This is a genomic window from Leptospira kobayashii (assembly GCF_003114835.2).
In the GTDB taxonomy this organism is placed as follows: Bacteria; Spirochaetota; Leptospiria; order Leptospirales; family Leptospiraceae; genus Leptospira_A; species Leptospira_A kobayashii.
Genome location: NZ_AP025028.1, coordinates 1,005,001 through 1,062,671, shown reverse-complemented (window position 1 = coordinate 1,062,671; position 57,671 = coordinate 1,005,001). Strand labels below are relative to the sequence as shown.

Sequence of the window (57,671 nt, the reverse complement as noted above, 5' to 3'; positions counted from 1 at the left end):
TAGTGACGGGAGCGGAAAGGATTTCGTAAATCGTTCCGGTAAATTTAGGAAAATAAATTCCAAAGGATGCGTTTCCAATACTCTCAGTTAACAGGGATAACATGATCAGCCCGGGGACGATAAAAGATCCGTAAGGAACTCCGTTGACTTCCTGAATTCGGGAACCGATGGCTGCTCCGAATACCACAAAGTAAAGTGATGTAGAGATAACGGGAGAAGCGATGCTTTGCATCAATGTTCTCCAGGTTCTGGACATTTCAAAAACATAGATGGATTTGATTGCGTATAAATTCATTTTTCTTCCTTTACCAATTGAACAAAAATTTCTTCCAAAGTGCTCTGGGTCGTATTTAAATCTTTAAAGGAAATTTTCGCTTTCCTCAAAGTATCCAAAAGGTTTGAAATCCCGTTTTCTTTCGCCCCGGGGTCATAAGTATAAATCAGTTGTTTGCCACCGGAAGCAAGTTCCAGTTCGTATCCTTTCAAAGAAACCGGAAGTTTTTTCAATTCCTTGATCAAATCCAAACTGAGTTGTTTTTTGCCCAATTTCTGCATCAGAAGTTTTTTATCCTCAACAAGTATGATCTCGCCCTTGTTGATCACTGCAATTCGATCTGCGATCTCTTCCGCCTCTTCTATGTAATGAGTTGTTAATATGATGGTCACACCTTGTTTTCGAAGATCACGAACGATATTCCACATATCCTTACGCAATTCCACATCCACGCCCGCAGTCGGTTCATCCAAAAACAAAACCTTCGGTTCATGCGAAAGCGCTTTTGCAATCAGAACCCTTCTTTTCATTCCTCCCGAAAGAGTCATGATCATATCGTCTTTTTTTTCCCAAAGAGAAAGGGACTTCAGTAACTTCTCCAGATAACCCGGATTTGGTGCTTTTCCGAAAAGTCCTCTGGTAAAACTCACCGTAGTCCAAACCGACTCAAAGGAATGAACACTCAACTCCTGGGGAACAAGGCCGATTCTGGAGCGGGTTTCTTTAAAATCCGTGATAATGTTTTTGCCGTCTACAATCACGGAACCTTCACTCGGATTTACGATCCCGCATATAACGGAAATTAGTGTGGTCTTTCCGGCACCGTTGGGTCCCAAAAGAGCGATGATCTCTCCGTCCTCGATTTCCAGATTGACTTTCTTCAAAGCCTGAAATCCCGAAGGATAGGATTTGGAAAGATTAACGACGGAGACTATGGATGGTTTCTGTTTTTTTTGCATAAGTAAAATCCCTATTCCGGGGTTTGATTCTTTTGCCAAAAATAACTTTCTGTTAAAAACGGGCATCCTCATTTTCAGTTCGCAGTTTTTTTGCATGACGTTCATCAGCTCTGATGGAATGTCATCTTATGGATACTCTTACGATCCAAGTCCTGTTGATTTTGACAAATCTTACACTAGGACTATTCCTATTGCTCTTTACCAGAGTTCAAAAATCATACAAAGCATATCAATATTGGGTTTGGTCTCATTTTACATTGGCTTTGGTATATGTTTTTCTCGGTTTAAGAGGGACAATTCCTCCGGTCTACAGCATAATTATAAATAACATATTCCTGATTTTGACGTGTAACTTCCGTATTACGGCCTGTCTTCATTTTTTTCATCATAAGTTACCTTTGAAACTCATTTTGTCTTTCAACTCTCTTTTCTTCGGTTTCATTCTGTATTTCACCTTCGTTCAGGATCTGATCCTGGTTAGGACCTTTGCCGTTAGTTTTGTCGTTTTTACAACATACGGGTGTCTTGCTTGGATCTTACTCAAAAACAGAAACAAAGAAAATTCGGAGATCATCCTATTCAGTACGGTGGTATTTGCTTTTTATCTGATCTTAAATCTATTTCGGATGAGTTATGTTTTTATGGCTCCCAATTTGGTGATCTATAACCAATCTTCCTTATTCAATTCTGTTTATTTTTCCTCTCTACTTATCTTGGAAGTGATTTGGGTGACACTTTTCTTCACATTGACCGGAATTCGTAACCGCCAGGAAATCCGGGAGGCAAAAGAACATTTCGAACAGATATTCCAAACATCTCCGGAAGCGATTCTCATCACACGCCTGTCAGACGGAAAAATCATAAACCTAAACGAAGGATTCGTCAATACAACGGGATATTCTCAGGAAGAAGCGATTGGAAATTCGCCACTGGATCTTTCCATTTGGAAAAACCCCGAAGCTCGAAATCAAATGTTAAATGAACTGAAGGAAAAAGGATATTGCCAGAACGTAGAATTCGAATTCAGAAAGAAAGATAATTCATTATTCACCGGAATTATATCCTCCCGCATTATAACCGTAAGCGGGGAAGAACAGTTGATCAGTATCACAAGGGATATTTCCGATAGAAAGGAAGTCGAGCTGATCATTAAAGAGAAAAACAAAGAACTGAATGAGCTGAACGCAACCAAGGACAAATTTTTTTCCATTATCGCCCATGATTTAAAATCTCCGCTTAGCGGATTTCTCGGGATCACACAGTTGATGTCGGAAGGATCGGGCAAAATAGAACCCGAAGAATTTCACTCTCTTGGAAAATCCCTCCATGAATCCGCAAACAATCTCTACTCTTTATTGGAAAATTTATTGGAATGGTCCAGAATGCAACGAGGTATAATAGAATTCAGACCGGATAAATTAAATCTTTACATGAGTGTCGAAGAAACCCTGACCAATATATACGATTTTTCGAAACAAAAAGGAATACAAATCAGCAACTTGGTTCAAAAAAATATAACGGTCGATGCGGATATATCCATGCTGAATTCCGTATTAAGAAATCTTGTATCCAACAGTGTCAAATTTTCAAATAACGGAAGTTTGGTTGAAATCGGTACGGACTTTTCCGAAAGAAATGAAATAAAAATTTTCGTAAAGGATTCCGGCATCGGAATGAAACCCGAACTTAAGGAACGTCTTTTCCAAATGGATCAGAAAGTAACGAGAAAAGGAACCAGAGGGGAAACTAGCACCGGTTTGGGGCTTTTACTTTGCAAGGAGTTCATGGATCGTCATAACGGAAAGATTTGGGTGGAAAGTATGGAAAACCAGGGCAGCACATTCTGGATTTCTCTACCGATCCTCGGTTAAACGGATCAAACTGGCATATTTTTTTTAATACATAACTTGAATTGATTCGATCGCGATCCTATTAGGATGTATTTTTCTGATATTCGTGGCATAAACCCTTTATTGTTCAAGCAAGGAAAATCGATTCAAAAGCATAGGAAGGATTTCTCAATTGCATTGGGGACGCCAAATCGGTATCGATCTTTATATCGGCCTGTTCTTTCAAACCTATCTTATTTATCTCAACGAAGGATCCATTCTCGCAACAATAGTATGGTTTATTCCGTTGATGGTCTACGGAAATATCATTACTTTGTTATACTGGCTATTAAATGCCGCTCCAATTCTTGAAAAATTTATGCACTGACTTTTATTTTCGGAACCTGTTCAAATTGTACGGCAATTGCAAAAAGGGGATTATCGTATAACAAAGATTATCCATACATAAAACGCCGACAGACGAAATCATCGGTGGTATTTTTACCTACAACTCTATAAAACCGAAGTCCGCTCTCAAAGAAAAGAAATATAATTGAAAAATATTTTTCGAAAGTTTGTTAGAGAAAGTAGCCTATGAAAGAAACAAAAGAAAAACCATTTCAAAAAAACGACTTATACTCCGGAAGATTGACGGAAATCATCACAGATCGTATGTTAGTTTATCAATCCCTTCGTGAAAAATTCAAAAAAACGATCGATAAGAAAAAAACAAAACTTACTGAAAGTTTTTTAGATAAATTCCAACAAACATACGGATTCAAGCCGGGAAAAGAAATTCTGGAATGGGAAAATGCAAGAACCGCTTATGCGGAGATTATGTACAATGTTCCGGATATTTGGAATATGATTGATCATGGTTCCTTTGGTTCCGAAGAAGAAGAGGAATATTATGATGATTACAAACCCGTCTCCGTTCAAGATTTACTGAAAAAGAAAGATCTTAAATCCAATTTGGAATGGATGATCGGGACTTATCCCGGGCTTATGTTTTTACTCAACGGTTCCTATCAATTTGCTTCGGACGGAGGAGGAGATACTTGTTGGATCAATTTGCTGCCTAACGAAAAAGAATCCGTTGAAGTCAATAAGTACAATCATGAGATCGGGGAATTGGAAGATGATCCTTATTATTCCATCTCACATTTCATAGCTAGTAATTGGATGAATGACTCGGAAGAAGATGAGGATGATGACGGCTACGAAGATGAGGATTCGGAAGAAAACGGACAACCGAAACCGAAAGAGTCTCTCATTAAATCAATGATGGAAAAAAGCACTCTTAAGAATTTTGAAAAGGAAGCGGCCAAGATTTACGAAAAGAAAAGTTTTTATACGAAATCTCTGGACCTATTCGAAAGATCTTCCTGGTTACTCGGACATTCCTACGGAGATCCTGCATTTGCTTTTGCGGAAAAATTGGCAACAGCTCCTTCATACAAGAATTGGGAGGAAGAAAAAGAACTGATCAAAGAAGTTCCTACGCTTGCAGCCTATTGGATATTAGCTCATTTTTTCATGAAAAATGACAATGCTTGCAGAGAAGCCTGCCAAATCGCGAAATCTACATCCGGGAAAATGATACCATTGTTAGCTGATCTTGTTTTGAATTATCTGAATGGCAAATCGAAAAATTTTAACAATATCCCTTCTAAAAAAATCGAAGAAATACGTAATCTGACATTTCGAAATTCCGATCCGAAACATATAGAACCGCAAAACAAAAAACTTTATTCCGATGCATTGGGTCTATCTTCCATCAAAACTCTTTCTAAAAAAGAATTGGAGATAAAATTAAAAAACGGAGAAGAACCTCTCCGGATCATGTCCGAATTTCCGGAAGATGTTGCGACTCACGATTTACTACTGAAAGAGATAGGAAAAAATGATCCGGATTTTTCCAAGCTGGTAGAAGAATACTTCAAAGAAAGAACGGATGATTCCTACAATGAATGGCCGTATAGAAAGGAAAGATTGGATCAAAGATTATCTTTACCTGTTTCCGCGGCATTCAGACAAGGACTCAAATATGATTCCGATAACAAAAAATCATTTTGCGGAATCACTCGCACCTTAGGTAAGTTTGACGATGATCATGCAATGGCAGCTTTTCGGGATGCCATCCGAAAATTAAAACAAGATGATCCTAGATTGGAATATGTCGTAAGTGATTTGATCTCCAGTGAACACGAAGAATCCCATTCCATTTTGGCCGAAGCATCCTGGAAAGTATTTTCAACTATGGACAGTGTGCTTGAAAAAAAAGAGAAAGTTACGAAAGAAGGCCCCAACCTGAACAATATTTTTACGGTATACAGCCATTTGACCCAAGCACTTCAGGAAAGAATTCTGGTAGCGGATGAAGAATCTGCCAAACTCTGCGATAAAGTATTATCCTACAAAGAAAATCTCAATGTATTCGGGATTAGCATAGGTTATGCGTTCGCCGTCTCCGCAAAACTCGGACTCAAACATCATTTGGAAACCGTGCAAAGATATTTGCAAGCAGGGGTCGAAATCAAAGGAGGACATGATAGAAGTTCCTACTTGGATCTTACAATTCTGATCAATCTTTCGGAAGCAGCAATTGCATGGGTAAACATGGATCCCATTTCCGCCAAACAAGGACTTTATGAATTATTTGCTCTTGCGAAAAAAAACGATTCCCCTAGCATCAGTATCGATTTGCAGGCTTGTTTATTATCCGGTTTACTTCTTTTGGAACCGGAAAAGGAAGATTGGCTGGAACTTGCAAATCGAATCTTAGGAAACCGAGGAGACCAAGTAAGGGTTTACGGACCAATTCGTGCCATCGGAAAGACCAAAATCCAATCTTTCAAACAACATCTGATTCATCATATTTATGCCGATCCGAAACCAATGGTTGATTATTCATGGACTTACATCGAACATGCTGCAAGAATCACCTGGGAGCAGCTAACAGGAGAAAATGCGATTCCTTACGATGATTCCGATCAGTATGCAAGTTCAGTTTCCAAAAACCCGGAACTGCTTCCCGAAGCGATCTTACATCCGGAGAAATACAGTGTCCAACATGTATTTGCGAAGATCAAAGAAAAGAATTTCAAACACGAAGATGTGATCAAATACGGGGGTCCTTGGCTTTTGGAATCCTTACGTTATTCGTTAGACGAATACAAATATGCGGGAGAATACGACCGATGGGAAGCAGTGAAAGCGCTTTTCCTCCAAGGAAGACATTCACTTACCTACTTTGCACAAGTTCTGGATCTTCCCTATGCTTCCCCCTCCTGGAAATTACATATGTTGCAACTCATGAGAGTGATGGAACCGGAGGCTAGAAAATGGGAAAAAGTAATTTCCATGACTCTTCAGGAGATCAGATCTATTTTGGAAAACCCTAGTTTTGATTGGATTGCATGGATTGATCTATTATGTGTTAGGTTGTATTTATCGGATAAAGAAAATTCTTTTGAGACAATACTCGGTGCGGTCAAGAAAAGGCTAGCAATTGCAAATCCTTATTCTTATGCATCTTATGCTTACGAAGAAACATTGGGAATGCGACTTCCCCAACTTCTTAGATGGTTCGGCAAAAAAGGGGACGATTGCATTGAAAAACTTTGGCAGGAGGCACGACCCGGTTCCGAAGTTCGTATTTATTTGGATGAAGCTGCAAAAGCAAAGATAGATCCGAATCAGGAAATCCCCAAGCTTCCCGAAGTCACAGAGAAAGGAATTTATCTCACGGATTATCTGAAAGGTGGAGAGTATGGAATTCATTTTTGGATTCATACGGATGATTCTACGATTAAATTCGGAATCGGTGAATTTCATTTGCAGGGAATTCTAAAGGATTCAAAATCCGAATCGAGTTTTTCCGTCCCAGCGGATGAAAGGGAAGAAAAGTTAAATGCAGTTTGGCAAATGGCCTATCTTTTAGGTTACAGTTTGTCCGCCAAAAAACAAAAGAAGATAAGATGACAAAAGCGGTTCTTTTCCCTGAGACATAAATCAAAAGAAAAGAACCGAAGTTCTTATTTCTGTTTTTTACCCTCCGTACATCCGAAAATTAGATGATACGGTTTTTCCTATGCAAAAAATTTTTCAAATCTTGATTCTGTTTTCAGTTTTTTTATTCAGAACTGAAAATTATTCAAGCAAAGGAAATCTACAAGTTGCCTTCGGTGCGGAAGAAAACCAACTCATACTCAAATCCATCGATTCTTCCGTTTCCAACTTCGGAGACGAAGAAGAAAAGAAACTGTATAAAAGATGCATCCAGCATTATATAGAATTTCAAAGCCTACACACTGCAGGTGATTACGGAAGAGCTTACGAAAGCGTAAGAACCACTCAAAGGCTTTTGGTGTTTCTCTATGAAAGGATGTTAACTAAAAACATTGCATTTATCCGTTTCGAAATCAATCATTTGGCGAGACTTGCAAAAGGAAAAGAAAGAACGGAAACAAACGCCTTTATCAGACTTGCGCTCAGAGATTTGTCCGAGGCGGAGCAAAAACTTATCATAGCGAAAAATACGAGGCCCTATCTATATCTTTTAAAACTGAGAGATATGCTTTTCAGTTTAAAGATTCTAAAACACTCGGCAAGATTCGTTGTTTTACTTGCACTTCTACACAATACGGATTTCCCCATTGAAATAGAGAATACCGCCTTTGAATCGTTAAATGAAGATATCGACAGAGCGATATCACAAGATAAAGAAAAATTTCTAACCATCCATTGGGATAATCATTTTAAAACCTATGCCGGAGACGGAATCTATACAATGACAATGTATGAACCGAATATGGAAGAGCTGGCAAAGCCATTGGAAGACATTGATCCGGCTTATGTGAGAAGAAATATATTAAAAAAGAAATGATTTCTCCTTTTGTTACGGATGTCATTACAAGTTGTCGAAAGTAAACAAAACCGATATGTCAATCCGCTCTTCCTTTCAGAAAATAAGCAGCTACTTCGCCTTTACCTTTTACTTTGATCTTTCCGCGCTTCTCTATGATAAACTTTTTACCTAACCGATTTGCAGTCTCTTCCGTAATCTGAATGGTTCCGGGAACTCCGTGTGACTCCATCCTGCTCGCCAGATTCACAGCATCTCCCCAAATATCATAAATGAATTTTTTAGTCCCGATCACTCCTGCAACTACCGGCCCGGTATTGATTCCAATACGCATAGAAAGTGTTTCTCCGCTCTTAAGTCGGAATTTGGACATTTTGTCCCGGATATCAATGGCAAAGTTTGCGATCGCCTCAGCATGACCCAAGAGAGGATCGGGAAGTCCTCCGACAACCATATAAGCGTCTCCGATGGTTTTGATTTTTTCCAGTTTGTATTTGTCCACAAGCTCATCAAATGCGGAAAATATTTTGTTTAAGATTCCTACGATTACTTCCGCTTTGTATTTATGCGCCAATCGGGTGAAATCAACTATATCCGCGAATAGTACGGAAACTTCCGGAAAACTATGGGCAATGATCTCCGGATTGTCTTTCAATTGTTTGGCGATCGGTTCGGGCAGAACATTCAAAAGTAGTTTTTCAGCTCTCTCCTGTTCTATCTGCACTTTTTTATAAGCTTCCCCGATTTCGATTCTTGCCTTCTCATTTTCCTTTAGTGTGGACCTAACTTTGCTTAATACTCCGTTATATCTTTCTGCAATTTGTCCAACCTCCGTAAAAGGCTCTACAGGAACATCATAGGTAAGATCCCCCGTTTGTTTCTGATGATCCATTACCATAAAGAGATCAACTAGTTCCGTCCTCGCTCTATGTTCTGAAATATTAAGACCCGATTTTTCATCATTGAATCCCACCCTCAAAGGTAAAAAACGATTCAATATAAAAAGTAAAACCCAAGCTACGGAAAATGCGAACCCGCCGATACAAACAATACCGAATACTTGCGCCCATATCTGCGAGGATCGACCAAGCCCCGTTCCCAGAATGGAGGGATCTCCGAAAATACCTACGGCGATCGTCCCCCAAATGCCTCCCACAAGGTGCACAGGAATCGCACCTACGGCATCGTCTATCTTTAGTTTTTCGAGTAAATCGGCAGCAGGGATCACAAGCACTCCACCGACAAGTCCGATGAGCGCCGCCTGCCATTCGTTAACCGCATGACATCCTGCAGTGATGGAAACAAGTCCCGCAAGAGAACCGTTTAAAGGTAATGAAGGTTCGGCGTATCCCAATTTGATCCATCCGAAAAAAAGCGCGGCAAGAAGTCCGGTAGCACCTGCCAAAAATGTTTTCGCAATGATTTTAGGTACGGCTTCGTTTAATGCAAAAGTACTTCCTCCGTTGAATCCGATCCAACCGAACCAAAGTATGATACCACCTAACATAGCCAAGGGAAGATTACTGGGATTCATTCTTTGAGGAGGACCGTCTTCCGGGAAACGCCCTATCCTTGGTCCGATATGAAGTAAGGCCGCCAGAGAAACCCATCCCCCTACGCTATGAACCATGGTTGAACCTGCAAAATCAACAAAGCCCCTGGCACCAAGCCACCCTTGCCCAGTGTTTGCCAATGCACCTCCCCAGGCCCAGTGTCCCGCGATCGGATAAATCAATAAGGAAACCATCGCTGTATTAAAAAGATAAGCTGGGAAACTCATCCTCTCGGCAACCGCCCCCGAAACAATGGTGGCTGCTGTACCGCAAAAAACCAGTTGGAATAAGAAGAAGGAAGATATCCATCCTCCTTCCCCGTTAAAAACACTGATAAAATTGGAAGTACCGAAAAAACCGTTGTAACTAACACCGAACATAAGACCGAATCCAACGAGCCAGAAAAAAAGAGTCGCAACTCCGAAGTCGGTTATGTTTTTTATAGCGACATTGATCGAATTTTTACTTCTAGTTAACCCCGATTCAACGCAGAGAAAACCCGCTTGCATAAAAAGCACAAGCCCGGCAGCGATAATGATCCATAACTGATCTATCAGTTTTTTTTCGATCATAGTATATACCTTACCTGGTTAGAATTTGAATTTCCTGTTTTTCAAATGCAAATAATATTCGTTAACTGGTCTTTTATTCCACTTAGTTCTTTTTCAAAAATGCCAAAAGCCCCTTTGCGACTACTTCAGGCGCTTCGTAATGAGGAATATGTCCCAACGCATCCAGAGGGAAAAATACTGTATCGGGCAAAACTTCCAAGGCTAGTCCGCTATTGGAAAAAGGAACCACTTTGTCTTCTCTTCCCCAAATCAATAACTTCGGCAACTTCAAGCCACCTAACAATTTATATTCGTCAAGAAAGGATTCCAATTTCATATTTCTCAAACTGGAAAGAATCGCTCTCTTAAAACCTTTGATCTCCATTTGTTCGGAGAATTGCCGGTCAAAGTCGGGAAATTTCCCCATATTGTAAAAGCTAGTCTTAGTTCCTTTGAGTAAAGTTCTGTCTCCCAAAGTTTTCATCAGATACTCTCCTACCCAGGGCAGACGAGTGATCTTTCCTATCAAAGGCAAATCCATTGGAAAACCGGCAGGTGCAATCAACACCAATCGTTTCACTCTCTTCGGTTCATCCAAAGCGAATCGAGTAACAACAATCCCTCCCATGGAAGTTCCGACGAGATTGACCGGGGATTGGATTTTTAAACCGTCCAGAGTATTTAAAATTTGGCGTTTGAATAAATCGGGATCGTACGTTGTGTCCGGCCTGTCCGATAAACCTCTTCCGAACAAATCGATTCGAAGAGTACGGTATCCTTCCTTTTCCAAAAGTTTTGCCAAAGGTTCAAAAATGAAAAGAGGCATGGAAAATCCATGAATAAACACTACGACTTCTCCGTCCGGATTTCCACCTAATTGGTAGTGCACGAATCCGTCAGGCGTTTCCAAGAAAGTAGACCCCGTTTGTTTACGATAAGCGTCATCCAACTGAATCCGTTCCTTATCATTGACAAACGGCAAAACAACGATTAAAACGAGGACCGAATAAAGCAGTATTTTAAGAAATCGTTTCATAAGAAGAAATTAATATAAGGTTTTTAAAAACAGTCAAATGATTTTTACGGACGAATCTCATTTCCGTTTAACAACTCATTCACTTTCGCCAAAGAACAAAAATCCTCTTCCCCGAAACCCTGCTCCATTCCCTCTTCATAAACGGATTTCAATGCGGAAGAAAGAGGAAGTACCACTTTCAGTTCTTTTGCCCTTTGCATCGCATGATTTCTATCTTTGTTCATATTTTTCAAAGAGAAATGTGCCTTGTAGTCCTTTCGCATAACATTTCCCAATTTGAACTCAAGTAAGGGAGAAGATGCGGCCGATTGTTTCAGAATATCAAAGAATACTGAGGAGGAAATTCCGTCTTTTGTGGCCAATTGAAACCCTTCTATATAAACCTGAAACATTCCCGCCTGGATCATGTTCAATGCAATTTTCGCTCTTTGTGCGCTTGCCACAGGCCCGCAGTGAATCGTATTTTTTCCACAGGCTTCAAAGAAATAATTCAAATCTTCTATCGACTTCCCATCTCCGCCGATCATAAATAGAATCTGTCCGCTTTGCGCCGCCAGTTTGCTTCCCGTCATCGGAGAATCTAAAAAAGTAATCCCTTGGGATTTTGCAGCAGCAAACATTTCCAAAGTAAGTTCGGGAGAGGTAGTTCCCGTATCGATGATATAATTCGGTCGAAGATCCAACAGACCGCTTTCGAAAAAAGCATTTCTTACGACATCGTCTTCCGTAAGACAAAGAACGACAAGATCCGCTCCTTTCACTGCATCCCGAATGGAATCAAAAATCTCCGCATCCTTTCCTTTAACAACCGTTCTTATCTCTTCCGGAAGCAAATCCAATTTTTGAGGTGAACGGGCGTAAAGACGGACCTTATGCCCGTGAATGAGAAGCCTTGCAGCCATCCCGCTCCCCATAATTCCGGCCCCGATCATCGCGATTGTTTTCGATTTGTTTTGCATTGTTCCTCCGCAAGCTATTGCCTATTCTAAAAAAATTAGGATTTTCTTCTTTTCTTATTATCCTGAAAAAAATTAAATAAGTAAAATTATGAATTCTTTCAATAATGATGACAATGAAGATACGGAAGATTTTGAAGAATGGGAGCCGATTGAAGAAATTCGAAATCCTCTCTCTTCCTTAAAATCGTTATTAGACAAACTAAAACAAAACGACTGGGAAAATACCGACCAGATAGAGATATTATTAAAAGCAAACGAAGATGAAGATTTATTCTTCCATTTCGAATTCGATGAAGACGAAGGTTTGCATATGTATTGTTATCATTTCAGTCTATGGGAAGACGAGATTTCAATAGAAGATTGGCATGAACGCTTAATCAACTGTATTTCACTGGATTTTAAAATCGAGGAAGGAGTTATTTCCGACGATACTTTGGATATAGTTAGTTTTCCAGTTGAAAAAATTTCCTCGGAAAACATTGCCAAATTGGTATTGAACCTGCTAGCTCTCTGTTACCCGAAACATTTCAAAGAAGATCTATTGATTGCAAAATATCTTCGTTTTGAATAAAATGCATCCGAAATGATCAAGAAGGGCACAATCGAACATTGTGCCCTGGAAGTGAAAAAGATTAAATCGCTTTCCCCCCCCTCTCTCCGTTTCGAATTCGAATCACTTCTTCCACAGGCATTACAAAAATCTTTCCGTCTCCGATTTTGCCTTCCCCTGTTTTTGCCGATTTCAAAATAGCATCTATCGTAGGTTTAACGAACTCGTCATTGACTGCAATTTCCAGGCGGACTTTTCTAAGCAGGTTCACTTGGTATTCATGACCTCTGAAAATTTCCGTTTTTCCTTTTTGTTGCCCGTATCCTTGGACATCACTCACAGTAAGTCTGTAAATTTCGTTCTTAGTTAATTCATTTTTAACTTCTTCCAATTTATGCGGCTGAATGATTGCTATAATTAGTTTCATAAATTCTCCTTAGATATCGTATCCTTTTTCTCCGTGAATTTCTTGATCCAAACCGGAAATTTCTTTTTCCTCATCAATTCTAAAGCCTATGGTTCTATCGATCGCAAGAGCCAATATGTAAGAAACGACGAAGGAATAAAGTCCCGTTGCAATTACACTGAGAAACTGAACATAAATCTGGCTGCCCCGGCTTACCCCTTCCGCAAGCTCCAAAGCGAATATTCCCGTAAGTATAGCACCGAATGCCCCTCCCACACCGTGGATTCCGAAAGCATCCAAGGTATCGTCATACCCGAACTTGCCTTTCAAATAGATTGCCGCATAACAGATAGGAGACACAAGTATACCCATAATCAATGCGCCTTGCACTCCCACAAATCCTGAGGCGGGTGTGATGACAACAAGCCCTGCAACGATTCCGGAGGCAGCACCTAACGCAGTCGCTTTGCTGGTATGCCACCATTCGATTAGCAACCAAACCGCTCCTGCTGCCGCAGGGGCAATCAAAGTCACTAAAAAAGCGCGTGCCGCAATTCCATTGACGGCAAGACCGGAACCTGCGTTGAATCCGAACCAACCGAACCATAATAATCCCGATCCTAACAGAGTATAAGTCATGTTATTCGGATGAGTGAGTGTTCCCGGATCTCCTTTTCTTTTGCCAATGACCAAAGCTGCGGCAAGACCTGCAATCCCTGAAATCAAATGAACGACAGTTCCTCCCGCAAAATCAAGTGCTCCCAACTGGAAAAGCCAACCGTTGGAAGCCCAAACCCAATGAGCGACCGGATCATACACAAGAGTAGACCATACTAAAATGAATATTACGTATCCTGAAAGTTTGACTCTTTCCGCGATGGCGCCGGAAATCAATGCAGGCGTGATAAGTGCAAACATACCTTGGAATAGAAAATGAACGTATTTGGGAATGCTTCCTTCCAAGGTATTGGAATCGATTCCTTCCAGAAATGCCAGATTGAAATCGCCGAAATAAGGATTGGAACCTGAGAATACAAAACTATACCCGAAGATAGTCCATTGCAATGTCATCACTAGAATTGCCACAAAACTGTGCATCATTGTAGATAATATGTTTTTGGACCGAACGATCCCTCCGTAAAACAAAGCAAGTCCCGGAATCATAAAAAATACTAAAGCGGAAGATACTAGCATCCAAGTTGTGTCTGCCTTATCCAAACTTGGCGCAGTCGCTTCTGGTGTAACATTCGTTTGGGTTTCTTGCCCGTAAATCATCAGCGGAAATAATAATAACAATAAGAACATAAAATTCTTATTTATTTTTTTCAGAAACATTCCTTTCTCCTTTGGCTCATTGGCATTAAATAACGTTTTTCCAATCTTTCAACTGATTATTTCCGAACTGAAAGTACGGAAACAAAATGACAAATTCAAAACTCAGTATCCTAATGATCAAAATTCAATACAAAAACAACGGACAAGTAAAAAGGCGATCAAAATTTATGGACTCAAACTACAGCGGATCCTGTTTATGCGGAAAAATCAGATATGAATTCGGCAAATTCAAAACAAATCCCAACCATTGCCATTGTTCCATGTGCCGTAAATTTCACGGGGCCGCTTACGGAACTTACGGTATGGTGGGGCTGAAAGATTTCGTATGGACAGAAGGGGAAGAGTTTTTGAAAAAATACCAATCTTCCTCCGATGTAGAAAGAGGATTTTGCAGTGTTTGCGGATCAAGTTTGTATTATAGAAGAACTACCCAGGAAAAATACATCGATATCGCGATCGGAACTTTGGACCAGGATCTGAAAACGGAAAATCTACCTACACAACATATCTTCGTTCAAAACAAACCCAACTGGTATCAGATAGACGATAAACTGGAAAAATACTCGGGCTTCCCGGAACGTAAGACCTAGAGTGGAAACAAAACAGACTTCGCAACAAAACAATCATTATTGTTTTGTCATTCTCTTGTCCAGGAATCGTGCAACACCTTGTAAAAACTTTCAATGGATTTGTTCAAATGTTTGGTTCTCCAATAAGGATTTTCCTGAATGGCTTCTTGCACATGTTGCACAACTGCACGGATAAATGAAGTTCTGTCCGGTTTCGGACTGATATTTAACATCTCCATAGTGATGTTTCTTTTGATTAATTCTTTTTTGATACATCGGGAGATCAGTTGAATCGCTTCTTCATTTGTCAGATTGATTTCCCTTACCAATAAATGAGCGGATTCTTTGATCAACTCCAACTGTCTTTCACTGATGCTCATGAGTTTGCCGTCCCCCGTCCTTATCCTATTAGAAAGTAGCGCTGAGATCAAACATAAATCTTCTTCCTTCATTTACATAGTCGAACGGATAAAGATTATTCTTGATCAAAGGTTGATAGTGATTCAAAAGATTCGATACGAAAAAGGCGAAGTTCACATTTTCCATCAATTGATATCCGATTCTGAAATTGACACTGATCCATTCCGATACGGATTTGGAACGGTAAACGGGATACTGCGATCCGTAAAAAATAGGTTGATAAGTACTGACATCGTTTTTCACAAATGTGCTCGGATCCAGAGGACCGTAACCGGATACGGGATCAATAGAACCCAAATCACTTGCCCTTCTTCTCACTTTGCCCTGCCAATGCACTGAAAAAGAGGACGTCAATTTCTCCCATTTAACATTGATTCCTCCGTTTGCAGTTTGTGCGGGAACCCAACTCACCTGATTCGGTTCCTTTGCCACAGTGCTATCCTGGATATGTTCGTTTCTTCGCCTAACGACCGAAAAATTAGCGAAGCCCGAAATCATTTTATAAGAAGTCAATGCCTCCATTTCCGCACCATCATTGACCAAGGTATAAATATTTGTGCTTAAATTGTTATTGGCAACACTGTAGGCGATCTGATTTTCAAAACGAGTCAAAAAGTAATTGGCTCTTAAATTCAAATACTTGAACGCAAGCCAATCGATAGCAAGTTCGGAAGTACGTATGATTTCCGGCTTTAACTTTCTAGGGTTGGATGCAAGCGAGAATGTATTGGCTCCGAAAAGTTCCGTTACGGAAGGTTCTCTGTAAGCGGTTCCCGTCATCGCTTTGATAGTCAGATTGGAAGTCGGAAAAAAAACGATTCCTAACCTAGGATTTGTTTTGCGAAATACTCTTTTTTCATTCGGAATAAAGGGAGGTCCGAGCGCCTCATTGACGTAAGGTGTATTGGAAGAATTATTCGGATCATCCGGGTTTATGAAAAGATTCGCAGGGTTTCCAAGAGTATCCTGTTTCGGCTGATCGATTCCTCTGTAATGGATAACGGTCTCATCATACCTCATCCCCAATGTGAATTCGACCAAACGATTGAATACTTTTCCGGAAGTTAACTGAGCGAAGGCGGCTCCTTTTTGAATCGGTTTGTCTTTGATCCATTCCAACCAAGGCCCCAGTTTCCTTTGTCCGTTGTCCGCACTGAAAGGAGGAAATCCGTCTATGGAATTATTTACATTGATATTGCTATAATGTTCTTTATCTCCTCCGTATTTGAAAATGGTTCCTTCCACCCCACCGAGCAAACTTCCTCCATTGGGAAGAATATAAGTCCACTGCCCTCTGGATAAAATATCCTTTGCCCCCGTTTTCAAATATTCCGTCATCCCCGCAGGATAAAAACCATCGTAGGCTCCGTTCTCCGCAAACCGCATATTCCAATTGATATTATGCTCTTGGTAACGGAGCACATATTCCTGTGTTAGTTTGTCTGTGATGTTGCTTGTGTATTTTACGGATGCCATTTGCCTCGACTCGGACATGTTCTCCTTTACATCGGGAATCCTCCAAAGCCAACCATGCCCGGTTTGGAAATTCCAATTCTGGCGATGGTATTGAATCGAAAGACCTTTCAAGGCACCTTCCCCGTCCAGACGAAGGAATACATAATCGTTTCCTCTTGCATCGTTCGTTGTGAATTTTCTGAGATACCCGAATTCGTTCGTTCTACCGGAACCGTCATGACTTTGATAATTATTTCCGTTCGTTGAATAATTGTTATACGTCATTACATAGGAAAAAATCTGTCCAGTATTTCCCGTTGTAAAATCATAAATCCTGGTTCCGCTGTCTCCCGCACGTACGCGTGTTCGAATCTCTCCTTTCAGATCTTTACCGGTGTAAGTATTGATATTGATGACTCCGTTCGTCGCATTGGAACCGTACAGAGCGGAGCCCGGGCCACGGATCACTTCCAAAGACTTGATCAGACTGACGGGTGTAATTTCCGATGTATAAGCCGATCCGTACAAATTGTCATTGAACTGGACCCCGTCCATAAGAAGCATTAGGTGGTTGTTATTCCAACCTTCGTAAATGCCCCTGGAGGAAACGGTCCTTCGATCATAGTCCATGGAAGGAGAAAATCCGGGGAGTTGGTACAATATATCGTTGAGGCTAATCCTTCCGTAATCCTTGATTTCCTTATCCGAAATCACAGAAACGATGTTTGGTGCTTCGCTTGTTTTTCTTGCGATCTTGGTTGCGGAAGTGGTGACTTGATTTGCAAGCAAGTCGAACACCTGCGCAGTCGCATCTTCGGATGCTTTTTCATCCGATGTGATTGCAAATTTATTACTGGAACTGATCTTGGAATTCAAAACGTATTGCTCTATATTTTCCCGGTTTTCCTTTTTCCGGGAATTGGAACGAAGCAGTTGAGCCAGTTTTTTGGAAAACTTCTGAATCCTTTGCGAATCGGGCTCAAGCAAGTCCGCCGAATTGATATTCAATTCTTTTGTTTGAAAAATTTCATCCGTCAGATTGAAAGCATCCACCACAAAACCAGTGGACGGATCATAAGCTTGCGCATAAAGGTTCAAACTGGAAGATTCGTTTTGTTTCTCGTAAAAACCTTCGATGAGAAACAAAACATTTTCTTCTTTAGCCTTTGTTAACCGGTCGCGTAAACCGGACCCTTGGCTTTTTTCCACGATATAACTTTTTTCACGTAACTCCAGAGAAAGCGTTTCCGATACCTGGGTTGCCAATTTCTGATTCGGATTTGTGGATTCCAAAGGAACAAATTCGGAAATATGAATCAACTTGGAAGTATTTGTGACTTTGGAATCTTGCGAATGAACGAAATGCGCCGGAATGCATAAAAACAAGGAAGCTAGAGCCAGATTTTTAATTCGCATTTTAATCCCTCGATTTCTCAGTCATCAAACGAAGTGCGTCTCTTTTTTTATAAGAGAGCCGAAGATATTCGATTGCCTTTTTGTCACCTGGATCGACTAACAAGATATCTTCGAATATCCTGATGGAAAGTTCGTATTCCCTTTTATTGTATTCCGTTACACCTTCTTTGAAGTATTCCGGAATCTTAGGGAATTGATTGTTTCTAAAACCGGCAAGATCGGAAATTGCCTTCGAATTGGACGGCAACGTCCGAATGGAAGAGAGAGCCATTTTAATCGCTTCATAAGGTCTTTCATTGCGAAACAATGCATTTGCCTGAGCTCTTTCCTGTTCACTTTGAGTGAGCAAAGTCGCCTGGATGCCTTCTCTTGCAGCAATGATATTGGGATTGATTTGCAATACTTTCTGATATTCGGTTCTTGCTTGGGAATATTTTCCCTCATCGAAATATTTTTTAGCGGAAGCCATCAGCTCTTTTGTTTTGGTTCCGGTCATTTTTTCAACGATCAGATTCAAATAGGAAATGGCGGAAGGATTTTTCGCATCCTTCTTCAAAATAGACTCAAACACGGATTTGGCGGCCTTCAATTTATCATCATTGAGCAAATTGACTCCCGCAGCAAGTAAACCGGTGAGTTTGGCACGATCGGAAATGGATTGGGGAATTTTTAAGCCGGATTCGCTTGCATATTCTTCATTTAAATAAAATGAAGTTTGATCGGACCGGATCACTCCCTCTTTTTTGCAATGGGAAGATCCCGATAAAATCCGATTCGCCATGGAACCGGTAAGTACACCTATCTTCGTATAATCGGGGCTAATCCCGAAGGTCGCTCCCGTTTTCACAAGTGAAGGAAAAGGTGTCATCAAAACGATCCCGTGCTTTTTGCAAAATGCGGAAAGAGTCTCAAAATTTTTGCGGTCATAGATGGGATCACTCACCATGTAAAATCCGTCGGTTCCCTCCGAAATCGTTTCCAGATATTTTGAAAACTCAAGCCCATTCGTTGTTTTTTTTGCATAGAACAAGAGTTTGTTTTCCAAATCCTCGTATTCCCCTTCGATTGCAGAGTATCCTCCTTCTTCGGTGGAGTAAGTGGAATAAACATTCCTCGCATCAGGATTGATTTCCTTTAGGGTCTGAAAAAAATCCTGGATCGATACATCCATACTAACACCGCATAGTCTGCCTGATTCCAAGCCCAAAGATTTGGGAGAATTCACCATAGTGAAAACAATTGGTGTCTTGTTTAAATTTTCTTTGGCCGTTTTTGCCGCCAAAGGGCCTACTGCGATCAAAAGAGGAACATCGGAAGATTCCAATTCACGAAAGTATTTTGCCAGTTCCCCTTGTTCTTCATTTAGAATATTCAAATAAGTGATTCGAACTTCGGAATCAATGACGGATTGGATACCGTATAAGCTCTGTTCGTAGATCGCATTATCCAAAGACAATAGTATTTCCACATAACCGCTGGGTTTTGTTGCGGCGGGAACCGGGGAAAGAACATTTTTTCCGGAGGAAAATACAAACAGAAATACTGCAGACATGGCGAAATAAATGGAAAACCTTTTGAAACGGAAAAATAAATTCATGATTCCGCCTGAACCAGATTTTCTTGTATGAATTTTTCCAATTTGTCCAAGTTGATGCGTGCCGTTTTGAAATCGGGTTTGATCTGCAAAGCCATCTCCCATTCATTTCTCGCTTCGGCATATCTTCGAAGCCGGAAAAAGATACTTCCCAAATTATTTCTGGCATGGTGATTGTTCGGGACAAGGGCCAGAGATGTGGAATAAAATTCAATGGCTTCTTCCATTCGTTCCAACAAAGAAAGACAATTTGCTGTTCGGAAAAGCAGAAACGGATTTTCACGGGAACGTTTCAACGCTTCCTTGTATTCGTTCAATGCTTCTTTGTATTTTTTTTCCGCGTACAAATTGTCCGCAGACTCGATCACGGAAGTAAGACTTCGGATTTCCACAAGCGGTTTCGGGACTTTTTGGATCTCCTCAGGCGTAAGGGTGTTTTTGATGCTTTCTATTTTTGCCTGGATTTGCAAAGCAACCGAATCATCCGGATTCAATTCCAAAGCCTTTTGAATCAAAAACTCTCCCCTACGATAAACACCTAATTCGAAATAGGTTTCGGCAAGACTGACCAAATTATTGAAATCGAGAGGTTCGCGAAGATACAACCTTTCTCCCACATCCGCGGCTTCATTCATTAGATTCAGATTTTTATAAGAGAGAGAAAGAAGATAAATGGATTCGTTATTTGCAGGATTGATATCGATGAATTGATTCAAACATTCAACGGCACGGGAATAGTCTTTTGTTTCAAAATAAAGTTTTCCCAGTAGCTTCAACAGATCGGAAAAATTCGGATTTTCTTTGAATAACTCCTCAATGGACTGAATGGCTTCTTCCGTATTTCCGCCTGCGAGTAGCTGATTCGTATCCGAAAAACGGGAAGGAAGTTCCGGAGTCGGGAAAAATTTAGCTTCGCTAATATCAGGATTATAACTGATTTTCAGAAGAGAAAGATCATCTATTAAAAATCCTTTCGATTTGATTCCTTTCGAAATCCCTTCCAGATCCCCTCCCGCTTCTTCCACACGATACAAAAACTGCATCTCGTCCGTATTGATGGTTTCGTGATTGGGATCGTCTTCTTCCTGTGCAAAATCATCCCTTCCGTCCGATCCGGTGATGATAATGTCCTCCGGCATCAACTGGAACATACGAACGAAAAATTTCTCTTCTATATCGGGTGTTCCCAATTTGCGAATCGCAAGTTCCTCTTCCAAAAAGGAAGCTTTTCCGTCTCTGAAAAGCACGGTCCAGGGATGTTCCGCATTGATATAATACATAACACCTGTTTTTGTTTCGACAAGACCCATACAAACCGAGATAAACATGGAACCTTCAAAGGAACGAAATACGTTTTGAAGATCCAAAAACCGTTCTTTCAACCAAACCTCTGGATACACCTTTTGGTTTTTTGTAATCCGGGAACGCATAAGTCCTGCGTTAAAAACAACACCTAACACAAGTGCGCCGCCCGCTCCCTGAATGGATTTTCCCATCGCATCACCGTTGATAAACACGGTGTATTCTTGGTCTTGCAATGAAATCGTATCGGTGATACAAATATCTCCCCCGATCTCGGACTTCCATTTTCTAAAACTGAATTTTTTCTTCTGATCGATCAGAAATTCCGTTTTAACCGTTTTCGAATTATTGTTATTAGGCTGTAAAGGTTGTAACAAAAGTGAGGTGAGGTAATAATCCCCGTCTTGTCTTTCTTTTAAATCCTGAACCACCTTCAAACTTTGGTTCAGTTCCTCGGTCCTTTGTTCCACTTTGCTCTCCAGGTTTTGAGTGAAATCCTGGATCTGAGAAGTCATCCGATTGAAGGTACTAGCCAGTTCACCGATCTCGTCCTGGTTTTGCAAAGAAATCCTATGACTCAAATTGCCCGCGCCGATCAATTTGGCACCGGCGGTGAGTTGTTGGATGGGTCTTGAAAAAAAGATAGCGCTGTAGACTGCAATGATGATTCCGATAACGAATAGAATACTCGCACCTAAAATGATCGTGGTTCTCGTCTGGACTACCGGCGCGTAAACTTCTTCCTTATCAAACTCGAATATGGCCGCGCCCACTCTGATTTTTTTGTCTCTATATTCAATGAAGATGGGGTATGTGAAACGAAGAATGGGTCCACTACCCGATTCCACTTCTTTAAAATCGAGTTCTTTCAAACTGAAATAATAATCCAGTTCGTTCTGAGGAACGGGTTTGCCCAAATGGTTTTCATTGATTTCTGCAACATAACGTCCGTCGATATTGACTACATAAGCATCCAATAATCCGGAGAGTTGTGATGTTTTCAAACGAGAGAGAGCCGTGCTTGTTGCATCGAAAGTTTCATTGATCAACAGTTCTTCCGTGGCAAGATTGGAAATATTGTCTCCCAGGTTCAAACAGACTTCAAATGTTTTGTCGAGCAAGATCGCTTGGTTACGATAGAGAATGATGAGCGACAGAGGTCCTACACATAAAAATACAACACCGGTAACGATAAGAATCATCTTGGTTCGGATCTTTATTTTTTGGAACGTAAGAAAGATTCTTTTCATCATTTATAATTAACAATATCAAATATAAGAAAGCTAAAATATGGATTTATAGAAACCGGTCGAAAGATTAGTTTCCGTAACGAGAGTTTCTATCCTTCGAAAATACTTTGGTCAAGTATTAAAAAAAAATTGTACTCATTTTCAATTAGAAAAAACTTTTTGACTGAATCCTAAAAAGCATAACAAGCGCTAAATCAAAAATATTCGAAACGAGCTGAAACATGAGAATTCCCCGATTCCCTCACAAATCCAATGAACATAGTTCACTAAATGAAACCCAACTGACATAATCGAATTGAATGAACAACTGTTTACAAAATCATCGAATGCAGAATCAGGGCGTTCCCAATCCATTTCACTTTACACATGTTAACTGTTCATGGTCGGGCTGGTCCGGGGTCCGCTTACGCTCCCGCCAAGCAAAGCTTGGCCGCGCCTCCGGCCCGCCCTTCCCATCCCTAACGGGGAAAAATAGAATCATTGATTTCTTATAAATGGACAAAAAAAAGGCCCGAACTTGTTAGAGTCCAAGCCTTTTAAAAGAAAATAAAGGTATGGAATTAATCTACAGGATAACCTAGTTGTTGTAGAGTTAGGTTTGTAATTTTCTTATAAAAATAGTCCGTTCTTACGGAATTAGGTCCGCCACCGAAACCACCGAGGGCGTAGGAAATCTCGATTTTATGTTGGTCGATTACTTTTCCTTTCGCATCTTTGATCGTTAGGTCCAAGTCGATTGAATCCGCGCCTGCCATAGTTCCAACCCAAATAGCGACTCCTTCGGAACGAAATCTGGCATCATTGATTTTGATTTCGATCGTTTCTTTGGCTTTTTCGGAAATCACTCCTTTTTCTTTCAATACGGATTTATAATAATTAAGAAAGTTGTTTTCATTGAAAATATTATTACTTTTAATCTCCGCTTCTGCTTCCGGGACATAAGAAACAACAAGTTTGTCGTTGAATTTCACGGAACTGTAATTCGGTGCCTGAAAATCACCCACTCTCTTTGCCGTTGTACTACAGTTAACGGCAAAACCGGTAACAAGCGCTAAAATAATATATGTCGATTTGTTAAAATGGATCACATAATCCTCCTTTGGTTATGCCCATCGTTAGGAATACTCATAGAAAAAAAAAGCAAAAAATATTCTAAGGACGAATATATAAAAAATAGTATAAAAAAATCGCAAAATAGTATAAACTTATACTATGATCCCTGCATTGCAGTTTTGCCTGGAACACCCCGAATGGATTCTAAGTTCGATTCCTGAGGATTTTTCCGAGGCAAAAGAGAAATTACCTTTTCGCAAAAGAAAAGAGATCGCAATTTATTTCGGCTTTCTGCCCAGTTCATTAAACGTTTTGGGAAAGATAACGGAAACCGCCATCCGGGAAGGGTATCTTCCCGCATTTCGAAAGTTATACCGTATCTCCGTTTACCAAAAAGCGTTTCACCATCTAACTTTTATCAATCGGATTTTATTTGATTTCTTCGGGTTTGCCAGGAAAAAAGGGTGGAAAGAGAAATGGGATATTCTCTTTTTGAAGGACCTTGCCCTCCGGTTTCCTGACTCCTCTTCGGAAAATAACAAATATCAGTCTATATTTCAAATCTACGAAGAAGTAAAACGGTTTTGCCCCAAGTGGAGAATAAATTCTCTTTCCCATTTGTACGAATTGGAAAAAAAAATGATCCATCTCATCGGGAAAAACCAATTTGCCGGTCCCGACGAATTGTACCCTCCTCCACCCGTCCAAGGAGAAGAAGGGGTGATCCCGATTGTATCCAGAAAACAATTGTTTGATGAATCCAAATCCCAACACAATTGTGTATTCAGTTATGATTCTGACATATTGACTGGAAAATATTACATCTACCGGGTTTTGTTCCCCGAAAGATGTACTCTCTCCTTACTGCATATAAACGGAGATTGGTATTTGGACCAAGTTTCTTCTGCATTTAATAAAGAAGTAAAACGGGAAACCGCTGACCAGATAGAATTTTGGCGGATGCAAAATGGAATCCTAATGCTTGGAGATGTATTTCGAATCGGGATTCCTCCGAATTGGGTCTTTACCAGGTGATGAAAAACAAACGTATTCCTACTCCAACGATTGCTGAAAAGAAGGCAAAAAAACTGGGTATTCCAAGAAGCCAGTTATTCGCCCGAGCACTTGAAGAGTTTATCCAAAATCATTCGAAAAACTCAATTACAGAAAAGTTGAATCAGGTTTATGCCAATAATTCAAACAACCGGGATAGTTCCTCAGACATTTTACTTCATACCCTTCGGATTAGTTTAAAAAATGATTCGTGGTGAGATTTGGTGGGTTGATCTTGGAACTCCTTTCGGTAGTGAACCAAGCTTCCAAAGACCGGTTCTGATCGTTCAAGATGTACATTCAATGAAAGTAAAATAATATCTGACAAGCTCCCGGAAATGTATTATTAAATAGAATCATCTAACGACCGTAAATTCATTGTTTTCTATCTTAGAACGGATCTCCCCGCCCTGATTGGGTGGGGTTAACCACCCGCCACCCAATGAGTTTCATCTAACATACTCTCATCGAAAAATCAATCTTATCTTATCCAAGTGGAATTTTTTTGAAAATAAGTTCGCCTTTTTGCCGACTGACACCTATTTGTCTTTCTATTTTGGTAATAATCCCCGACCAGGGATACGAAGGGCTTGGTCGCGAAGCGACCGGAGCGAACGCGGAGCCCGGAGTAGCCCGGTCCCGAATCCGAAGGATTCGGGAGGTCGCCAAAAAACGAAAACTACTTAACGATTGTTACTTTTTCGAGATACTCCGTGAAAGAAGAAAGGTTCATCGGTTTTGCAATATAATAACCTTGTGCCGTATCACAGGAAAGAATCTTCAAAGTATCCCAATCTTGTTTTGTCTCAACTCCTTCTGCGATACTTTTCATCTGAAGTTTAGTGGCCATTTTAATACTGGAATTAACAACAATACGCAAAACTTTGCTCTCCGTAATGTCTTTCACAAAAGATCGATCGATCTTAAGCTCGGTAAAAGCAATCCGGGTGATCTGTTGCATACTGGAATAGCCGGTCCCATAATCATCGATCGAAAGCCCGAATCCTTTCATACGCAGTCGTGCCAAATTTTCCAAAGCTGGTGCCATTTCAGTCATGGCAGCGGTTTCGGTGATCTCCAAAATCATATAACGTGGTTCAATCCCGCATTTTAACACCAAATGAGTGATTCTATCAGCCAAAGAAACATCCGCTAACGATACCAAGGAAAGATTCACCGAGATTGCAATTTTATGACCCTTATCATGCAATAGACGACATGCGGTTGCGGCCTTCTCCAACATAATAAAAGTTAGTTCATCGATATTTCCGGTTTCTTCCAATAAGTCAATAAAGGCGTAAGGAGCGATCACTCCGTGTTTAGGATGTACCCACCTTGCCAAGGCTTCCGCGCCGGTGATTTCCCCCGTTCCCATATTCACTTTCGGTTGGAAGAAAGGTTCGAATTGTTTATCTTTGATTCCTTGCAGTATTTCTTCCAGAGAGAATGTCCGTTCTGCAGATAACTCCCGCTTTTGTCCGGACTGGGCGTTTTGATATAATGAAATCATCACTTCCAGTTTTTCAGGAGTAATCGGTTTTTCCATTGCCCCCAAGAGAGTGATTCCGTAAGCCCTAGCCATTTTTTTGACGGAAGCTATCAATGCACCGTCTAACGCACTCATAATGATAGTTGAAATACTGGAATGGGAGTTGCCCAAATGTCGGAGAAATTCCATTCCGTCCATTTCAGGCATGTTCAAATCGCAAAGAACGATATCGACCGGATTTGTTTTTTCACCGTTTAGCACTTGTAATGCCTGAATTCCGCCGATTGCTTCGGATATTTTCGTGATCCCGAGTCTATGCAATATATCTACGATTACTTGACGCTGAAAATCATCATCTTCCACTACCAAGAATCCCAGATCCTTCGCACTCATTATGATTGCTCCTTAAATCCCTTTTTTTTTTAAATCAGCCTAGAAAGAAATTTTTCAAATCGACCTACTGCTTCCGTTAGTTTCCTAACCTCGGCCCGTGCATCTTGCAGATTATTTTGTCTGGCGGATCGTTCCATGTTTGCATAAGCATTTGCGAGTTCACTCGCCCCTACGATCTGGCTTGCTCCTTTGAGACGATGGGCTTGGTTCATTATCTCGGTAGTATTTCCTTTATCCAATTCAGCGATCAGCTTTTCACGATCCGCCTGATGGTGCGATTGAAACTTGTTCAATAATGCAATTTGCCCCGCACGATCCGGTATGATATTGCGAAGATTTGTAAAATCAATGGGCGAATCGGCTTCATCTTTAAAAGACTGAGACCTGTCCGCAGATCCGTTTGCATCCTTAATATCGGATAACCAGCGTAATAAGGTCTCTCGCAATTGGATCATTTTCGCAGGCTTCACCATCACTTCGTCCATACCCGCATCATGACAGAGCCCGTTTTCCTCCCCAAGTGCATTGGCGGTATAAGCGATAATAGGTGTGCGTGGGATTGAATCGATGGATTCGATTTCGCGAATAGCTCTTGCTAGTTCATATCCGTCCATTTTGGGCATATGGCAATCCGTAATGATCAGATCGAATTTTTTCTCTTTCCACAAATTCAATGCAGCTTCGCCGTCATCGGCACCTTCCACACGAAGTCCGAGTTGTTCGATCTGGCGTATTAACAAAGTTAGGTTAATGGAATGGTCATCCACAACAAGGACGGTGTGCATATGATTTTCATCCTGCTCAATCGGTTTCACCGACTCCATATCAGGTCCGACCAAAATCGTATTTACAAAATCCATTTCCGATGTCGGCAAAGAGAATGTGATACTAAAGGTAGATCCTTTGCCCGGAGCACTTTCCAATTCGATCACTCCATCCATCAAATCAGCTAACCTCCGGCTAATGGCAAGCCCAAGTCCGGTTCCCCCGTACATACGCGCAGTATCCGATGTCGCTTGCGCATAACGCAGGAACAAACGCGATTGTTCCTCCCGATTCAAACCGATACCGGTATCCCGGACGGAAAAACGGATTTTTTGTGCATAGGAAAAATCCTTAACCAAATCGGCACGTACTTCCACTTCCCCCTTGGAAGTAAATTTGATCGCATTGCTTACAAAATTATTGAGAACTTGGGAAAGACGAAGCGGATCAACGATATGAGCCAAATTCAATTTCGTATCCACTTCGTATCGCAACACCAACCCCTTGGAGCTTGCGACATGGGAATAGGTCTCGACTACCTCGGATAACAGTTGTGCAATGGAAGTAGCTTGCAGCGACAGTTCCAGTTTCCCCTCTTCAATTTTGGACCAATCCAGAATATCACTAAGGATTCGCAACAAGCCGTTTCCCGAATCCCTGGCAGCTTGAACCATTTTTTTCTGGTCGGCATTCATTGCCGTTAAACTGAGTAGTTCCAACATTCCGAGTAAACCGCTTAAAGGAGTACGGATTTCATGACTCATTGTAGCCAAAAAGGAATCTTTGGAACGATTGGCAAGTTCCGCATCTTCTTTCGCCCGTTGCAATGCAGCCTTAGCCGCATGTTCTTCCGTTACATCGCGAAACACAAGTACGGTCCCAGTCACTACTCCATCCCTGTTTCGGATCGGAGCACAACTGTCAGCGATGGCATGTTCCTTACCATCACGGGAAATCAATATGGAATTGGTAAGACCCTGTATTGTTCCTTGGGTCAAAGCATCGATCACCGGTATGGAAACGGGTTGGCGGGTTTCGTTACTGATAATATTGAAAATATCTGTCACCGAACGTCCGATAGCTTCTCTTTGTGTCCATCCGATCAATTGTTCGGCTACCGGATTGAGTCTAGTGACCCTCGCCTCCGAATCCGTAGTTAGAACCGCATCACCGATCGAATTCAATGTTACGGAAAGATTTTCCTGGCTATTTCGCAACCCTTCGTTGGCTTCAATCGCTTCCTTCGCACGAATAAAAACTTCCGCTTCCATACGTTCCATTCGCTCGCGCATATCCTGAGTCACTTCTGTTTGTTCTATTCCCTGTTGTTTGAGTCGAACAAATTCAGTCACATCCTCTACACGATGAATGATATAAGCAAGAGTGCCGTCTTTATTCAGAACAGGAGAATTACGTGGGCTCCAATAGCGGACTTCAAATCCTCCTCCTTCCGAATCCGGTTTGCGTATATCGTATTTTTGGACAGCCATTGTGCTCGCAACACGATGTTGGAGAACTTCCAGCAAAGAAGCTCTAAGATGACGCACTCCGTCTGCGGCAGGGTCATCCGGATTGTCGGGGAAAACTTCAAAAATACCTTTGCCTAAAACTTGTTCCCTTTGAATCATAGTGGCATTCGCATATGCATCACTAACAGCAACAATGTGAAAATTAAGATCCAAAACAAGATAAAGACCGGGAGCGGACTCGAATAACGCGCGAAAATCGGGCCCGGAGGATAAGGAACCGGTGGAAGACGAAGAATCCGCTCTGTTTTTATCTGTACTCATACCAAGACTTTCCCATGAAAATCCGTAAAGATCGAACCAGCCTTTGTCTCTTTGGAAAGCCCATACGCAAAAAAATCAATGTACGAAAAATGAAACCGAACTTCCATAGGGACTCCCTCTTGCTTTTAAAAAATTTGCTCTTCCATCATGGCAGCTCAAACATAGCATTCTTGTTTGCCTGAACAATGATCTTTAAAATTCTAAGGTTAAATCGCCTTTTTTGACTGTGAACTGGTAAAAAAAAATTGCTCGGGCCGAAGGTACGTCTCCGGCCAACGATATATTACAAAAATCAGGTTAGATATTAATAATATTTGGAGATAAATAAATAAAAAAATTTAATATAAATATTAAAAAATTTTCCCTTTTCCGTTAAACCAAAAGAATAACCGGACAGTTTGGACGGTAAATTCGGGATTATCCCTAAGAAAAAGTCGAATTAAACTGCCGAATCATCGAATCCATGAGCGGCCAGACAAAACCAACAAATTTTCAGGTCCCAAGGGCGTTCCCGATCGGACTCACTCCGGCGACTCTCTTTATTAAGGGTCGGGCCACTTCGGGGTGTCCGCCAAACAAAGTTTGGCCGCCTAACGGCGCCCTACATGTCCCTAACGCAAAAGATTTGCTTTTTTAGGCGCTTCTATTCTGATAACAAAGACCTATAACGGAGTGAAAATTACATGAATCGAACCTTTCTGCGTTTGTTTTTATTATTTATTTTAATACCTTCTCTGTCTTATCCGCAGAACAAAACCCTGGTTTCATTTGAAGAAAAGGATTTGTTTGGATTTAAAAACAAAAATGGAAAAGTCATCATCGCCCCTAGGTATTCTCATGTCTATGATTTCAATGAAAAGGGAGTTGCCTTTGTCGTAGATAAAAACGAATGGATCTGCATCGACTCAAATAACAAACGTTTATTGTCTGCTTTTGTATTCGACAACGGTCCGGATTATCTATCCGAAGGATTGGGAAGGTTCGTTGAAAACAAGAAGATAGGTTTTTTCGATTCGGCTTGCAAAAAAAAGATCAAAGCGGAATACGATTTCGCCCAACCTTTTGAAAACAGATTTTCAATCGTATGTAATGGATGTTATTCGGAAAAATCGGGAGAACATTCTATCATAAAAGGTGGAAAATACGGAGCGATCGACAAAAAAGGAAAAGTTGTGATACCCGTCGAGTATGATTCAGTATCGATTGATGCCGGGAAAAAAACAGCTCAAGTGACAAAAGACAACGTAAAAAAAGAAATCAAAATTAAATAACCATTCTCTTATTTCGCAAATTCGAAAGCTTTTTGCAAAATGGTGCGTATGTTCTTTTTTCCACCTTCGGCATACCACTGTTCTACGCCGTAGTAAAAGGCGGTCATTGCTTTCCCCACGATGATTTTTGCGCGAAGATCTTTGTCTTGCCCTTTGGAAATCCTATCGGCAATCACCGCCGATAGATCCCTTTCCCATAACATTCTTTTTTCCAAACTTTTCGCAATGAGGCTTGAAGTTTCCTTAGACAACTTCATCATCTTCATAGACCAGTCCCGATTTTCATCATAATATCTCAATAGTGAGGAGAGGGTTTCACATACGGATTCGTAATAATCCTCTGTTTCCGGACGAGCTTTCAGAGTTTGTACAAGACCGTCCCTCAATTCCTCATACCAATCAAAGACAACATCTTCTTTAGTAGGAAAATACCGGAAGAAAGTCCTTCTGGAAACATTCAAAAGCAAAACGATTTCTTCTACGGAGACGGATGAGAAATCCTTTTCTATAAAAAGCTCCAATGCCTTTTCTCGAATCACTACCCGAACTTCCTGCTTTTTTCGATCTCTTAAACTCAAACGAGAAGTCCTCCTTTGTCCGTTTTACAATTTCGTTTTTGGTTCGGCCGAAGTCAATTCATTGAATTTGTCACTTAGTGCCAAATTTGGTTTGACAATAATGGCACTTGATGCCAAATTACACAAAGTGCCATTATTGAATATAAGGCAAAATAGGAGAATCTTATGAATCGTAATGTCTTTATAACAGGTGCCAGCTCCGGTTTGGGAAAGGAAACTTGCATTTACTTTGCAGAAGCAGGTTGGAATGTTTTTGCGGGTTCAAGAAAAACGGAAGACCTGAAAGAAATCGCAAACTATAAAAATGTAAAACCTGTCAGAATCGATCTGGAAGACGGTGAGAGTGTGAAGGAAGCGGCAAAGTATGTGGAAAAGGAATGCGGAGATTCCGGGTTAGCCGTTGTCATTCATAACGCAGGAAGCATATTTTTTTCGCCTTACGAATATATGGAAGAAAGTTCCGCGAGAAATTTATTCGAAGTATTGTTTTGGGGTCCTTTTGCATTGACCAGATTGCTTTTGCCTTCGCTGAAAAAATACAAGGCTCAAACGGATCAAAATGCGAAGGTTCTCAATGTTTTATCCCGAGCCGCCTGGAATTCCGATCCATGGACTGCAATTTATGCAGCAGCAAAAGCCGCATTACTAAGATTAAACGATACTCAATATCTTGAACTGAAGTCCTCCGGTATTGATGTAACTTCCGTCATTCCGGGTTTGATAGACACTCCGTTTATAGGAAAAAGCGTTTCTATGATTAAACAAGCATTATTCGAGATTCCGGAAGAAGGCAAAAAACATTATCTCGAGCCAATGACCCGATTGGCAAAAATCTCGGAAGCAACTGCAAAAAAACATATGGGAACACCTCCTTCTTTCATCGCGAAAAAGATCGTAAAGATTGCAGAAAGCAAAACAACCGAGATCAGTTATCATTTTGGTACGGATACTTTCATTTATTCTCTTTTGAATCGATTTTTACCCCGAACCGTTCCTGTTTGGATGACAAAAAAGATTTTCGGGCTCTAAATATTGAGAATTCAATGCAATTTCCCGTAAGTATGCATTAGATATAAATCACATGAATCCGAACGGCGAAATGAATTCCCCGAATAATGATGATCCGATCATAGATTTAACCAAGACCTGGCTTGAGAAGGCTGTGATCGGACTCAATCTTTGTCCTTTCGCCAAATCTGTGTATAATGGTAACCTGATTCGTTTTATAGTGAGTCAGGCAAAATCCAATCAGGATTTGACCGCCGATTTGAAACAAGAATTGCAAATACTATCGGAATCAGATCCGAAACAAACGGAAACAACTCTCTTGATTCACCCTTACGTGCTACTGAACTTTTTAGACTATAACGATTATCTTGGAGTCGCGGATAAATTGATCACTCAACTGGAATTGGAAGGATACCTTCAAATCGCAAGCTTTCATCCTGATTACCAATTTGCGGGTAGACGAACCGATGACATCGCTAATTTCGTAAACCGCTCTCCCTATCCTATGTTACATTTGTTACGCGAAGATAGCGTGGAGCGTGCAAACGAAAATCATCCGGATATAAATTCGATCTATCAAAATAATATAGATACTCTTCGTAAATTGGGTCACGATGGTTGGAATGAATTAGGAATTACAAATCCTGCAAGTACCGGTTCAAATTCGATCTTTCCCGATTGATTTTTGCAATCGCAGTATCCAGGATCTTAACCGTTTCCCCCGGACTGGATAAAGTCAAATTTCCACCGTCAAGTGCTCTAAGGCCGAGGGATCTGGCTGTCATAGTCGCAATGAAAATACGGCGTTTGTCATTGAAATTTTTTGCAATAAACCACATAGATGCGGTTCGCGACGAAGTGGCAAAATCTCCCTGGAAAAGATTCATCCTATTGAATTCCGCCTGCGAAGCAATCCGGTCGATTTCATCCGTCAATTCGAAGATTTCAATCTCCGAAGTTTCATTATCAGGTGGCGGCTTTAAATCATTCAAAGTCAGATCACGCATACGATCTGTAATTTTCGCAAGCGAATCAAGATAAATCAATGCAGTCTTCAGAAGTAAATTCTGTTTTTGGAATGTATTGGAAACAGAATTTTCCAAATGAAGTTTTTCCAACCTACTCATCGTTTCACTCATAAACTTGAGTCTTGAATCCAAAGCCTGAAGGTGCATTTTATTTTCAGGATAAAAACCGTCTACTCCGTATGAAGAAGTAGATGTTCTTATCCAAAAACGTTCTTTTGAAATACGCTTGGAGGAAACACCATCCCAATCAAAATTTCTAAGTTCAAAACGAATCTTCTCAACCTGACGAAAAAGCAGTCTGTAATTCTCCGCAGTGAACGGTCGAAAAGGATTTTTGTCAAGTTTCATGAAGATAACCCTTTCATAATTTGTTTTCGTTCCTTACGGAGCTTTTGAAGTGCTTCGTCGAACACAACGATCGCATCGGACGCACTGGATTGTGTGGAGATAGTGATAAGAAATCCTTCTTTGTTTTGAATTCGATAATCTACTAACGGTTTGGCGATACCGACCGTTCTTTGCGAGATATCGTTCATTACATGGACAAGGGACGACAGTTCCATTTGTCCCAGTTGGCGATCGGATATTGTGTATACACCGCTTTGAAGATTTTGTGCAGAACTTCGGATTTTTTCTATGGCTGCTTCCATAATTCCGAGTCTCAATAAGTTTTGCTTCTTTTTCCCTATCGTTCCGGAAGAACCCTTTATCTTCAAATAATATACATTAGCAGTCATTAGATATTTAAATCGGGTTACATATTGTCCCCATCTTGTCACGGAATATTGAAGTTCGGATTGTAAACTGTCCAATCTCCCGAACAAGTCATCGAATAAAAATCGGAACTCTACTTCATCGGCCGACTGACTAGAAATATCTTCCTGAATCTTTTTCAAATCCAAACCTATCGGAAAAAATAGAATCGTTTCCGTCTCCGTTTTACCAAACTCACTCACTTGAAACGAAATCGATACAAGAGGCATCGCTAATTCATTTCTTTTTCTTTCTGCAAAAAGAAAATGGCCCTGCAAAGGAAAAGCAAGTCCAATCAGTAAAATCGCTTCATACAATTCCTTGGATTCATTTCGAAAGTTCGCAAGTATGTCCGCATTTGGTTTTTGCCACGACATTGTTTCTGACTGAAAAAAAAGAATCCTACTTCGCCAAACTTCAATTAACTTTGATATAATAATGAGATTGATTTGATTTCTTTCCGAGATTTCCAAAAGAGTAGATAATGGATTGGCCGCGGATGATTTGATCGGATTCGCGGGATATGCCTTTTCCAACTCTCTTACAAAAAGTTTGGAGAATTCAAGTAACTCCATACCCGGCTGGAAAATCTTTGTTCCCAAATCATAAGCTTTTTTCTCAGTACCGCTTTCCCTTACTAAAGTAGGATACCAGTCGGGCACCTCTTCCGCTTCCGATCGTTTTGAAACGTCCGGGCCTGCATCGACTTGCAAACCCAACAAAACCGCTGCAGTCAGAGTCACTTTTTCCAAAAATTCCCGACGATGCATAGTGGTTAAAGCAAAACCTATTTTCCTTTGAATATGAGAATGCGATGATTATCATAATCGTCTACGAACAATTGATTGCCGACCATATAGACTCCGTACGGATTAGCGAGTGTCCTCGCAGTGGGATTTGCTCCGGAAACTCCGGTTTGGCTGTCGTCATTTCCTACATTGTTTGTAAAATTACTTTGACCCAGAACTTTATCAGCAGACTGACCGTTCACGGTAGGAAACGAATCCCAGATTAAAACCCGATTGTTGTTCCCATCACCTACGACTAACTGCGTGCCGTTTGAAAATATATTATAAACACCGCCTAGAGAAAAACCGCCGCCCGTTGCAGCGGAGACCGCACTCTCCATGGAAGACTGGCCCAAAACCAGGTCCGCCGGTTGCCCGTTAGTCGTCGGAATCGTATTCCAGATCAGTAATCTTCCGTTGTAAGAATCCGCAACAAATAATCTGGTTCCATCACCCCAAACCCCTCCCGGAGTTGCTAAGGTGTTAGCCGTCGGTGTGGGGCCTCCCCGATTGGCAGTGCAGGAAGTAAAATCCGGCTGGCCTATTACTACGTCAGCCGGAGTATAATGAGAAGTAGGGATCGTATTCCAAATCAAAACCCTGTGGTTGCCTTCATCGGCGACGAATAATTTACCATTGGCAGTGGAGACTCCCTCGCTTGAGGACAAATCCGTACTGGAACATGTCCCATTACCGGCCGTTGTGAAATTCGAAACACCTAATACTACATCAGCATTTACGTTTGCTGTGGGCAAAGAATTATAGATCAACTGCCGGTTGTTGCTTGTGTCCGCTACAAACAATCTTTCGTTAGATGATGCAATACTCCATGGAGAAGAAAAGGAGGTTGCAGTCGGAGGATTTGCCAGGCCGGAAGAAACAAAATCAGGTTGACCGATCACAAAATCTGCCGGAGCACCATTTGTTGTAGGAATCTGATGATAGCCCAAAATGCGGTGATTTCTGGAATCGGAAATATATAATTTATTTCCACTTACAGTAATCGGCCCAGGATAGTTTAAATTTGCTGCCGTTACAGGAGAATTTATCTTAGTCACAAAGTCAGGCTGACCAATCACGATATCTGCATTTTGAAAATTAGAAAAACTAGCGCCAGTTACAGTATTTACTTCCTCGGAAAGAGCTCCTTCCAAAGCGGCGCCAACGGAAACCACTCTATAATATACTGATAAACCACCGGCGAGATCGGAATGTACATAGGGACTCGATGCATTCCCGATAGAAGAATCGGATCTTGTTACTCCCGCGGATGTTTTCCAATAGATTTTGTAGGAAGATGCTCCCGGAACATTTTGCCAGGAAATCGTCGTTTTATTGAGTCCGCCTACCACCTTGACTTGAGTAGGCGCGCCCGAACCATACTGGACTCCGCAATACGGCGAACTGTCTCCGAGAATTCCTTTTAGAAATAAGGATCCCAAATACTCCTTGCCGTTAGGATCACATGGATTTCCCCATTCGAAACGGGAACAATAGTTCGAGCCGAGAAGGATCGGCCAGACAATCAGGCAAATGTATATTTTAGATTTCAGAATCAATTTTTAACCATTCTCGCCGGTCCGATTTTAGATACTAATGCATGTTAGTCAAACGAATACCTGAAACGATTGCCTATTCGTATACACCATTCTACTTTAAAAGAATGTAATATGTCATCTTTTTTTTCGACTCATAAAGAATAACAATAGCCAATGGTTTTCTTCCTACGCAGTCTAAAAATATGAGAGACCGCAATCTACGAAGATCTTTGCCATTGCTGTATGCTGTTGTTGTATCCGCACTTCTGGCTTCTACATTGCCAACAACGATCGGCAATCCTATAGAAAGCCGGCCAAATCCGAAAAAACAGAAAATCGAGATTCGGTATTTCGTAGGAAACTTTTTGGAAGCAGGCGTATGGGAAGGAATATTCAGCTATACCTTTCAAGATAACCGGGGCAAAAAAATGAGTTTTGTCCAAGACGTAAATCATGGCGATACCATTCCATTGCCGTTGTATATGGATGAAGCGAACAAGTTCGCAAATCCACTGTATGCCGGAAAAACTTTTAAAATCGGTTATATCAGCCTTCATCAGGAAATCGGCGAGTCCATAGATCGGATCCGGATATATAAAATTCGAAGTTTGGAAATGAAATAGAGGATTATTCCCGGCTTCCGAGCGCACAACTTGCTCCGTTTTTAGACATTCCGCTCTACTCCAAAGCAGTCAAGCCAGCGAATTACACAAATTAAACGTTAAATGATCACTTAACAAAAATCTGTTTTAAATATTGAGACGTAATAAGAAATTCATTACCAAACATAAACCATTATTTTAAAATAAAAATTTGACATCAGATAACAAACAACAGCATTTGGAAAAATTAGTCTAACAGGAGATTTATCATTATGACGCGAAGATTTGCTGCGTGCGGCATTTTAGCATTGTTTATCGTCAATTGCCAACACAATCGGATAACATTCAACAAGGAAGCAAAACCGGGAAAAACGTTCGAAAGATCCTTTGATTTTTATGTCGCGGGATTGTTTCCAAAACGAACAATAGAATACTCGGAATTATGTGAGAATGAAAAAATCTTTCAGCTTCATTACTATAGAACATTTTCCGATGGATTATTCCACCTATTTACCTTATCGATCTATTCTCCGAAAACACTGGAAGTGGTATGTGAAGCGGCCTTAAATCACATCCATTCGGAAAAAGGATTCTCCTCAAACGCAAGTTCTTTTGCTAAAATCAAAAATATCGAAGAAACAAAAGACGAAGTACAACAAATCAATGTTAGCCATTCAAGGGAGTTTTTCTAACAATGCAAAAATTTATTTATTTTATCGCATTCACTTTGTTACTGGTAAATTGCCATTCTTTGGTAATCCATAAAAAAGGTTTTAGCACAATGGACCCTCCCCGATCGGGTGATGATAGTTATAAGTCTTATCTATTCGGAACTATCGATAGCAAGTCGGATACCGGCGGCACGATTCCAAATTGTGAAAATGGAACGCCCCAGGTAAGATTTCTTTACAGTGGAACAAATATAGCTTACGAGATTGCAGCCAGCGTAGCCTATATCTCACCAATTTTTATAACTTGGCAAACCAATCAATTCTGGTGTTCTGCGGAAGTAACTTCACCCGAACCACAAGGGAAGAAAAAGAAATAAATTTGTTCCATCAAAGATGATATTGAAATAGAAGATCCCGCCTTAGGTCTTCTATTTCACTCAGAGCCAATTCGTAAATCTTACTTTAAGCAACCCGGTTCCAGATAATCATTACCTTCTTTTACAGCTAACTGGCAAAAGGTGGAGAATTGAATCAATGGCAGTTTTATTTTTTTCATGGCCCAGTTTTAAATCATCAGGTTGATGAAAGCGATTTTAAATCTTATCAATCCTCTAAAACTCTAAAAAAACAACTCAAACCTGTTTAATATAATAAACAATTCATCAAACAACTTTCGATTTCGGTCCCAAACGAGGAATTTAAACTTAAACTAATCCGCTATACGGGAAACACTGTCTGATATAGTAAATATATGAGACGCACAAAAATCCTATTCTATATTTTCGCCTCGTTCCTTTTGATTGCGGGACTGCTTTATTCAAACCGATTGTTAATACTTCGTTATTCATTAGGCTGGATCACCGATATACGTTTTCCAAGAGAACCAAACCATCCAGTTCCTTGGGAATCCGTATCCGATCAACAAAAATCACTTAAAAAAGATCGTCCACCTAACATTATACTGATCATGGCGGATGATCTTGGGTTTAATGATGTGACTGCTTACGGCGGAGGTTATGCCGATCTCGGAGTTCCAACTCCACACATCGACTCAATCGCAGAACAAGGTGTACGGTTTGATTCAGGTTACTCCGGAAGTGCTGTTTGTACGGTTTCCCGGGCAGCCTTATTGACCGGCAGATACCCATCCCGCTTTGGGGTGGAATTTACTCCTACCCCCGGAGCCCTGGCACGAGTCGGAGCTGATTTATACGACGCTCCCGATCGGTTGCACCCTGTCGTCATCGATAAGGAAAAGGCGGAAAAATCCAAGAGCTTCAACGAATTAGGTATGCCTACGTCGGAAATAACGATCGCCGAAGTTCTGAAATCAAAAGGTTATCATTCGGTTCATATCGGCAAATGGCATTTGGGAAGCACGGAAGAGATGAGGCCCAACAAACAAGGGTTTAATGAATCCCTGTTTATGGAAAGCGGTTTGTATCTGCCTACGAGTGATCCGAACGTTGTAAATTCCAAACAGGATTTTGATCCCATTGATAAGTTCCTTTGGCCTAACATGAGATATGGAGTCAGTTACAACGGAGGAAAATGGTTCGAACCGGATAAATATCTTACCGATTATTTCACGGATGAAGCGGTTAAAGTAGTAGAAATCAACAAGGACCGACCTTTCTTTTTATTTCTCGCCCATTGGGCGGTACATACTCCTTTGCAAGCAAGCAAAGAGGATTATGATTCACTATCGCATATTCCCAATCACAGAAAAAGGGTCTACTTAAGTATGATTCGTTCTTTGGATAGAAGTGTTGGAAAGATTTTAAAGGCAGTCAAAGAGAAAGGTTTAGAAGAAAATACGATCATCATTTTTACAAGTGATAACGGTGCACCGAATTATATCGGACTTTCCGATGTCAATCGTCCCTATCGAGGATGGAAACTTACTTTTTTCCAAGGTGGTATCCGCGTTCCTTATTTTGCAAAATGGCCGGGGCATATAAAACCCGGTACTAAGTATGATCACCCGATTACCAACATTGATATTCTTCCTACATTGGCGGACGCCGCCGGAGCACAACTACCTACGGATAGGGAAATTGACGGAGTCAATTTATTACCTTATCTGAAAGGACGGGAAGTTCAAAAACAGAGACCTCTTTTTTGGAGTGACGGGCATTATCAAACAGCTCAGTTCCAAGGATGGAAATTAATAAGAACGGAAAGACCAAACAAAAAATGGTTGTTCAATCTGAATTCGGATCCAACGGAAAAGAACAATCTAATTGCAAAACATCCGGAGAAACAAGAGGAATTGGAAAGTTTATTATTAAATTATAATAAACAAATGATAAAGCCGCTTTGGCCTTCTTTCATCGAATTTCCCGTCTTAATAGACAAAACCTTGGATCAGAAGCAGGAAGAAGAGGATGAATATACCTATTGGGTAAATTGAAATGGCAAAATCGTCAAAAACGATCAGTTTGATTATTTTATATTTTAGTTATTGCCATTGCGGTTTTATAAAAAATTTTTCGGCAAATAACACGCGTTCCTGTGATTTGCCCGGATCCAAAGAACAAGGTATCCATGCTGGAATGGTTTGGATTCCTCCGGGGACATTTGAAAATACGGACAAGATCTATCCGGAAGAATTTTCCGGAAAATCAAAAACCGTATCAGGCTTTTGGATGGATCGTACGGAAACGACCAATGATGAATTTGCAAATTTTGTTCGTGAAACCGGTTACGTAACGGAAGCCGAAAATTCGCAAAACTTACACGGAGAAAAAAAACCGACCAACCGTTTGTACGAATCCGGTTCGGTTGTGTTTCAAAAACCAAAGACGGAAAAATACAATTACCATCCGTTGGAATGGTGGAATTTCATTCCGGGAGCTAACTGGCGTCATCCGGAAGGACCCAATTCCTCTATTGATGGCAAGGGGGCTTACCCGGTTGTGGCAGTTAGTTATCAAGATGCGTTAGCCTATGCAACTTGGAAAGGACATGTTTTGCCTTCGGAGGCGGAATGGGAGTGGGCATCCGGAGGAGGAGTTTCAAGATCGAATCAAAATTCCCAACCGAAAGAAGCGAATACCTGGCAAGGAGATTTCCCCATCCATGACGAAGGAACCGACGGATTTCGCGGGATTTCACCTGTAGGTTGCTATGCGAAAAATGAATTCGGACTCTATGATATGATCGGAAATGTCTGGGAGTATACTTCCGATACTTGGGAATTGCCCAATCAACCGGGAAAGATGAAAAGCCACACAATCAAAGGCGGCTCTTATTTATGTTCACCTAACTATTGCAAGAGATACAGATCGGCGGCAAGACAATCACAAGAGGACCACCTTGCATCGAATCATATTGGATTTAGGACCATTCTCAGACAAAACATCGATATCATAAAAAAATAATAAAAGGAAAAAATAATGAAATTTTTGAAAACATTTCTTCTTCTACAAGTGATCGTAGGATGCATCTTATTTCATCTCTCTTGTTCGTGGGATAGTGTCGTTCTAAATAGGGTCAAAAGCTCTCTGAAATTTAAGGAAGATACTGCGAAGGAACTTTTAGACAAAGATCGAATCACAGTCATTCTCATCGGAGTTGGAACTCCCATTCCCTCGGATAATATCCAAAATTCAACTGCGGTCTTTGTCAATGGTCAGTTCTTGGTATTCGATAGCGGAGACGGGGTGGCCATGGCGATGGAAAAACAACATCTTCCGGTAACTGAGATTAATGGTATTTTCATCACATATTTTCATTCCGATCATTTTGCCGATTTAGGAGAAGTCATCGATCGAAGCTGGCTTCTAGGCAGAAGAAATCACCTAACAGTCTATGGCCCGAAAGGAACTTCGGAACTTGTAAACGGATTTTTAAAAAGTTATAAATTGGAATACGGCTACCGCACAAAACATCATGGAGAAAACGTTATGCCTACGCAATGGAAAGGTGCCGAAGCAAATGAATTTACTCTCAAACCGGACGGCTCTTCCAAAATAGTATATGAAAAAGATGGAGTTGTCGTTCGTTCCTTCAACGTAAATCATGAACCTGTCGAACCGGCAGTAGGCTATCGAATCGAGTTCAAAGGTAAATCCATCGTAATTTCAGGAGATACGGCGGATTCCGAAAACTTAGGAAAACACTCGCTAGGTGCCGACTTACTCATTTCCGAAGCAATGAACAAGTCCTTAGTCGCAAAAATAGAGAAAGCTTACGAGTTTCTGGGAATCGAAAGATTCAGAAAAATAATGAAAGATATTCAACTCTATCATATCGATATTTCCGAGTTAGGCAGATTGGCGGAGAAAGCAAAAGTGAAAACCTTGGTAGTCACCCATATGATTCCTGTAGCAAAAGGATTCTTTCAAATCAAATCCTTCTACAAAGATCCGGTTCGTCAGGAGTTTCACGGGGACTTAATCATCGGCGAGGATGGGAAAAAGATCGTTCTTCCTTTAGAGTAGTCGGGACAGATTTCTTCTGTTTATAACTAAAGAGGACCTGCCTTCAGATTTAATACCCGTAAGATTAAATTTGAGATTGTATGACCCACCCGTTGATTTATAAAATGACTATGATAAATTCTTCGCTGGGTAAAATACTGGATTCCGCATGCCAATCAATTCAAAATCAAATCGGCTCGGGGAAAATTGCCAATTATATTCCGGCACTAGCACGAGTTGATATAAAAAAATTCGGAGCAGCCATTCTAACGTTAAACGGAGAATCTGCATCTTACGGTGACGCAAATGAATCGTTCTCAATCCAAAGTATCTCGAAAGTTTTTTCTCTCACTTTAGTATTAAACCAAATTGGAGACAAACTATGGGAACGAGTACACCATGAACCTTCGGGGAATGCCTTCAACTCGATCGTCCAACTTGAAATGGAGCACGGGATTCCCCGAAATCCGTTTATCAATGCGGGCGCCCTGGTTCTAAGTGATATTCTTTTAAAAGACAGTACACCTAAAGCCAGTATTCAAACTGTTTTGAATTTTCTGCATGAGATAAATGGAGAAAGTCGAATTACTATTGATCATGAAGTTGCTTTGTCCGAATTAAAGCATGCTCATAGAAATGCCAGTTTGGTTAATTTCATGAAAAGTTGCAACAACATAGAAAACACAGTATCCGATGTTCTGGAAGTTTACTGTAACCTTTGTTCCATTTCGATGAGTTGTGAAGAATTGAGTCGATCCATGTTGTTTCTTGCCAAAGAAGGATTTGATCCGATCTCAAATAAAAGAATCGTATCTCCCGAACTTGCCCGACGTATAAATTCCATCATGATGTTATGCGGACACTACGATGCATCCGGTGATTTCGCTTATAGAGTCGGGCTGCCTGGTAAAAGTGGAGTTGGAGGCGGAATCGTTGCCATCGTTCCGGAGGTCGGTGTCATTACCGTTTGGTCTCCGGGATTAAATCATAATGGCAACTCCCTCGCCGGCACATCGGCTCTTGAGGCAATTGCCAGAATATCAAACTGGAATATACTTTAGTTACTCTTTTAAAATACTTTTGAGTATGTCCCGGCTTCCTAAAATCTTCAGAGTTGTCGCAAGTCCACCCATCATCGCACCGGCAATCCCCGGTGAACCGCCGGCATCTACTCCTGTTAGAAACAATCCTTCGATCGGTGTTGTCACATCAAACCAAGGGGATTTTGTTTTGTCATAACGCTCAGGGACACAGGCAAGTCCGTAAATCGCACCATCCGGATGAGAAGTAAAGTGTTCGTTTGTTAGAGGAGTCGACACTTCTATGTATTCGACAATATTCCTAAATCCGGGGAATCTCATCTCGATTGTATCAACAACCGAGTCTGCAATTTTCTTTTTGAATTCTTCGTATTGTTCTCCTCTTTTTTTCCAAGGAAGGTCTTTCCATTTTTCGAATAGGGAATAATCGGTAAATGCAATCATATCCGCAGTGTGATTTTTTGCATCCGGATCTTTTAAACTAGGGAAAGACATATATAGATTTTTAACTTCACCAAAGTTCTCAAGCCACTCATTTCTTTTTTTGAAATTTTCTTCGTGATCATTGGAAGCAAAGATCCAATAGTTTTCTCCTCTAAATCCGAGTTTTGCGGGACTTTCGGAAAGACCCATATAAACACAAACGCTTGTCGCCATCTTTTCTTTGTTATAAAAATCACTTAATGATTTCCTAAACGGAATCGGCACGGATTCAGGAATTAATTTCATATAAGTCGGATAAACACCGGCACAAGACACTATGATCGGAGCAAAATAATTTCGTTCTTGTTTTTCACCCCGGAGAAACTTTGTCTTCACTCCGATGGCTTTGCCGTTCTCGATAATGATATTTACCACCTCGGTCGTATTAATGACCGCCCCGCCACTCTCCTTAATAATCGGCTCTACGCTTTCGAATATTTTTCCACCACCACCGACCGGGTAAAATCCACCGTTAAAATAATGTACAACGAGTGCGGCATGCGTTGCAAACAAACACTTGGAAGGTGGAAGACCATAGTCACCCCATTGAGAAGCAAGGATTGCTTTAATGTCCTCGTTTTTAAAGTGATGGTCAAGATAATCCTTTAGAGTCACGATCCCGGGATTTTCCATTTGAGCGGTAAATGCGCTCAAGTCGGGAGTTGTTGATTTCATCATCATCGATTTACCGAACAAGGCCGATGCTTTATGCAAATCTCTGAAGTATTTATGAATCGATTCCTCTTCATCGGGAAACTGTGAAATTAAATCGGACTTAAATTTCTCCTCGCTCCCGAAAAGTTCAAAGGTTCTATTAGGATAAACGAATTTTTCAAAAGGTTCCGGCATCTTGTTCCATACTACTTTCTTATTTGTAATTTTATCCATAAGCAGACGGCTAAAACCGCCGGAATGCATATCACCTACATAGTGAATGCCTACGTCCCAATGAAATTTATTTTGTTTTCTGGCAAATGCGTGAGTGTAACCACCCACCTGAAAATGTTTTTCTATAACTAGTATTTTTTTGCCCGCGTATCGGGAAAGTAAACTTGCAACTGTAAGGCTACCCATTCCGGAACCTATACAAATTATATCGAAGTTATCGCTTAAATTTTCATTTTTCATTGACCTTATTCTCCCGCCACTCAATGTTTACACAGAACACATTCAATGCAGCCTATCGTTAATTAAATGTAATACATGTCAACATGAAAAAAAATACTGAAAAATCTACATACCACCACGGCTCTTTAAAGGAAGCGCTGATTGAAGCCTCTTTAAAACTTTTGAAAGAAGACGGTTACCAAGCTCTATCCTTAAGAAAAGTGGCAAAATTGGCAGGAGTTTCCCAATCCGCACCCTATAGACATTACCCCGACCTTGAATCCCTCATAGCAGAGATCGCTACGGAAGGATTCAAATTATTAACGGAAAAATTAAAAAAACTACGCACTCAATTTGCAAACCGTTCCTTACTTCAATTCAGGGAATCCGGTATCCGGTATGTTGAATTCGCCCTGAAAAATCCGGATCTTTTTAAAATCATGTATGGAAATCAAATCAAGGATCATTCGAAATATGACTCTCTTATCAAGGCGGAAGAAGAAACGTTTGATGTGCTTGTGAATATTATTTCCGACTGCAAAAGAGACGGACTACTGGTGACAAGTGATGTAAAAAAGACATCGATAGCATCTTGGACGATGGTTCATGGGATTGCCGTTCTACTCTCCGGCAAACAAATGATGTTTCGAAAAATCGACTTTAAAAATGCGAAAACAATAACGAAAGATATGATTGAACACCTTTATCTTGGAATGAAACCGTAGAACCTCGGTTTGCTTTTATTTAATACATTCAGTTCGATTTTGTATCTTGTGGCTCGCTCATCCTCCCGTCCGGGTCGGAATTCGCTACCGCAGCCATCCATGGCTGCTAGCCCCAAGATACAAAATCCTCCTGACAAGTTATATTAATTAATAAAAATAAACATACGTTAAGGATTAGTTGTTACAGATTAATGTGTGTTATGAAATAGAAAAAGAGTATCTCTGATGATTTCCTTGGGGGCGTTCCCGATACGATCAAATTCGAAACAACGTTCCTGTCAGGGTCGGGCTCTCCCTCGGCGAGGGCGCTCGGTCGATCCCTAACGCTAGAATTAATGTTTGGCGAAATCAAGATGAGATGATATTATCCAATGCTTGAAATATGTTCAAAGGATATTCTGCGATTCGATTGCACAGATAAAGATATCATTCCTTTTCATAGACAAAATAAAGTTTTATGGGATGAGATTCCTCTCGGAGTTTCAAATGCATCTTTCACGATGCGAATCCTTCTCTTTAATTAAATCTTTGAAATCTTCCCTTGTTCTATACAAATACGCCTGTAATGTGATCCCCAGATTGTCATGAGTTTTACTTTATTTTGATGTTCATTTTATGTGACTCAAAATCATAGTTTCGATTAAGTGGAGTGTGGAGCTCTCCAAGCCCGCCAACCTTTTGTTAGCACATAACTCGCCAGAGTGATGACGACTAGCAAGCCATCGACGATAATATTAACGTATGGATTATCGGAGGTTACACGTCCGGTGACCCTTCCGGCCATAAAAAGATTGAATAAGGTGACTCCGACTTTTTGAAATAATACCAGTTCCCAAATACCCGGCATCCGACGCGGATACAGTCCAAGCAGAGTAAAAAGACCTGCGAAGACCGGAAAAGCCAGCATCTGCCACGTGTAGATAACAAAGCTATCTTCCGGAAAAGAGCGGATCTCGGAAACCGAGTTGATAAACGCTCCAATCGTGGCAACACCTAAGGCCACCATCATGTACTTCGCCCAAAGGTCACGAGTTTCCGTCACTCCGCTGATTGATTCATTGTTGTTGTTAGACATATAAGTATCCTGTTTTGTATCTCGCACTTGACAATCTACTATCCCCATCATTAAGCCAAATAGAAATGCACGTCGACTTTTTAAGGGTATTCTTAAATAAAAATTGACCTTTCCGGGAGTTAGCTACTCTTTTGTTCGGTGGCTCGATCTTTTTAAAAAACGGGCCAACTTACCGGTCGAATACAATACTTTTCGACTGCTGTAGATGTCTTGTTTATATCCTACGGACTTCTTCCGAACGACCATTTTTATTTGTAAAAAAGAAATAATTAAAATGAATCAATTTTAAATCAGGCAAAAACATTGGAAACTAAATCAGAAAATACAAAACAACAATCCCGCATCACTTCCGCATCTTTATGGGCGGAATTAAAAAATGCCCTGGCAGGTTCGGAAGCGGATTATACAGAAGTTAGCATGCGTAAGGCGATATTCCTTCTTTCCGTTCCGATGGTTTTGGAGCTGGTACTTGAATCGGTGTTTGCTGTCGTGGATATATACTTTGTGGGAAAACTCGGTCCTTCCGCAGTTGCAACGGTCGGTCTCACGGAGACATATTTGTTTTTGTTGTATTCCATCGCGATGGGTCTCACTTTTTCCGTTACTGCCATTATCGCCCGAAGGATCGGAGAAAAGGAAAAAGAGAAGGCAGGAACAGCCGCCGTTCAAGCCATACTCATTGCTCTCATTACATCGATTCCTTTTACCATTGCAGGAATATTCTATTCCAAAGAACTTTTAGCTCTCATGGGAGCGGACAATTGGGTACTTACGGAAGGATACCCATATATGCAATGGATGCTCGGCAGTAATGTTGTAATCGTATTGTTATTTATGATCAACGCCATTTTCCGCGGTGCCGGAGATGCTGCCATTGCCATGAAGGTACTTTGGATTTCCAATGCTCTCAATATCATACTTGATCCCATACTCATTTTCGGTTGGGGCCCGATTCCCGCCTATGGAATTACGGGAGCGGCAATTGCCACATCCCTTGGCCGCGGAGTCGGTGTTTGTTTCCAACTTTGGTTATTATTCCGCGGTGGAAAACACATTCGAGTTTTAACTTCTCATTTAAAAATCGAATGGGAAACCGTCGGAGGAATTCTGAAAACATCGATCGGTGGTATCGGCCAAATGATTGTGGCTATGACCTCATGGATTTTCATCATGAGAATTCTTGCCGAGTTTGGCAGCCAAACAGTCGCAGGCGCTACCATCGCGCTTAGAGTGATGATGTTTACCATGATGCCGTCTTGGGGGATGTCCAATGCCGTAGCAACGCTTGTCGGGCAAAATTTGGGGGCAGGTAAACCGGACAGGGCGGAACAATCGGTTTGGTTTACCGGTTATTGCAATATGGCGTATTTGATTTTGGTCTCGATTGTTTATTTTTTTCTAGCGGAAAATTTAATTTCTATTTTTACAGATGACCCAGCCGTGATTCAAATCGGAGGAAAATGGTTAACGATTGTTTCCTATTCCTACTTTATTTACGCGTGGTGGATGGCCGCATCACAAGCATTTAACGGATCAGGTGATACGATGACCCCTACTAAAATCAACATTGTATTTTTTTGGCTGATTCAGATCCCACTCGCCTACACTTTAGGCAAACATTTCAATTTTGGTTACGAAGGAGTATTTTGGTCCATGATGGTAACGGAGTCTTCCGTTGGTGTCTTTACTCTTTGGCTGTTTACCAAAGGGAAATGGAAAGAAACCAAAGTTTAAGTCTTTGGGAATTTCGATTTATGTTAATGTAATGGGTGATAGCCCTCGCCAGGGCAGCGAAGGGCGTAGGTCTGCCAAATGGCAGACGGGAGCGTTAGCGCACCCCGGAGTACGCCCGGCCCATCATCAAATACAGTTCGGTATACAAATCATTGGGGGCGCCAAACAATGATTACGCAGCCATATCCTTGATAAAACCTTTCCAGAAATCGGAAGGGTTTTTGGCGTTGTAGAAAAATTTGGTTTTTTCCCTTCGTAAAGTTTCTAAGGAAGTTTCAATGTAGGATTGTCTGGATGCAAATTGCTGTGTCCATTGAAAAAGTTGACAGTGTTTTGGGGATGCCGGCAGCGAAAACTCCCAACAAATTTCTTCTTCTAACGCGGTTAGTTCATCAAACAAATTTGGATTTTGGCATGGGCCGCCAAAGTTTTGTAATTTTTGAGATGTTTCAAAGTATTCTTCCAGTAGGGATTCTGCATATTCCATTGTGATTCCTCTTATTTTCAAGTGTATATGAGGGGTGGGACAAAATAAGTAAATGATCCGAAAACTTTCATTCCCCGAGAAGAAAGGAGAACTGACCGATGATTTATCACTCCTTGACATACGTTTCGAACCTAAGCAGGGCATAAAAGAAATCAACGTTTTAAGAGAGTGGAAGAATATCAGCTGGAATTAGAACGAATGTTAATGAATAATTGAAAACGCAGCAAACGATAACCAAACATTAAATTACAATTTCAATTCTTTTGAAACTATTTGGACATCAAACAAAACTTACCTTCGTGCGTAAACCTGCGGAGCTTGGGAACTTCCTTGAGTTTTCCCTTCATAAATCGACTCGATCAGCGATTGATATTTGGCAGTGATCACATGTCTCTTGATAGATAGTTTTGCCGATAATTCGTCGCCCACATCAAAGGTCTTTGGCAGTAACCTCACCTCTACAATTTTTTCAAAACTCTTGAATCCGTTTTCCGTACGAATCATATTCTTTACTTCTTGCTCTACTTTCTCCTGAACTGCCCTGCTAGTTGCAAGCTCTTCGTAAGTAGATCCGTATTCTGCAAACTTTTCAAGAGAAGGCAAAATCAAAGCACCTAAAAATTTCTGATCCTGCCCTACAATCATAACATGATCGATGAACGGTGATTGAATGAGTTTATTTTCAATGGGCACAGGTTCGATATTTTCTCCGTTGAGGAGCACAATCGTTTCTTTTGTTCTGCCGACGATTTTAAGAGTATCGTTGAAAGTCATAATTCCCAGATCTCCCGTGTTAAACCAACCGTCGTTTGACAGAACTTTGGCGGTGACTTCGGGTCGTTTGTAGTAACCCTTCATGATCTGCGGCCCACGCACATATATTTCGCCTTTTACTCCTTTCTTTGGCGGATACAATACTTTGCCAGTCTCTATATCCTTCAGTAGGATTTCGGTTTCCGGCAACACCTGTCCTACACTGCCGACTACCAGACGTTTGGGTGTACGGAATGCAAGCCCCGGTGAAGTTTCCGTCAAACCGTATCCCTCGAACACAGGGATTCTTATCGTGTTAAAGAATTCATCGATATGAAAAGGTAAAGATCCTCCACCGGAAACAGAACCTCGCAATTTCCCGCCTGTGGCTTGCCTGATTTTCTTTAATACGATCGCATCAAGAATGAGATAAGGAATGAAGAACACTATGATTGAGAATAAAGAAGAGACGGCGAGCGTGATGGACTGCGCAAGACTTCTGCCGTTCAGATCCAATCGATTTCCCTTAAAGAAATGCAGCGACCTTTGCACCCTGAGAGCACTGCCATAAGCTGCGTTAAACAATGTCCTCTTGATAAAAGAACCCCCTTGGATCCTTGATTGTATTCCCTGATAAAGACTCTCCCAAAGTCTTGGGGCCGATGCCATGAAAGTAGGTTTCACAATCGATAAATCTTCGCGAATGTTTCTCACGCTCGTATAGTATTGCGAAGCGCCCATAGCGATCGTTCCCATCTGAAACACCCTTTCGAAACTATGCCACACAGGTAGAATGGAAAGAAATCGATCCTTCGGACCGATGTCGATCGGAATATTGCGCAACTGCGAAATCATATTTGCATGAGTCAGCATAACTCCCTTCGGTTCTCCCGTGGTTCCGGAAGTATAAATGATCGTAAATAAATCATCAGATTGAATAGCCGCGACTCGCTTTTCCACCGTTCTATCACCTAATTCCCGTAATCTTTTTCCTTTCTCGATCAGGTCCGCCATTTTTGTTGTCTTGGGAATCCCGGCTTTCGAATCTACTTGCATCTTACCATTCGAATTGCTTTTTCCATTTGTTGTAGAATCGCCGTCCATAAGAATAACATGAGTTATATTATTCAAATAGGGGAAATTTTTTTCGATCTTTCGCAGTGTAGCTTCATTTTCCACGAATACCATTTTTGCATCGGAATGCGGTAAAATATATCGAATATCGCCGTCTGTCACATCGGTGCCACGAGGGACATCCGCAGCTCCACTTAATAATATTCCGTAATTGGCAATGATCCATTCTTTTCTATTGTCCGAAAGAACAGCGACATGATCGCGGGGCTCAAGTCCAAGATCGATTAACCCGGTTGCGAGTGCGACACCGGTTTCATATACGTCACGGAAGTTTATCGTAGAGAATTGTTTGTCTTTGTTTCTTGTTCCAAAGGCTGGTCTATCGCCATACTTCATGGCACTATCATAATACAATTCCGCTAGATTTTTCGCTGTGACTTTTGAACTCATATTTTCTTTTTCTCCGATATACACACAATATCAGATTTTGGAAAACGGTCTTGAACGCAGCGGCTACTTCGAAAAGAAAATGGCGCTGAAGGGCTCTTTCTTTTTTGTAAAATCGGAGGGGCCAACGCCAAAGGACCTGCGAAAAATACGGGTAAAGTGAGATTGATCCGCAAATCCCCCCTCATGGGCCGCATCAAGCAGGTGCGGATGATTCGCCAAATAATCGACCGCCTTCTTTGTTTTCAACCAAAGCCGATAAGCGGAAAAAGGAACGCCTGTTTCCTTTCGAAACAGATGACGAAACCGCTCTACAGATAAAGAAGCGTCTAACGCCAAACGGGTGAGCGAAAAATCCTCGAGCTCTACATTTTTAATACTCTTTTGAATGCGTGCATCGATTTCACGATTAGCGGTTTTTGCAAAATCCTTATTAATAATATCAAGAAGTTGCGTGCGGACTTTTGTATCCGATGCATTTAGGATTTGTTTGATTCGGTTTTTGACAATCTCCGTGAATAAATCTCCCACTTCAAAAGATGAATGATTTGCTGCCAAACTTCTATCATGAAAAAGTCGATATCCCGTTGTCAAAGGATCCAAATAAAGTAGAGTTAAGTTACCTCCCACTTGTCTCATTTCGTGACTTACACCTGAGGGAATAAATACCGCATTATATGTCTTCCATTCACCATTTAACGTCCGTAATTCAACGACGCCGGAATCAGGCAGACTGATCTGAATATAAAAATGACTATGCCTGCCGGTTGAAAATCCATCCCCCCGATACGTCGCAAAATCATCCCAGATCAAAAATTGCTTCATAGCCAAATTCAGAAGGTTTGTCCGGATTTCATGCAAGTAGAAAAGGGAAAATATTCCTATGTTTCTTGCGATTTCCTAAAAAATAGATTCGCCTTTCAACAGGGTCACTTCCTATCATAGGTAAATCTCGTTCGAACGGAAAACGATGACGGAACCGTCTCTCCTCACAGCCAATCTTTCCCTTGTAAGTTTTAGCATTTCATTTTTTCTATTTTTATCTCTATATTTTACGAAATCAGAACACTCTACATCTCGTTATCTATCCGGCATAATATTCATTATCTCTCTGATTGTATTGTTAAGGTTAGCGGTTGCTCTTTCCTCCGGGTTTGCGATTTATTTGCCTTTGCTTGTTTTTCCGAGTCTTTTTTACCTAGGCCCACTTCTCTTTTTTTATACACGGTCCTGTTTGTTTCATCAAACGGCAGATCGTTGGGAAACCTTGGTTTTATGCATCCCTTCCGGGATCTCCTTTTTCGTATTCCTGATATTATTCTTCCGATATCCTGAATTTCGAAGCCTTCCTTCGATTCTATCACAAAGGGGCATCGTAGGATCTGCTTCCAGTTTGCTTTTACTTTGTGCAGTCCTATTTTCCGCCTTATTCTGTTTACTCTCTTTTCGCCTAACTAAAATTTACCGGGAAGAATCGTTGGAACAATTCGGAAACGACGAGAAGGCAAAATTGATTTGGCTGCTTTCTTTTTTAGGACTAATCGGTATTTGTATCATTCTGTATCTATTCCTGATCCTATTCTCGTTGCCAGGCGATTTACATGTTCCGATCTCGCCGGTGGAAGGATGTGTGCAATTGATTCTTATTTACCTGGTTTTGTTTTATGTGATTCGAAAACCTGAATTGATAGCCATCACTCTGCAAAATCCCGAACGAATCTTTTCTCAACAGCTTCTCTTAACAAAACCTGAAACGACAAAATACCAAAAACAAACCTTAACCGAGGAACAAAGAAAATCCTATCTTCAAAAGATGATCCGAATTATGGAAACGGAGGAACCGTATTTGAATGACTTGGTTTCGATCCATGATTTATCGGAAAGATTGGCGATCCCTGTGCATCATGTTTCCATGACAATCAACATAGAGCTCTCCCAAAATTTCTTTCAGTTCATCAATCAATATCGAATCGAAAGAGCGAAACTACTTCTGTCCAATCCGAAAGCGAAAGACCAAAACGTTCTCAACATCGGTTTGGAAGCAGGCTTTCAATCCAAAGCCTCTTTCAATAAAACATTTAAACAATTCACCGGATTCACACCCTCCGAGTTTCGTAAAAATTCCTTAAAAGATACTTCCTTGAATTCTTAAATTTTTTGTCCAAACTTGCAAGCGAAGACGACCCTTCTTCCCAAATGAGTTAGAGTTTCTTTCGGAAAGGAGAAATTCATGTCCTCAAACACAAAAACTCTCATTATCAAATTCACTCTTACGATTGGCGCCTTGGAATTTTTCGGACCAATCCTTAGAGATACCAATTCCTCTCACTTACTTAACCCGGAATGGATCGGTCATGCACGATTTCATCTCATGTGGAACATCTCGTTATGGGCAGGAATTGGATTTTATAGCTTATATCTGTTATGGCTGAAAAAAAATACAAGCAACGAACAATTACAGATCGTTTGGATATTACAACTGATAAATACGTTTGCATTTTGGAATTCGGTACTAGTCGGAGATCTATATGAGGCTGATGTTTTCGATGAAAAGATTCATATAGGTTTCATGAATATAAATGAAAACATTCTGGTCTTTGGTTTTTTAAGCTTAGTCTTACTTTTCAATCTTTATCTTTTAAAATCAAATCAAACAAAATCCGTCGAAGACTCTCTATGAAAACAACGGAAGTTCTCATCATCGGCGCTGGTCCTTCCGGTATGGTATTCTCACTTGCTTTGTCAAAACTTGGCGTTCGGCACATCTTGATAGAAAAACGTTCTGAAATCTCAAATCATCCCAAAGCACATGAAATCAGCGGAAGAACTTTGGAAATCCTGAAGCAATTGGGAATCAATCTACAAGATTTGATCGAAGAAGCCTCCGATCAAGACACTGCCTCAAAAATTGTATTTTGTCAAAACTTACGGAAGGAAATCGGAAGAATCGATCTCTCGGAAGATAAAATCCAAACAAAATACAAGAGAGATCTTTCCGTTCCGATTCCCTTTTTAAATATCTCTCAAACGGAAGTGGAAAAAGTATTACGCAAGAAAATTCTAAAACAAAAGACAGGCGAACTGATATTGGATGTAGAGTGGAAATCTTCCTTGGAAGAAAATTCATACGTATACACTACCATCAAACATAGAAAAACGAACAAAGTGAGTGAGATTAAATCGAAATATGTCATTGCTTGCGACGGTGCAGGTTCCGATATTCGAAACTTCCTAAACATAAAGATGTCCGGCCCGACCAAACTTCAGGACGTTGTGAACGTTTATTTTACGAATGATTTGACCAAACAGATTCCATCCAAAGGGAAATTGTATTGGATATTGGAAGCATCTGCTCCGGGTGTTTTGATCGCTCACCATCCCGAAAAAAGATGGGTTTACCATCATGCGATTGAAACCCCATTCGAAAGAATAGAAGATTGTAATGAAAATTTTTTCCGAAAGAAACTAGGGAAGGCAACCGGACTAGGAGACCGGTTCCCATTTCAGATTGAATCCATCAATCATTGGACGATGACAGCGCAAGTGGCAAATAGTTTCTCTCTGGGAAGGTTTTACCTGGTCGGTGATGCAGCACATCGATTTCCACCGACAGGCGGATTAGGAATGAATTCCGGCGTGGTGGATTCTTACAATTTAGCTTGGAAAATCGATTTGGTGCTGCGAGGGATTGCGGATGAATCCTTGCTGCGATCGTATGAGAGAGAAAGAAAACCGGTCATCGAACGCAATTGCGAAGAAAGCCGCAAGAATTGGTTTCGAATGTTTCAAATCCCGAGGGCCCTTGGGATTTCCTTACCTTTAGCGACAAGAATCAAACGATTGTTACTTGCTCACTTCCCGTTTTTCTTTTTCAACAAAAACACAAAATATAAAATTCTTTCCTATCTGGAAACCCTCGCCAACAAAAAGTTAACTGCCGGTTTGCAAAAACCGTACATCCAAAGAAGGGTTTCGAATGCAATCGCTTCCCAAATAGGACATTTTGATCGATTGGAATTGGATCTTCATTACAAGTACGGTTCCAGTGAAGATATATGGATCGGAAAACGATTTCCTCATTTTCCAATCAAAAAAGGGAAACGTACGATTTCAAGCCACGATCTTCTCAGTCCGGATGCATTTCATTTGTTTGTATGGAAACGAAAGTCGGGTTCGGAAATAAAATCACAACACCTAACATTGAATCAGATTTCGATTGAAGTGCATTCAGTCTCTTCCGATCCGGAGTTGCTTCCTAAAAACTCCCTGCCCTCGGAAGGATTTGTTTTGGTAAGACCGGATGGACATATCTTTCAATGGAAAGAGGAGGTCGTGACAAAAGAAAGCACTTCCAAATTTTTAATGGATTGTTTGTTTTCCTTACAGGAAGGTAAAGGTTTGTCCTCCGACACGCAGGCAATAACTCACCAAACGAACAAATCTACCCGATGGAAACCGATTTTCTTTGCTGCGGGGATATCGCTGAGTCTGTTTCTTTATATTTTATATCGACCGCTACCCCACCCTCCTAAGCCAGCTAACTTCAATTTGGTTAAATTATCCGAAGGTAAATTTCAAACTTGGCGACCCAAACCGAAGAAAATATTCGGAATGGGGCTTGTTTATGCAAATCATATAGAGGAAACAGCCAATCATTTTGATCCGAATATCCCTCCTCCCATTTTTCTGAAAGAAAACCATTCCCTTACCGGCCCGGAATCTACGGTTACGATTCCAAGTAAGAAAGAGTTGTTGGATCGATTGTATGCATTTGAGCCAGATCTAAAAAAAGAAAACATAGAGGAGATAACTTCTTTTTCACCTCTTATGGACTATGAAGTCGAGCTTGCTTTTGTCTTGTTGGAAGATATCTCGAACGAAAAATTAGCAAAGGAAAATTATTCACCTAAGATTGCTTTTTTCTTAGCCAATGATGTGTCAGCAAGATCCCTTGCTGTTTTTGGAGAAGGCCGATCCAACCGCGCGGAATATTGGGGCATTTCAAAGAGCTTTCCCACTTTCCTTCCCGTATCCAATCGCATTTGGATCCCGAATCGATATACACCCGATTTACTTCCCGACGTCCGATTGAGAAGTACGGTAAATGGAGAGGAGAGACAGAATGAAAGCGTATCCAATATGATCTATACGCCTAAAGAAATGCTGCGCTTCATTCGCAAGGAATATCCTCATCTTACATTGGAAAAAGATGATATTGTCATTACAGGCACACCCGGCGGAGTAGCGATGTCGACACCAAGGCCAATTGCAAGAATACTCTCATGGCTTTCACTTAACCGCATAACAAAACTAAAACTTGCTCTCAAAAAAGACAGAAGCCGGTTTATCAAAGACGGAGACGAAGTGGATATGACTGCGGAAGGTTTAGGTGATCTTCACAACAAATTTTCGGTTGGGCGTTCCCAATGAGAATCGCTTATTGAAAATTTTTAGTGTCATGGGTCGGGCTACTCCAGGGTGCGCTTACGCTCCCGTCCGCCTAACAGCGGACCAAGCCTTGCGTATCCCTAACGCGGATGCCGATCCTAATAATCACATTTCACCGGAATAGAGTTGCCCGTCATCCCTTCGCATCACTTGACTGTCTATATTGCAGCGGACTAATACCAGTGGTTTTTTTGAATTCCACATTGAAAGCGGTTTTGGAACCGAACCCAGTGGCATAGGCGATGGAAAGGATGGACATATCCGGTTTTTCTTTTAGGATTTTTTTAGCTTCTGCAATGCGAAAGGAATTGAGATAACTTCGAAAACTCACACCCAGTTTGGAATTGAGTAATTCGGAAGTCTGTTGGACCGTAAGCCCTACTGCATGGGATGCAATTTCCAAATCAAGTTTTTCATCCAAGAAAGGTTTGGTTTCCCGCATCCATGATTCCAGTTTTGCGAGTGATTCTTCCGTGTTGATCGAGTTCAATTTCGATTTCACATAACGTGCATTTGATGCATTACTTAATGTTACAATCCTGTGGAGAATTTCATTTCGTTCTCCCTCCAGTTTCTCGTATTTTTGGAGGAGATTAAACAATAAGAAAAATAGATCTATGGGAAAAATAAACACAGCGGAATAAAGCAGTGGAGTGGAATAAGGAAGGATTCCCAAAAAGTAAAACATAGTATTGTAGCTAATGATAAAATACGATCCCCAACTGATAAGAAAGAAAAGGATTCTCTTTTCACCTTTGAAATAAATTTGTAACCCTGTTCCCAGAATCAAAGGGATGGAGAAAAGATAAATGTAAGTGGCGATCCTGGAAAAAATTTTAGTCGTATAGGAGATAAGGATCGCCGGAACACATAAGAGAGCCACAATCCCAATGATCAGTAAAATTTTATCAATCCACGGATTGTGCAATTTTGTATTTAAAAACATTCGCACAAATTGAAATGAAAAAGGAATCCCCAAAGTAGCAAATACGATAATCGCTTTGTTTTGCCACCAAGTAGATTCGGGCCACAAAACATCATAAGCATTCCCATATTGACCGTTATACCACAATACAGTGCAAACAACATATCCCGCATAAAAGAAAAATTCACTCAACCCGAAAGCAAAATAGTAAAAAAGAGCAAAGACAAACATAACGGCACAGATCCCCAAGATAAGCCAGGTGATTGCGGTTTCTACAATCATACGTTTGTTAAATGATTTTTCTTCCATCGAACGGATGGGAAAAGAGATTAAGGATTTTGATTGTAATCGAATGTAGAAATAAGAACCTTCCGATTGTTTTGGTATTTTAAAGCTGGGATAAAGTGCTTCCGGAAGAGTCCACTTCGACTTGGGGATTGTGTCTCCCGTTTCGAAGGTTTTGAATTCTTTTCGACTCACAGGATAATACAGAACGGCAGAGTCGAGCGCTTTCCACTCTAAGGACAGAATTCTATCAGGTGAAAATCCAGCTGCATCCGTTTTTCCCCGAAGCCAGATGACATCACTTGTAAAATTAAAAGAGAGTTGGGCTTTGGAAATTTGTTTCCAGGATTTTTGTTTTTGAATTTCCTCAAAAGGAATTTCTGTGCTGGAGTCTAAAAAGAATTCGAAAAAATTGGTTACATTATAGTCACCTGGGTGATCCGGTGCGCAAGAAATTCCTGTCATCATTAGGAATAAGAAAAATATCCAGGAAATTTTTTTCATCGCACGCAATTTACACTTCAAGACCCGAAGTCTGACAAGCCTTTTTGCAATAAAT

The 57,671-nt window shown here is 40.8% G+C and carries 46 protein-coding genes and 1 pseudogene (1 of these 47 running past the window's edge); 23 read left to right on the top strand and 24 right to left on the bottom strand.

Going from position 1 to position 57,671, the window contains the following annotated elements:
- Positions 1-295: the 5' portion of an ABC transporter permease gene (locus tag DI077_RS04675; protein ID WP_109018627.1), read on the bottom strand. The gene continues 467 nt to the left of window position 1, outside the view; only the first 295 of its 762 coding nucleotides appear in the window; the start codon lies at positions 293-295; its stop codon lies beyond the left edge, outside the window.
- Positions 292-1,233, bottom strand: coding sequence for an ABC transporter ATP-binding protein (locus DI077_RS04670; RefSeq protein ID WP_109018680.1), 942 nt, complete (start codon positions 1,231-1,233; stop codon positions 292-294). The genes DI077_RS04675 and DI077_RS04670 overlap by 4 nt, the downstream gene beginning before the upstream one ends.
- Positions 1,234-1,631: 398 nt before the next feature.
- Between DI077_RS04670 and DI077_RS04665 the strand changes: the two genes are divergently transcribed.
- The 3 genes from DI077_RS04665 to DI077_RS04655 all read left to right on the top strand — a co-directional run bounded on the left by DI077_RS04665 (position 1,632) and on the right by DI077_RS04655 (position 7,950).
- Complete coding sequence (locus DI077_RS04665) at positions 1,632-3,104, top strand: sensor histidine kinase (RefSeq protein ID WP_242935360.1); 1,473 nt, start codon at positions 1,632-1,634, stop codon at positions 3,102-3,104.
- Positions 3,105-3,656: 552 nt separating this feature from the next.
- Entirely contained in the window at positions 3,657-7,046 is a 3,390-nt protein-coding gene (locus tag DI077_RS04660) for a hypothetical protein (protein WP_109018630.1), read from the top strand.
- A gap of 109 nt (positions 7,047-7,155) precedes the next feature.
- Positions 7,156-7,950, top strand: a complete 795-nt coding sequence (locus DI077_RS04655) for an adhesin OmpL37 family surface protein (protein WP_109018631.1) — start codon at positions 7,156-7,158, stop codon at positions 7,948-7,950.
- 58 nt (positions 7,951-8,008) lie between these two features.
- Here the strand turns inward: DI077_RS04655 and amt are convergent, their stop codons facing one another.
- The 3 genes from amt to DI077_RS04640 all read right to left on the bottom strand — a co-directional run bounded on the left by amt (position 8,009) and on the right by DI077_RS04640 (position 12,028).
- Positions 8,009-10,054: an ammonium transporter gene (amt, locus tag DI077_RS04650; RefSeq protein WP_109018632.1), complete on the bottom strand. Its 2,046-nt coding sequence runs from the start codon at positions 10,052-10,054 to the stop codon at positions 8,009-8,011.
- Positions 10,055-10,136: 82 nt separating this feature from the next.
- Complete coding sequence (locus DI077_RS04645) at positions 10,137-11,069, bottom strand: alpha/beta fold hydrolase (protein ID WP_109018633.1); 933 nt, start codon at positions 11,067-11,069, stop codon at positions 10,137-10,139.
- Positions 11,070-11,113: 44 nt separating this feature from the next.
- Positions 11,114-12,028, bottom strand: a complete 915-nt coding sequence (locus DI077_RS04640) for an NAD(P)-dependent oxidoreductase (protein WP_109018634.1) — start codon at positions 12,026-12,028, stop codon at positions 11,114-11,116.
- Positions 12,029-12,116: 88 nt separating this feature from the next.
- Between DI077_RS04640 and DI077_RS04635 the strand changes: the two genes are divergently transcribed.
- A complete protein-coding gene (locus DI077_RS04635) occupies positions 12,117-12,599 on the top strand; it encodes a hypothetical protein (protein WP_109018635.1) in 483 nt (160 codons plus the stop codon).
- A 61-nt stretch (positions 12,600-12,660) separates the two neighbouring features.
- On the opposite strand, the gene DI077_RS04630 is transcribed toward DI077_RS04635, so the two are convergent.
- Together DI077_RS04630 and DI077_RS04625 are read right to left on the bottom strand one after the other, a co-directional pair.
- Positions 12,661-13,005 (bottom strand): P-II family nitrogen regulator, encoded by a 345-nt coding sequence (locus DI077_RS04630; RefSeq protein WP_109018636.1) that lies wholly within the window; start codon positions 13,003-13,005, stop codon positions 12,661-12,663.
- 9 nt (positions 13,006-13,014) lie between these two features.
- Positions 13,015-14,289, bottom strand: coding sequence for an ammonium transporter (locus tag DI077_RS04625; protein ID WP_109018681.1), 1,275 nt, complete (start codon positions 14,287-14,289; stop codon positions 13,015-13,017).
- Between the two features lie 116 nt (positions 14,290-14,405).
- Here DI077_RS04625 and DI077_RS04620 point away from each other — a divergent pair, with 116 nt between their 5' ends.
- The gene (locus DI077_RS04620; protein WP_109018637.1) at positions 14,406-14,909 is read left to right on the top strand and encodes a GFA family protein; all 504 of its coding nucleotides are present in this window, start codon (positions 14,406-14,408) and stop codon (positions 14,907-14,909) included.
- Positions 14,910-14,956: 47 nt separating this feature from the next.
- Here the strand turns inward: DI077_RS04620 and DI077_RS04615 are convergent, their stop codons facing one another.
- From DI077_RS04615 to DI077_RS04595, 5 genes are all read right to left on the bottom strand, one after another.
- Entirely contained in the window at positions 14,957-15,268 is a 312-nt protein-coding gene (locus DI077_RS04615; protein WP_109018638.1) for a hypothetical protein, read from the bottom strand.
- A 28-nt stretch (positions 15,269-15,296) separates the two neighbouring features.
- Positions 15,297-18,179: a TonB-dependent receptor plug domain-containing protein gene (locus tag DI077_RS04610; protein WP_109018639.1), complete on the bottom strand. Its 2,883-nt coding sequence runs from the start codon at positions 18,177-18,179 to the stop codon at positions 15,297-15,299.
- A 1-nt stretch (position 18,180) separates the two neighbouring features.
- The gene (locus DI077_RS04605) at positions 18,181-19,776 is read right to left on the bottom strand and encodes an ABC transporter substrate binding protein (protein WP_167837072.1); all 1,596 of its coding nucleotides are present in this window, start codon (positions 19,774-19,776) and stop codon (positions 18,181-18,183) included.
- Positions 19,773-22,328: a tetratricopeptide repeat protein gene (locus DI077_RS04600; RefSeq protein ID WP_242935358.1), complete on the bottom strand. Its 2,556-nt coding sequence runs from the start codon at positions 22,326-22,328 to the stop codon at positions 19,773-19,775. Before DI077_RS04600 ends, DI077_RS04605 begins: the two co-directional genes overlap by 4 nt.
- Positions 22,329-22,885: 557 nt before the next feature.
- Positions 22,886-23,413 (bottom strand): hypothetical protein, encoded by a 528-nt coding sequence (locus DI077_RS04595; protein ID WP_109018642.1) that lies wholly within the window; start codon positions 23,411-23,413, stop codon positions 22,886-22,888.
- 124 nt (positions 23,414-23,537) lie between these two features.
- On the opposite strand from DI077_RS04595, the gene DI077_RS04590 reads away from it, so the two are divergent.
- The 3 genes and pseudogenes from DI077_RS04590 to DI077_RS04580 form a co-directional block, all read left to right on the top strand.
- Positions 23,538-24,413: a PcfJ domain-containing protein gene (locus tag DI077_RS04590; RefSeq protein WP_109018643.1), complete on the top strand. Its 876-nt coding sequence runs from the start codon at positions 23,538-23,540 to the stop codon at positions 24,411-24,413.
- Positions 24,413-24,649, top strand: a complete 237-nt coding sequence (locus tag DI077_RS04585) for a ChpI protein (protein WP_109018644.1) — start codon at positions 24,413-24,415, stop codon at positions 24,647-24,649. Before DI077_RS04590 ends, DI077_RS04585 begins: the two co-directional genes overlap by 1 nt.
- Positions 24,636-24,725, top strand: a pseudogene (locus tag DI077_RS04580) (type II toxin-antitoxin system PemK/MazF family toxin); the annotation flags it as partial. The gene DI077_RS04585 and the pseudogene DI077_RS04580, both read left to right, overlap by 14 nt.
- A gap of 385 nt (positions 24,726-25,110) precedes the next feature.
- On the opposite strand, the gene DI077_RS04575 reads toward DI077_RS04580, so the two are convergent.
- Both DI077_RS04575 and DI077_RS04570 read right to left on the bottom strand, forming a co-directional pair.
- Positions 25,111-26,313 carry an EAL domain-containing response regulator gene (locus tag DI077_RS04575; protein WP_109018645.1) on the bottom strand — a complete coding sequence of 401 codons (1,203 nt, stop codon included), beginning with the start codon at positions 26,311-26,313 and terminating at the stop codon, positions 25,111-25,113.
- Between the two features lie 29 nt (positions 26,314-26,342).
- Positions 26,343-28,868: an ATP-binding protein gene (locus DI077_RS04570; RefSeq protein ID WP_109018646.1), complete on the bottom strand. Its 2,526-nt coding sequence runs from the start codon at positions 28,866-28,868 to the stop codon at positions 26,343-26,345.
- Positions 28,869-29,551: 683 nt separating this feature from the next.
- Here DI077_RS04570 and DI077_RS04565 point away from each other — a divergent pair.
- Complete coding sequence (locus DI077_RS04565; RefSeq protein WP_109018647.1) at positions 29,552-30,139, top strand: WG repeat-containing protein; 588 nt, start codon at positions 29,552-29,554, stop codon at positions 30,137-30,139.
- A gap of 8 nt (positions 30,140-30,147) precedes the next feature.
- On the opposite strand, the gene DI077_RS04560 is transcribed toward DI077_RS04565, so the two are convergent.
- Entirely contained in the window at positions 30,148-30,717 is a 570-nt protein-coding gene (locus DI077_RS04560; protein WP_109018648.1) for a TetR family transcriptional regulator, read from the bottom strand.
- A gap of 165 nt (positions 30,718-30,882) precedes the next feature.
- Here DI077_RS04560 and DI077_RS04555 point away from each other — a divergent pair, with 165 nt between their 5' ends.
- Complete coding sequence (locus DI077_RS04555) at positions 30,883-31,746, top strand: SDR family NAD(P)-dependent oxidoreductase (RefSeq protein WP_109018649.1); 864 nt, start codon at positions 30,883-30,885, stop codon at positions 31,744-31,746.
- A gap of 70 nt (positions 31,747-31,816) precedes the next feature.
- On the top strand, positions 31,817-32,407 hold the full coding sequence (locus DI077_RS04550; RefSeq protein WP_109018682.1) for a DUF1415 domain-containing protein: 591 nt from the start codon (positions 31,817-31,819) through the stop codon (positions 32,405-32,407).
- On the opposite strand, the gene DI077_RS04545 is transcribed toward DI077_RS04550, so the two are convergent.
- From DI077_RS04545 to DI077_RS04535, 3 genes are read right to left on the bottom strand one after another with little or no spacing between them, the layout of a single operon-like run.
- Positions 32,361-33,101 (bottom strand): flagellin N-terminal helical domain-containing protein, encoded by a 741-nt coding sequence (locus DI077_RS04545; protein WP_109018650.1) that lies wholly within the window; start codon positions 33,099-33,101, stop codon positions 32,361-32,363. The genes DI077_RS04550 and DI077_RS04545 overlap by 47 nt on opposite strands.
- On the bottom strand, positions 33,098-34,276 hold the full coding sequence (locus DI077_RS04540; protein ID WP_109018651.1) for a hypothetical protein: 1,179 nt from the start codon (positions 34,274-34,276) through the stop codon (positions 33,098-33,100). The genes DI077_RS04545 and DI077_RS04540 overlap by 4 nt, the downstream gene beginning before the upstream one ends.
- Positions 34,277-34,293: 17 nt before the next feature.
- On the bottom strand, positions 34,294-35,853 hold the full coding sequence (locus DI077_RS04535; RefSeq protein ID WP_242935357.1) for an NHL repeat-containing protein: 1,560 nt from the start codon (positions 35,851-35,853) through the stop codon (positions 34,294-34,296).
- A gap of 209 nt (positions 35,854-36,062) precedes the next feature.
- Between DI077_RS04535 and DI077_RS04530 the strand changes: the two genes are divergently transcribed.
- From DI077_RS04530 to DI077_RS04500, 7 genes are all read left to right on the top strand, one after another.
- Positions 36,063-36,455, top strand: coding sequence for a hypothetical protein (locus DI077_RS04530; RefSeq protein ID WP_135354827.1), 393 nt, complete (start codon positions 36,063-36,065; stop codon positions 36,453-36,455).
- A 251-nt stretch (positions 36,456-36,706) separates the two neighbouring features.
- Positions 36,707-37,126 (top strand): Bor/Iss family lipoprotein, encoded by a 420-nt coding sequence (locus DI077_RS04525; protein WP_109018653.1) that lies wholly within the window; start codon positions 36,707-36,709, stop codon positions 37,124-37,126.
- 2 nt (positions 37,127-37,128) lie between these two features.
- On the top strand, positions 37,129-37,482 hold the full coding sequence (locus tag DI077_RS04520) for a hypothetical protein (RefSeq protein ID WP_109018654.1): 354 nt from the start codon (positions 37,129-37,131) through the stop codon (positions 37,480-37,482).
- Positions 37,483-37,856: 374 nt separating this feature from the next.
- On the top strand, positions 37,857-39,518 hold the full coding sequence (locus DI077_RS04515; RefSeq protein WP_109018655.1) for a sulfatase-like hydrolase/transferase: 1,662 nt from the start codon (positions 37,857-37,859) through the stop codon (positions 39,516-39,518).
- A gap of 1 nt (position 39,519) precedes the next feature.
- Positions 39,520-40,488 (top strand): formylglycine-generating enzyme family protein, encoded by a 969-nt coding sequence (locus DI077_RS04510; RefSeq protein ID WP_217351548.1) that lies wholly within the window; start codon positions 39,520-39,522, stop codon positions 40,486-40,488.
- A 15-nt stretch (positions 40,489-40,503) separates the two neighbouring features.
- Positions 40,504-41,550, top strand: a complete 1,047-nt coding sequence (locus DI077_RS04505; protein WP_109018656.1) for an MBL fold metallo-hydrolase — start codon at positions 40,504-40,506, stop codon at positions 41,548-41,550.
- Positions 41,551-41,660: 110 nt separating this feature from the next.
- Positions 41,661-42,590 carry a glutaminase gene (locus DI077_RS04500; RefSeq protein ID WP_109018657.1) on the top strand — a complete coding sequence of 310 codons (930 nt, stop codon included), beginning with the start codon at positions 41,661-41,663 and terminating at the stop codon, positions 42,588-42,590.
- Here DI077_RS04500 and DI077_RS04495 read toward each other — a convergent pair whose 3' ends face one another.
- Positions 42,591-44,180 (bottom strand): phytoene desaturase family protein, encoded by a 1,590-nt coding sequence (locus DI077_RS04495; protein WP_109018658.1) that lies wholly within the window; start codon positions 44,178-44,180, stop codon positions 42,591-42,593.
- Between the two features lie 83 nt (positions 44,181-44,263).
- On the opposite strand from DI077_RS04495, the gene DI077_RS04490 reads away from it, so the two are divergent.
- Positions 44,264-44,884, top strand: a complete 621-nt coding sequence (locus DI077_RS04490; RefSeq protein ID WP_109018659.1) for a TetR/AcrR family transcriptional regulator — start codon at positions 44,264-44,266, stop codon at positions 44,882-44,884.
- Positions 44,885-45,524: 640 nt separating this feature from the next.
- Here DI077_RS04490 and DI077_RS04485 read toward each other — a convergent pair.
- On the bottom strand, positions 45,525-45,959 hold the full coding sequence (locus DI077_RS04485) for a hypothetical protein (protein ID WP_135354828.1): 435 nt from the start codon (positions 45,957-45,959) through the stop codon (positions 45,525-45,527).
- Between the two features lie 342 nt (positions 45,960-46,301).
- On the opposite strand from DI077_RS04485, the gene DI077_RS04480 reads away from it, so the two are divergent.
- Entirely contained in the window at positions 46,302-47,693 is a 1,392-nt protein-coding gene (locus tag DI077_RS04480; protein WP_109018685.1) for an MATE family efflux transporter, read from the top strand.
- 172 nt (positions 47,694-47,865) lie between these two features.
- On the opposite strand, the gene DI077_RS04475 is transcribed toward DI077_RS04480, so the two are convergent.
- From DI077_RS04475 to DI077_RS04465, 3 genes are all read right to left on the bottom strand, one after another.
- Positions 47,866-48,180, bottom strand: coding sequence for a hypothetical protein (locus DI077_RS04475; protein WP_109018661.1), 315 nt, complete (start codon positions 48,178-48,180; stop codon positions 47,866-47,868).
- A 291-nt stretch (positions 48,181-48,471) separates the two neighbouring features.
- Positions 48,472-50,457, bottom strand: a complete 1,986-nt coding sequence (locus tag DI077_RS04470) for an AMP-dependent synthetase/ligase (RefSeq protein WP_109018686.1) — start codon at positions 50,455-50,457, stop codon at positions 48,472-48,474.
- 63 nt (positions 50,458-50,520) lie between these two features.
- Complete coding sequence (locus DI077_RS04465; protein WP_109018662.1) at positions 50,521-51,279, bottom strand: helix-turn-helix transcriptional regulator; 759 nt, start codon at positions 51,277-51,279, stop codon at positions 50,521-50,523.
- A 145-nt stretch (positions 51,280-51,424) separates the two neighbouring features.
- Between DI077_RS04465 and DI077_RS04460 the strand changes: the two genes are divergently transcribed.
- From DI077_RS04460 to DI077_RS04450, 3 genes are all read left to right on the top strand, one after another.
- On the top strand, positions 51,425-52,606 hold the full coding sequence (locus DI077_RS04460) for a helix-turn-helix domain-containing protein (protein WP_109018663.1): 1,182 nt from the start codon (positions 51,425-51,427) through the stop codon (positions 52,604-52,606).
- A gap of 78 nt (positions 52,607-52,684) precedes the next feature.
- Positions 52,685-53,134, top strand: coding sequence for a hypothetical protein (locus DI077_RS04455; RefSeq protein ID WP_109018664.1), 450 nt, complete (start codon positions 52,685-52,687; stop codon positions 53,132-53,134).
- Positions 53,131-55,884 carry an FAD-dependent monooxygenase gene (locus DI077_RS04450; protein ID WP_109018665.1) on the top strand — a complete coding sequence of 918 codons (2,754 nt, stop codon included), beginning with the start codon at positions 53,131-53,133 and terminating at the stop codon, positions 55,882-55,884. Before DI077_RS04455 ends, DI077_RS04450 begins: the two co-directional genes overlap by 4 nt.
- 151 nt (positions 55,885-56,035) lie before the next feature.
- On the opposite strand, the gene DI077_RS04445 is transcribed toward DI077_RS04450, so the two are convergent.
- The gene (locus DI077_RS04445; RefSeq protein WP_242935356.1) at positions 56,036-57,616 is read right to left on the bottom strand and encodes a 7TM diverse intracellular signaling domain-containing protein; all 1,581 of its coding nucleotides are present in this window, start codon (positions 57,614-57,616) and stop codon (positions 56,036-56,038) included.
- Positions 57,617-57,671 lie beyond the last annotated feature (55 nt).

What these genes read in the sequence shown, in the direction of transcription:
- DI077_RS04670 (WP_109018680.1), bottom strand. Translation starts at nt 1,233, where the DNA reads ATGCAAAAAAAACAGAAACCATCCATAGTCTCCGTCGTTAATCTTTCC.
- DI077_RS04660 (WP_109018630.1), top strand. Translation starts at nt 3,657, where the DNA reads ATGAAAGAAACAAAAGAAAAACCATTTCAAAAAAACGACTTATACTCC.
- DI077_RS04655 (WP_109018631.1), top strand. Translation starts at nt 7,156, where the DNA reads ATGCAAAAAATTTTTCAAATCTTGATTCTGTTTTCAGTTTTTTTATTC.
- amt (WP_109018632.1), bottom strand. Translation starts at nt 10,054, where the DNA reads ATGATCGAAAAAAAACTGATAGATCAGTTATGGATCATTATCGCTGCC.
- DI077_RS04645 (WP_109018633.1), bottom strand. Translation starts at nt 11,069, where the DNA reads ATGAAACGATTTCTTAAAATACTGCTTTATTCGGTCCTCGTTTTAATC.
- DI077_RS04640 (WP_109018634.1), bottom strand. Translation starts at nt 12,028, where the DNA reads ATGCAAAACAAATCGAAAACAATCGCGATGATCGGGGCCGGAATTATG.
- DI077_RS04635 (WP_109018635.1), top strand. Translation starts at nt 12,117, where the DNA reads ATGAATTCTTTCAATAATGATGACAATGAAGATACGGAAGATTTTGAA.
- DI077_RS04630 (WP_109018636.1), bottom strand. Translation starts at nt 13,005, where the DNA reads ATGAAACTAATTATAGCAATCATTCAGCCGCATAAATTGGAAGAAGTT.
- DI077_RS04625 (WP_109018681.1), bottom strand. Translation starts at nt 14,289, where the DNA reads ATGTTCTTATTGTTATTATTATTTCCGCTGATGATTTACGGGCAAGAA.
- DI077_RS04620 (WP_109018637.1), top strand. Translation starts at nt 14,406, where the DNA reads ATGACAAATTCAAAACTCAGTATCCTAATGATCAAAATTCAATACAAA.
- DI077_RS04615 (WP_109018638.1), bottom strand. Translation starts at nt 15,268, where the DNA reads ATGAGCATCAGTGAAAGACAGTTGGAGTTGATCAAAGAATCCGCTCAT.
- DI077_RS04610 (WP_109018639.1), bottom strand. Translation starts at nt 18,179, where the DNA reads ATGCGAATTAAAAATCTGGCTCTAGCTTCCTTGTTTTTATGCATTCCG.
- DI077_RS04605 (WP_167837072.1), bottom strand. Translation starts at nt 19,776, where the DNA reads ATGAATTTATTTTTCCGTTTCAAAAGGTTTTCCATTTATTTCGCCATG.
- DI077_RS04600 (WP_242935358.1), bottom strand. Translation starts at nt 22,328, where the DNA reads ATGATGAAAAGAATCTTTCTTACGTTCCAAAAAATAAAGATCCGAACC.
- DI077_RS04590 (WP_109018643.1), top strand. Translation starts at nt 23,538, where the DNA reads ATGATCCCTGCATTGCAGTTTTGCCTGGAACACCCCGAATGGATTCTA.
- DI077_RS04585 (WP_109018644.1), top strand. Translation starts at nt 24,413, where the DNA reads ATGAAAAACAAACGTATTCCTACTCCAACGATTGCTGAAAAGAAGGCA.
- DI077_RS04575 (WP_109018645.1), bottom strand. Translation starts at nt 26,313, where the DNA reads ATGAGTGCGAAGGATCTGGGATTCTTGGTAGTGGAAGATGATGATTTT.
- DI077_RS04570 (WP_109018646.1), bottom strand. Translation starts at nt 28,868, where the DNA reads ATGAGTACAGATAAAAACAGAGCGGATTCTTCGTCTTCCACCGGTTCC.
- DI077_RS04565 (WP_109018647.1), top strand. Translation starts at nt 29,552, where the DNA reads ATGAATCGAACCTTTCTGCGTTTGTTTTTATTATTTATTTTAATACCT.
- DI077_RS04555 (WP_109018649.1), top strand. Translation starts at nt 30,883, where the DNA reads ATGAATCGTAATGTCTTTATAACAGGTGCCAGCTCCGGTTTGGGAAAG.
- DI077_RS04550 (WP_109018682.1), top strand. Translation starts at nt 31,817, where the DNA reads ATGAATTCCCCGAATAATGATGATCCGATCATAGATTTAACCAAGACC.
- DI077_RS04545 (WP_109018650.1), bottom strand. Translation starts at nt 33,101, where the DNA reads ATGAAACTTGACAAAAATCCTTTTCGACCGTTCACTGCGGAGAATTAC.
- DI077_RS04540 (WP_109018651.1), bottom strand. Translation starts at nt 34,276, where the DNA reads ATGCATCGTCGGGAATTTTTGGAAAAAGTGACTCTGACTGCAGCGGTT.
- DI077_RS04525 (WP_109018653.1), top strand. Translation starts at nt 36,707, where the DNA reads ATGACGCGAAGATTTGCTGCGTGCGGCATTTTAGCATTGTTTATCGTC.
- DI077_RS04520 (WP_109018654.1), top strand. Translation starts at nt 37,129, where the DNA reads ATGCAAAAATTTATTTATTTTATCGCATTCACTTTGTTACTGGTAAAT.
- DI077_RS04515 (WP_109018655.1), top strand. Translation starts at nt 37,857, where the DNA reads ATGAGACGCACAAAAATCCTATTCTATATTTTCGCCTCGTTCCTTTTG.
- DI077_RS04510 (WP_217351548.1), top strand. Translation starts at nt 39,520, where the DNA reads ATGGCAAAATCGTCAAAAACGATCAGTTTGATTATTTTATATTTTAGT.
- DI077_RS04505 (WP_109018656.1), top strand. Translation starts at nt 40,504, where the DNA reads ATGAAATTTTTGAAAACATTTCTTCTTCTACAAGTGATCGTAGGATGC.
- DI077_RS04500 (WP_109018657.1), top strand. Translation starts at nt 41,661, where the DNA reads ATGATAAATTCTTCGCTGGGTAAAATACTGGATTCCGCATGCCAATCA.
- DI077_RS04495 (WP_109018658.1), bottom strand. Translation starts at nt 44,180, where the DNA reads ATGAAAAATGAAAATTTAAGCGATAACTTCGATATAATTTGTATAGGT.
- DI077_RS04490 (WP_109018659.1), top strand. Translation starts at nt 44,264, where the DNA reads ATGAAAAAAAATACTGAAAAATCTACATACCACCACGGCTCTTTAAAG.
- DI077_RS04485 (WP_135354828.1), bottom strand. Translation starts at nt 45,959, where the DNA reads ATGTCTAACAACAACAATGAATCAATCAGCGGAGTGACGGAAACTCGT.
- DI077_RS04475 (WP_109018661.1), bottom strand. Translation starts at nt 48,180, where the DNA reads ATGGAATATGCAGAATCCCTACTGGAAGAATACTTTGAAACATCTCAA.
- DI077_RS04470 (WP_109018686.1), bottom strand. Translation starts at nt 50,457, where the DNA reads ATGAGTTCAAAAGTCACAGCGAAAAATCTAGCGGAATTGTATTATGAT.
- DI077_RS04465 (WP_109018662.1), bottom strand. Translation starts at nt 51,279, where the DNA reads ATGAAGCAATTTTTGATCTGGGATGATTTTGCGACGTATCGGGGGGAT.
- DI077_RS04460 (WP_109018663.1), top strand. Translation starts at nt 51,425, where the DNA reads ATGACGGAACCGTCTCTCCTCACAGCCAATCTTTCCCTTGTAAGTTTT.
- DI077_RS04455 (WP_109018664.1), top strand. Translation starts at nt 52,685, where the DNA reads ATGTCCTCAAACACAAAAACTCTCATTATCAAATTCACTCTTACGATT.
- DI077_RS04450 (WP_109018665.1), top strand. Translation starts at nt 53,131, where the DNA reads ATGAAAACAACGGAAGTTCTCATCATCGGCGCTGGTCCTTCCGGTATG.
- DI077_RS04445 (WP_242935356.1), bottom strand. Translation starts at nt 57,616, where the DNA reads ATGAAAAAAATTTCCTGGATATTTTTCTTATTCCTAATGATGACAGGA.